Origin of the sequence: Streptomyces sp. NPDC048337 (assembly GCF_043201175.1) — a bacterium.
Classification (GTDB): domain Bacteria; phylum Actinomycetota; class Actinomycetes; order Streptomycetales; family Streptomycetaceae; genus Streptomyces.
On record NZ_JBICYR010000022.1, the window covers coordinates 57,300 to 114,970 of the forward strand.

General features: G+C 72.6%; 47 protein-coding genes (2 of these 47 cut by a window edge). 36 read left to right on the plus strand and 11 right to left on the minus strand.

All coding sequences use genetic code 11. The annotated features are described in order from the left end of the window. On the plus strand, nucleotides 1–7 hold the end of the coding sequence (locus ACGFYU_RS29465) for a hypothetical protein (RefSeq protein ID WP_393830339.1). The gene continues 713 nt to the left of window position 1, outside the view; 7 of the gene's 720 nt are visible here — the last part of the coding sequence; its start codon lies beyond the left edge, outside the window; its stop codon occupies nucleotides 5–7. 76 nt (nucleotides 8–83) lie between these two features. Here the strand turns inward: ACGFYU_RS29465 and ACGFYU_RS29470 are convergent, their stop codons facing one another. Further along, nucleotides 84–329 (minus strand): antitoxin, encoded by a 246-nt coding sequence (locus ACGFYU_RS29470; RefSeq protein ID WP_393830340.1) that lies wholly within the window; start codon nucleotides 327–329, stop codon nucleotides 84–86. 24 nt (nucleotides 330–353) lie between these two features. Next, on the minus strand, nucleotides 354–569 hold the full coding sequence (locus tag ACGFYU_RS29475) for a hypothetical protein (protein WP_393830341.1): 216 nt from the start codon (nucleotides 567–569) through the stop codon (nucleotides 354–356). 196 nt (nucleotides 570–765) lie between these two features. Here ACGFYU_RS29475 and miaA point away from each other — a divergent pair, with 196 nt between their 5' ends. The 6 genes from miaA (at nucleotide 766) to hflX (ending at nucleotide 8,794) form a co-directional block, all read left to right on the plus strand. Next, on the plus strand, nucleotides 766–1,704 hold the full coding sequence (gene miaA / locus ACGFYU_RS29480) for a tRNA (adenosine(37)-N6)-dimethylallyltransferase MiaA (RefSeq protein WP_393830342.1): 939 nt from the start codon (nucleotides 766–768) through the stop codon (nucleotides 1,702–1,704). Nucleotides 1,705–1,836: 132 nt separating this feature from the next. Then, a complete protein-coding gene (locus ACGFYU_RS29485; protein ID WP_393830408.1) occupies nucleotides 1,837–2,406 on the plus strand; it encodes a hypothetical protein in 570 nt (189 codons plus the stop codon). Between the two features lie 115 nt (nucleotides 2,407–2,521). Continuing rightward, on the plus strand, nucleotides 2,522–3,397 hold the full coding sequence (dapF, locus tag ACGFYU_RS29490) for a diaminopimelate epimerase (protein WP_393830343.1): 876 nt from the start codon (nucleotides 2,522–2,524) through the stop codon (nucleotides 3,395–3,397). A 140-nt stretch (nucleotides 3,398–3,537) separates the two neighbouring features. Next, complete coding sequence (locus ACGFYU_RS29495) at nucleotides 3,538–5,619, plus strand: RelA/SpoT family protein (RefSeq protein ID WP_393830344.1); 2,082 nt, start codon at nucleotides 3,538–3,540, stop codon at nucleotides 5,617–5,619. Nucleotides 5,620–5,746: 127 nt separating this feature from the next. Then, nucleotides 5,747–7,186: a M1 family metallopeptidase gene (locus tag ACGFYU_RS29500; protein ID WP_393830345.1), complete on the plus strand. Its 1,440-nt coding sequence runs from the start codon at nucleotides 5,747–5,749 to the stop codon at nucleotides 7,184–7,186. 135 nt (nucleotides 7,187–7,321) lie between these two features. Further along, a complete protein-coding gene (gene hflX, locus ACGFYU_RS29505) occupies nucleotides 7,322–8,794 on the plus strand; it encodes a GTPase HflX (RefSeq protein ID WP_393830346.1) in 1,473 nt (490 codons plus the stop codon). Nucleotides 8,795–8,876: 82 nt separating this feature from the next. Here the strand turns inward: hflX and ACGFYU_RS29510 are convergent, their stop codons facing one another. Continuing rightward, nucleotides 8,877–10,049: a trypsin-like serine peptidase gene (locus ACGFYU_RS29510; protein WP_393830347.1), complete on the minus strand. Its 1,173-nt coding sequence runs from the start codon at nucleotides 10,047–10,049 to the stop codon at nucleotides 8,877–8,879. Nucleotides 10,050–10,424: 375 nt separating this feature from the next. Between ACGFYU_RS29510 and ACGFYU_RS29515 the strand changes: the two genes are divergently transcribed. From ACGFYU_RS29515 to ACGFYU_RS29535, 5 genes are all read left to right on the plus strand, one after another. Continuing rightward, nucleotides 10,425–11,702: a diaminobutyrate--2-oxoglutarate transaminase family protein gene (locus ACGFYU_RS29515; protein ID WP_393830409.1), complete on the plus strand. Its 1,278-nt coding sequence runs from the start codon at nucleotides 10,425–10,427 to the stop codon at nucleotides 11,700–11,702. 22 nt (nucleotides 11,703–11,724) lie between these two features. After that, nucleotides 11,725–14,031, plus strand: a complete 2,307-nt coding sequence (locus ACGFYU_RS29520) for an IucA/IucC family protein (RefSeq protein WP_393830348.1) — start codon at nucleotides 11,725–11,727, stop codon at nucleotides 14,029–14,031. A gap of 31 nt (nucleotides 14,032–14,062) precedes the next feature. Beyond that, nucleotides 14,063–14,761, plus strand: coding sequence for a GNAT family N-acetyltransferase (locus ACGFYU_RS29525; RefSeq protein ID WP_393830349.1), 699 nt, complete (start codon nucleotides 14,063–14,065; stop codon nucleotides 14,759–14,761). A gap of 99 nt (nucleotides 14,762–14,860) precedes the next feature. Beyond that, nucleotides 14,861–16,717, plus strand: a complete 1,857-nt coding sequence (locus ACGFYU_RS29530; protein WP_393830350.1) for an IucA/IucC family protein — start codon at nucleotides 14,861–14,863, stop codon at nucleotides 16,715–16,717. A 52-nt stretch (nucleotides 16,718–16,769) separates the two neighbouring features. After that, nucleotides 16,770–18,740 carry an ATP-dependent DNA helicase gene (locus ACGFYU_RS29535; RefSeq protein ID WP_393830351.1) on the plus strand — a complete coding sequence of 657 codons (1,971 nt, stop codon included), beginning with the start codon at nucleotides 16,770–16,772 and terminating at the stop codon, nucleotides 18,738–18,740. A 120-nt stretch (nucleotides 18,741–18,860) separates the two neighbouring features. Here ACGFYU_RS29535 and lexA read toward each other — a convergent pair whose 3' ends face one another. Beyond that, complete coding sequence (lexA, locus tag ACGFYU_RS29540) at nucleotides 18,861–19,652, minus strand: transcriptional repressor LexA (RefSeq protein ID WP_393830352.1); 792 nt, start codon at nucleotides 19,650–19,652, stop codon at nucleotides 18,861–18,863. Between the two features lie 470 nt (nucleotides 19,653–20,122). Here lexA and nrdR point away from each other — a divergent pair, with 470 nt between their 5' ends. The 10 genes from nrdR to ACGFYU_RS29590 all read left to right on the plus strand — a co-directional run bounded on the left by nrdR (nucleotide 20,123) and on the right by ACGFYU_RS29590 (nucleotide 30,484). Further along, nucleotides 20,123–20,635, plus strand: coding sequence for a transcriptional regulator NrdR (gene nrdR, locus ACGFYU_RS29545; RefSeq protein WP_393830353.1), 513 nt, complete (start codon nucleotides 20,123–20,125; stop codon nucleotides 20,633–20,635). 136 nt (nucleotides 20,636–20,771) lie between these two features. Beyond that, on the plus strand, nucleotides 20,772–23,663 hold the full coding sequence (locus ACGFYU_RS29550) for a vitamin B12-dependent ribonucleotide reductase (RefSeq protein WP_393830354.1): 2,892 nt from the start codon (nucleotides 20,772–20,774) through the stop codon (nucleotides 23,661–23,663). 218 nt (nucleotides 23,664–23,881) lie between these two features. Beyond that, a complete protein-coding gene (locus ACGFYU_RS29555) occupies nucleotides 23,882–24,622 on the plus strand; it encodes a class I SAM-dependent methyltransferase (protein WP_393830355.1) in 741 nt (246 codons plus the stop codon). An 88-nt stretch (nucleotides 24,623–24,710) separates the two neighbouring features. Beyond that, a complete protein-coding gene (locus ACGFYU_RS29560; protein ID WP_393830356.1) occupies nucleotides 24,711–25,094 on the plus strand; it encodes a nitroreductase family protein in 384 nt (127 codons plus the stop codon). A gap of 29 nt (nucleotides 25,095–25,123) precedes the next feature. Then, nucleotides 25,124–25,465 (plus strand): metalloregulator ArsR/SmtB family transcription factor, encoded by a 342-nt coding sequence (locus ACGFYU_RS29565; RefSeq protein WP_393830357.1) that lies wholly within the window; start codon nucleotides 25,124–25,126, stop codon nucleotides 25,463–25,465. After that, nucleotides 25,462–26,208, plus strand: a complete 747-nt coding sequence (locus tag ACGFYU_RS29570; RefSeq protein WP_393830358.1) for a DUF2071 domain-containing protein — start codon at nucleotides 25,462–25,464, stop codon at nucleotides 26,206–26,208. The genes ACGFYU_RS29565 and ACGFYU_RS29570 overlap by 4 nt, the downstream gene beginning before the upstream one ends. 135 nt (nucleotides 26,209–26,343) lie before the next feature. Further along, nucleotides 26,344–26,949 (plus strand): YdbC family protein, encoded by a 606-nt coding sequence (locus tag ACGFYU_RS29575; protein ID WP_382636215.1) that lies wholly within the window; start codon nucleotides 26,344–26,346, stop codon nucleotides 26,947–26,949. Nucleotides 26,950–27,032: 83 nt separating this feature from the next. Then, nucleotides 27,033–27,692, plus strand: a complete 660-nt coding sequence (locus ACGFYU_RS29580; protein ID WP_393830359.1) for a histidine phosphatase family protein — start codon at nucleotides 27,033–27,035, stop codon at nucleotides 27,690–27,692. Between the two features lie 11 nt (nucleotides 27,693–27,703). Continuing rightward, complete coding sequence (locus ACGFYU_RS29585; protein WP_393830360.1) at nucleotides 27,704–28,618, plus strand: ADP-ribosylglycohydrolase family protein; 915 nt, start codon at nucleotides 27,704–27,706, stop codon at nucleotides 28,616–28,618. 177 nt (nucleotides 28,619–28,795) lie between these two features. Then, entirely contained in the window at nucleotides 28,796–30,484 is a 1,689-nt protein-coding gene (locus ACGFYU_RS29590) for a DUF4173 domain-containing protein (protein WP_393830361.1), read from the plus strand. 72 nt (nucleotides 30,485–30,556) lie between these two features. On the opposite strand, the gene ACGFYU_RS29595 is transcribed toward ACGFYU_RS29590, so the two are convergent. Next, entirely contained in the window at nucleotides 30,557–32,110 is a 1,554-nt protein-coding gene (locus ACGFYU_RS29595; protein ID WP_393830362.1) for an MFS transporter, read from the minus strand. A gap of 141 nt (nucleotides 32,111–32,251) precedes the next feature. Here ACGFYU_RS29595 and ACGFYU_RS29600 point away from each other — a divergent pair, with 141 nt between their 5' ends. From ACGFYU_RS29600 to ACGFYU_RS29610, 3 genes are all read left to right on the plus strand, one after another. Then, entirely contained in the window at nucleotides 32,252–32,854 is a 603-nt protein-coding gene (locus ACGFYU_RS29600; RefSeq protein ID WP_393830363.1) for a TetR/AcrR family transcriptional regulator, read from the plus strand. 69 nt (nucleotides 32,855–32,923) lie between these two features. Beyond that, the gene (locus ACGFYU_RS29605) at nucleotides 32,924–33,634 is read left to right on the plus strand and encodes a ribonuclease HII (RefSeq protein WP_393830364.1); all 711 of its coding nucleotides are present in this window, start codon (nucleotides 32,924–32,926) and stop codon (nucleotides 33,632–33,634) included. An 8-nt stretch (nucleotides 33,635–33,642) separates the two neighbouring features. Continuing rightward, a complete protein-coding gene (locus ACGFYU_RS29610; RefSeq protein ID WP_393830365.1) occupies nucleotides 33,643–34,326 on the plus strand; it encodes a hypothetical protein in 684 nt (227 codons plus the stop codon). 157 nt (nucleotides 34,327–34,483) lie between these two features. On the opposite strand, the gene ACGFYU_RS29615 is transcribed toward ACGFYU_RS29610, so the two are convergent. Next, nucleotides 34,484–35,113, minus strand: coding sequence for a hypothetical protein (locus tag ACGFYU_RS29615; RefSeq protein WP_393830366.1), 630 nt, complete (start codon nucleotides 35,111–35,113; stop codon nucleotides 34,484–34,486). 214 nt (nucleotides 35,114–35,327) lie between these two features. Continuing rightward, on the minus strand, nucleotides 35,328–37,487 hold the full coding sequence (locus tag ACGFYU_RS29620; RefSeq protein ID WP_393830367.1) for a RecQ family ATP-dependent DNA helicase: 2,160 nt from the start codon (nucleotides 37,485–37,487) through the stop codon (nucleotides 35,328–35,330). 156 nt (nucleotides 37,488–37,643) lie between these two features. Between ACGFYU_RS29620 and ACGFYU_RS29625 the strand changes: the two genes are divergently transcribed. The 7 genes from ACGFYU_RS29625 to ACGFYU_RS29655 all read left to right on the plus strand — a co-directional run bounded on the left by ACGFYU_RS29625 (nucleotide 37,644) and on the right by ACGFYU_RS29655 (nucleotide 48,013). Further along, nucleotides 37,644–38,909, plus strand: a complete 1,266-nt coding sequence (locus ACGFYU_RS29625) for a DUF4192 domain-containing protein (RefSeq protein ID WP_393830368.1) — start codon at nucleotides 37,644–37,646, stop codon at nucleotides 38,907–38,909. A gap of 263 nt (nucleotides 38,910–39,172) precedes the next feature. Next, nucleotides 39,173–41,161, plus strand: a complete 1,989-nt coding sequence (locus ACGFYU_RS29630) for a glycogen debranching N-terminal domain-containing protein (protein ID WP_393830369.1) — start codon at nucleotides 39,173–39,175, stop codon at nucleotides 41,159–41,161. 87 nt (nucleotides 41,162–41,248) lie between these two features. Beyond that, entirely contained in the window at nucleotides 41,249–41,995 is a 747-nt protein-coding gene (locus tag ACGFYU_RS29635) for an NUDIX domain-containing protein (RefSeq protein WP_393830370.1), read from the plus strand. Nucleotides 41,996–42,150: 155 nt separating this feature from the next. After that, on the plus strand, nucleotides 42,151–43,941 hold the full coding sequence (locus tag ACGFYU_RS29640; protein WP_393830371.1) for an ATP-binding cassette domain-containing protein: 1,791 nt from the start codon (nucleotides 42,151–42,153) through the stop codon (nucleotides 43,939–43,941). Nucleotides 43,942–44,121: 180 nt separating this feature from the next. Then, nucleotides 44,122–45,009, plus strand: coding sequence for a FadR/GntR family transcriptional regulator (locus ACGFYU_RS29645; RefSeq protein ID WP_393830372.1), 888 nt, complete (start codon nucleotides 44,122–44,124; stop codon nucleotides 45,007–45,009). 394 nt (nucleotides 45,010–45,403) lie between these two features. Next, nucleotides 45,404–46,984 carry an RNA polymerase sigma factor gene (locus ACGFYU_RS29650; RefSeq protein ID WP_393830373.1) on the plus strand — a complete coding sequence of 527 codons (1,581 nt, stop codon included), beginning with the start codon at nucleotides 45,404–45,406 and terminating at the stop codon, nucleotides 46,982–46,984. Between the two features lie 99 nt (nucleotides 46,985–47,083). After that, on the plus strand, nucleotides 47,084–48,013 hold the full coding sequence (locus ACGFYU_RS29655) for a serine protease (RefSeq protein WP_393830374.1): 930 nt from the start codon (nucleotides 47,084–47,086) through the stop codon (nucleotides 48,011–48,013). 110 nt (nucleotides 48,014–48,123) lie between these two features. On the opposite strand, the gene ACGFYU_RS29660 is transcribed toward ACGFYU_RS29655, so the two are convergent. Then, nucleotides 48,124–48,360 (minus strand): hypothetical protein, encoded by a 237-nt coding sequence (locus tag ACGFYU_RS29660; protein ID WP_215019552.1) that lies wholly within the window; start codon nucleotides 48,358–48,360, stop codon nucleotides 48,124–48,126. A gap of 447 nt (nucleotides 48,361–48,807) precedes the next feature. On the opposite strand from ACGFYU_RS29660, the gene ACGFYU_RS29665 reads away from it, so the two are divergent. The 3 genes from ACGFYU_RS29665 (at nucleotide 48,808) to ACGFYU_RS29675 (ending at nucleotide 53,140) form a co-directional block, all read left to right on the plus strand. Then, nucleotides 48,808–50,928 carry a type IIA DNA topoisomerase subunit B gene (locus ACGFYU_RS29665; protein ID WP_393830375.1) on the plus strand — a complete coding sequence of 707 codons (2,121 nt, stop codon included), beginning with the start codon at nucleotides 48,808–48,810 and terminating at the stop codon, nucleotides 50,926–50,928. 137 nt (nucleotides 50,929–51,065) lie between these two features. Further along, entirely contained in the window at nucleotides 51,066–51,551 is a 486-nt protein-coding gene (locus tag ACGFYU_RS29670; protein WP_393830376.1) for a DUF485 domain-containing protein, read from the plus strand. Further along, complete coding sequence (locus ACGFYU_RS29675) at nucleotides 51,548–53,140, plus strand: cation acetate symporter (RefSeq protein WP_393830377.1); 1,593 nt, start codon at nucleotides 51,548–51,550, stop codon at nucleotides 53,138–53,140. The genes ACGFYU_RS29670 and ACGFYU_RS29675 overlap by 4 nt, the downstream gene beginning before the upstream one ends. 4 nt (nucleotides 53,141–53,144) lie before the next feature. On the opposite strand, the gene ACGFYU_RS29680 is transcribed toward ACGFYU_RS29675, so the two are convergent. The 3 genes from ACGFYU_RS29680 to ACGFYU_RS29690 form a co-directional block, all read right to left on the minus strand. Then, nucleotides 53,145–53,843 (minus strand): response regulator, encoded by a 699-nt coding sequence (locus ACGFYU_RS29680; RefSeq protein WP_393830378.1) that lies wholly within the window; start codon nucleotides 53,841–53,843, stop codon nucleotides 53,145–53,147. Then, a complete protein-coding gene (locus tag ACGFYU_RS29685) occupies nucleotides 53,840–55,450 on the minus strand; it encodes an ATP-binding protein (protein WP_393830379.1) in 1,611 nt (536 codons plus the stop codon). The genes ACGFYU_RS29680 and ACGFYU_RS29685 overlap by 4 nt, the downstream gene beginning before the upstream one ends. A 223-nt stretch (nucleotides 55,451–55,673) precedes the next feature. Then, nucleotides 55,674–56,897 (minus strand): citrate/2-methylcitrate synthase, encoded by a 1,224-nt coding sequence (locus tag ACGFYU_RS29690; protein WP_393830380.1) that lies wholly within the window; start codon nucleotides 56,895–56,897, stop codon nucleotides 55,674–55,676. A gap of 70 nt (nucleotides 56,898–56,967) precedes the next feature. On the opposite strand from ACGFYU_RS29690, the gene ACGFYU_RS29695 reads away from it, so the two are divergent. Further along, nucleotides 56,968–57,671: the 5' portion of a citrate synthase/methylcitrate synthase gene (locus ACGFYU_RS29695; protein ID WP_393830381.1), read on the plus strand. The gene runs 457 nt beyond the window's last position; only the first 704 of its 1,161 coding nucleotides appear in the window; the start codon lies at nucleotides 56,968–56,970; its stop codon lies beyond the right edge, outside the window.

Consider the following 57,671-nt stretch of genomic DNA (forward strand, 5'->3'; position numbering starts at 1 on the left):
GTCGTAGGCCCGAGCTCCCCCGGACGCGTCGAAGGGGCGCGGAACCGGCCATGTGCCGGTTCCGCGCCCCTTCCGGGACCGCGTCAGGAAGCGGCCGGCGGCGTCGGCCCGCCGGGGGTGTCCTTGTGCGCGATCTTGCCCAGGGCGTCCTTCGCCTTGCCCTCGACGCTGGTGATCCGGTCGCTGTACTTGCCCTTGGTCTTGGTGTCCACGACCTTGGCGAACTTGTCCAGACCCTCGCCGATCCTGCCCTCGTGCTGCTGGGCGAGGTCGCCGACCTTCTCCTTCGCCGGAGCGAGCTTGGCCTTCAGATTGTCCAGCAGGCCCATGGGTCACCTTCCAATGGCGGGTAGCTACGTACGGGCGCCCTCGCCGGCTTCGCTGTCCGCGGCCACCTCGGCCGACTGCTGCTTCGGGATCTCCACGGCTTCCACCGCCGGAGTCTCCGCGACAGCAGGCGCGGCCTCGGCCTCTTCGGCCGTCTCGGACTCCGCCGTCAGGGCCTCCGCCGCGACCTCCTCGGTCGCAACCTCGTCCTTACGACGAAAAAACCGATCAAAAACGCCCATGTCTACTCCCATAACGTTACTCGTGTGAGTGAAGTTCCGCCTTGGCCGGACCGGCCTCCACCGGATACGGGCCGGGCGTACGCCGGGCACACTCCGGGCCGGAACCTCGCCAGGGCAACGACCCCGCCCCCACCCCGTCACGTAACTCGATCGGGTACATGCCCGTGCCTTGACCGGGGGCTGAGAGACTGGGGCGGTGAGGAAAGCAGCCCCCGCACCGCGGGTCATCGCCGTCGTCGGTCCCACCGCGGCCGGAAAGTCCGATCTGGGCGTCCACCTGGCCCGTCATTTCGACGGCGAAGTCGTCAACGCCGACTCCATGCAGCTGTACCGGGGGATGGACATCGGCACCGCCAAGCTGACGACCGCGGAGCGCGGAGGGGTCCCGCACCACCTCCTCGACATCTGGGACGTCACCGAGACCGCGAGCGTCGCCGAGTACCAGCGCCTGGCCCGGATCGAGATCGACAAACTGCTCGCCGAGGGCCGTACGCCGGTCCTCGTCGGCGGCTCCGGCCTGTACGTACGGGGCGCCCTCGACGCCATGGAGTTCCCCGGCACCGACCCGGAGGTCCGCGCCCGCCTGGAGGAAGAGCTCACCCTGCGCGGGTCCGGCGCCCTGCACGCCCGCCTCGCCGCCGCCGACCCGGCCGCCGCCCAGGCCATCCTGCCCAGCAACGGCCGCCGGATCGTCCGCGCGCTGGAGGTCATCGAGATCACCGGCCGCCCCTACACGGCCAATCTGCCCGGACACGAGTCCGTCTACGACACCGTGCAGATCGGCGTCGACGTGGCCCGGCCCGAGCTCGACGGGCGGATCACGCTGCGCGTGGACCGCATGTGGGAGGACGGCCTCGTCGACGAGGTCCGCGCCCTGGAGGCCCGGGGGCTGCGCGACGGAATCACCGCTTCCAGGGCGCTCGGCTACCAGCAGGTGCTGGCCGCCCTCGCCGGCGAGTGCACCGAGGAGGAGGCCAGGGCCGAAACCGTGCGGGCCACCAAGCGGTTCGCCCGCCGCCAGGACTCCTGGTTCCGCCGCGACCCGCGCGTGCACTGGCTCGGCGGGGGCGCCGCCGAGCGCGGGGAACTCCCCGGACTCGCGCAGTCGTTGGTCGAACGAGCGGTTACAGCCTGATCACGTGATGGCATCGGGACGCCCCGGGCGCCCGTTCGGGGGCCGGGGCCGTGCCATCATCAAACTCCTGCGGGTGCGGTCACCGGCAGTGAATGGCGGCGTACTGAGTCCGAGTGGGGAGGGCGCGTGGCGATGGAGGCCGGCCCTCGCGACACCGGGCGGGACAACACCCGGCGGGAAGCGGACCCGAAGCTTCTCGACCGGCCGGAGGACCTCGGTGGTCCTGGCGGTCCCGCCGACCCCGACGGCCCTGACGGCTCCGGAGGCCCCGCCGCCGGTCTCGGGCTGCCCGCCGACCCGGCGCGCCTGACCCCCGACGGCCCGGACGCACCGGACTCCGCGGAGGCCGAGGCCGCCGCCGGACCGGAGTTCGAGGTCGAACTGCGTCCGCAGCGCCGCCTGCGCCTGTGGCAGATCGCCCCCATCGTGCTGCTCGCCGCCGCCGGCTCGCTGATGTTCGCCTTCCCGCTCGCCTTCGAGTTCGGCGACGGCGGAGCCGTGGTCGCCATGCTCGGCTTCCTGATCAGCTGCTGCGCCGGCGGCTGGGGGATGATGGCCGCCCGCCGGGTGGGCTACACCTGGCCCGGGCTCCCGGCCCGGGGCAGCGGCCGCCGCCCCGACTGGCGCATGGCCGCGCTGTACGCCGCGGCCGCGCTGGTCGTCGTAGCGCTCGCGGTGTACCGGGTCGCGCGGCTGCGCTGAGCGCGGCGCGCCGAGGCCGACGTGCGGCCCGACGTGCGGCCGGACGCCCGGACGCCGGATGTCCGGTCACCGGACCGACCCGCGCCCCTGAGCTGCGGCTCGATACCATGGGCGGGTGACGCACACGACCCTCCCCTTCCTCAAGGGCCACGGCACCGAGAACGACTTCGTGATCGTCCCGGACCCGGACAACGCCATCGAGCTGCCCGCGTCCGCCGTCGCGAAGCTGTGCGACCGGCGCGCCGGGATCGGCGCGGACGGCGTGCTGCACGTCGTCCGGTCCGCCGCCCACCCCGATGCCGCGCACCTGGCCGGCGAGGCGGAGTGGTTCATGGACTACCGCAACAGCGACGGCTCCATCGCCGAGATGTGCGGCAACGGCGTGCGCGTCTTCGCCCGCTACCTCCAGTACGCCGGCCACGTCGAGCCCGGTGACCTCGCGGTCGCCACCCGCGGCGGGGTCAAGCACGTCCACCTCGACAAGGCAGGCGACGTCACGGTCTCCATGGGCCGCGCCGTGTTCCCCGAGGGCGAGGTCACCGTCAGCGTCGGGTCCCGCAGTTGGCCCGCGCGCAACGTGAACATGGGGAACCCGCACGCGGTCGCGTTCGTTGAAACCCTCGACGACGCCGGAGACCTGTACACCGCCCCGCCGTTCAGCCCGGCGTCCGCGTACCCGACGGGTGTCAATGTCGAGTTCGTCGTCGACCGCGGCCCCCGGCACGTCGCCATGCGCGTCCACGAGCGCGGCTCCGGCGAGACCCGCTCCTGCGGCACGGGCGCCTGCGCCGTCGCCGTGGCGGCCATCCGCCGCGACGGCGTGGACCCGGCCACCACCGGCGAACCGGTGACGTACACCGTCGACCTCCCCGGCGGCACCCTCGTCATCACCGAACACCCCGACGGGCGGATCGACATGACCGGACCCGCCGTGATCGTGGCCGCGGGCGAGTTCGATCAGGCCTGGCTCACCGAAACGGCTTTCGCCTGAAGGTTCCCTCTAATGGGTGATCCGTTTCACGCTCAGCGAGAGGTGGACTGCGCCACGTGGTGGGGTCGGTAACATCAGGCACCGGCCCTGAGGGCTCACCCCATGCCCACCACCGCCGGTCGAAGCCGCCGGAGGTGCCCATGAGTGCAGAGGCCACGAACCCCGAAGCACACCCCGAAGCGCGCCCTGAGCTCCGCAGACGCGGCCGGACCAGGCTCGATCTGCGCCGGCTCGGCCGCGCGGCCCTGCTCGGGCCCACGTCCCGAGACCGGCTTCCGGACGCCATCGGCCATGTCGCCGAGGCCCATCGCGCCCACCATCCGGACGCCGATCTGTCCATTTTGCGGCGCGCGTATCTGCTCGCGGAGACCTCGCACCGGGGCCAGATGCGAAAAAGCGGTGAGCCGTACATCACACACCCGCTCGCCGTCACCCTGATCCTCGCCGAACTCGGCGCCGAGACCACCACCTTGACGGCCTCTCTGCTCCACGACACCGTCGAGGACACCGACGTGACCCTCGATCAGGTCCGCGAGGAGTTCGGCGACGAGGTCTGCTTCATCGTCGACGGCGTCACCAAGGTCGAGAAGATCGACTACGGCGCCGCCGCCGAACCCGAGACCTTCCGCAAGATGCTCGTCGCCACCGGCAACGACGTCCGCGTCATGTCCATCAAACTCGCCGACCGCCTGCACAACATGCGCACCCTCGGCGTGATGCGCCCCGAGAAGCAGGCCCGCATCGCGAAGGTCACCCGCGACGTCCTCATCCCGCTCGCCGAACGGCTCGGCGTCCAGGCCCTCAAGACCGAGCTGGAAGACCTCGTCTTCGCCATCCTGCACCCCGAGGAGTACGAGCAGACCCGCGCGCTCATCGCCGCGCACGCCGGGGAACGCGACCCGCTGCCCGCCATCGCCGACTCCGTACGGACCGTCCTGCGCGAGGCCGGCATCGCCGCCGAGGTACAGATCCGGCCGCGGCACTTCGTCTCCGTCCACCGCATCGCCCTCAAACGCGGCGAGCTGCGCGGCTCCGACTTCGGCCGCATCCTCGTCCTCGTCGGCGAGAACGCCGACTGCTACGCCGTCCTCGGGGAGCTCCACACCTGCTTCACCCCCGTCGTCTCGGAGTTCAAGGACTTCATCGCCGTCCCGAAGTTCAACCTCTACCAGTCGCTGCACACCGCCGTCGCCACGCCCGAGGGCTACGTCGCCGAGGTCATCGTCCGGACCCGGCAGATGCACCGCGTCGCCGAGGCGGGCGTGGTGGCGCTCGGCAACCCGTACGCCACCGGGACGCCGGACGCCGCCGCCGATCCCGACGAGGAGCGGGTGGACCCGACCCGGCCCGGCTGGCTGTCCCGGCTGCTCGACTGGCAGCAGTCCGCGCCCGACCCCGACACCTTCTGGAGCGTCCTGCGCGAGGAGCTGGCCCAGGACCGGGAGATCACCGTGTTCCGCGCCGACGGGGGGACGCTAGGCCTGCCGGCCGGGGCCAGCTGTATCGACGCCGCCTACGCCCAGCACGGCGAGGCGGCCCACGGCTGTATCGGCGCCCGGGTCAACGGGCGCCTCACCTCCCTCTCCTCCCCGCTGTCCGACGGGGACACCGTGCAGCTGCTGCTCGCCCAGGACGCCTCCTCCGGACCCGCCGCCGAGTGGCTGGACCACGCGCGGACCCCGGCCGCCCGCATCGCCATCAGCAGCTGGCTCGCAGCCCATCCCGACCGCGCGATGGCCACCACCACCGCAGCCCGTGCACCGCTGTCGGTGATCGGGGCCCGGGGCGGCGGGGGCAACGCCGTCGCCGACCTGCCGGACGCCACCGTGCGGCTCGCCGGGTGCTGCACCCCCGTGCCGCCGGACGCGGTCGCCGGGTTCGTGGTCCGCGGCGGGGCCGTCACCGTGCACCGCATCCACTGCGCGGCGGTCGCGCAGATGCGCGCGGTGGGCCGCACCTCCGTCGCCGTGCACTGGCGGGCGACGGCGGACTGCCGGGTGACGCTGGTAGCCGAATCGTTCGGCCGCCCGCATCTGCTGGCCGACCTGACCGAGGCCATCGCCCGCGAGGGCGTCGAGGTCGTCTCCGCGACCGTCGAACCCCCGGTCGAGCAGCGGGTCCGGCACACCTACACCCTCCAGCTCCCGGACGCGGGCGGGCTCCCGGCCCTGATGCGGGCCATGCGGGACGTGCCGGGCGTCTACGACGTGAAGCGGGCCTAGCCGCTGAGCCGCGGGGGCCGCCGCGGCCGGCCGTGCGTAGGCCCGGTCGGCTCCGGAAGGTCCCGTTCGGGTGGCTCCGTCGCGCGCCGTGTGCGGCCGGGTGGCGGCCACTGGTAAGCGGTGGTGGATGCAGCTCACCTCCCCGCGCCTGCGCGCCGCCCTGCTCGCCGCGGCCTCCCTCACCCTCGTCGCCGCCGTGCTGCCCCCGCCGAAGGCGCTGGGCATCGGCGACCGGCTGTTCCCCGAGCTCGGGAACCCCGGCTACGACGTGCTCTCGTACGACCTCTCCCTCACGTACAAGGACAACCAGAGCCCCCTCGACGCGGTCACCGTCATCGACGCCCGCGCCCTGCAGCCGCTGGAGCGGATCAACCTCGACTTCACCCACGGAAAGGTGGCGTCCGTCGAGGTCAACGGCGAGCCGGCGCGGTTCGAGAGCGTGGGGGAGGACCTCGTCCTGACCCCCGCGCGGCCGGTCGTGGCCGGCATCCCGCTGCACATCACCGTCCGCCACACCAGCGACCCGCGCGGCCGCGGGGACGGCGGCTGGGTGCCCACCCAGGACGGCCTGGCCATGGCCAACCAGGCCGATGCCGCCCACCGCGTCTTCCCCTGCAACGACCATCCCGCCGACAAGGCGTACTTCACCTTCCGGGTCACCGCCCCGGAGGGGCTCACAGCCGTCGCCAACGGGGTGCGGGCCCTCCCCGCCCTGCGGATGGGCCCCTCGACGACGTGGACGTACAAGACCCGGCACCCCATGGCCACCGAGCTGGCCCAGGTCTCCATCGGCCGCTCCGCCGTCGTCGAGGGCACCGGGCCGCACGGCCTGCCGCTGCGCGACGTGGTGCCCACCGCCGACCGGCAGAAGCTCGACCCCTGGCTGAGGAAGACCGCCGGGCACATCGCGTGGATGGAGGAGCGGGTCGGCCCGTACCCCTTCGAGAACTACGGCGTGCTGATCGCGCGGGCGACCACCGGCTTCGAACTGGAGACGCAGACCCTCTCGCTCTTCGAGCACAGCCTCTTCTCGGGCGAGGGCTATCCCGAGTGGTACGTCGAATCCGTGATGGTCCACGAGCTCGCCCACCAGTGGTTCGGCGACAGCGTCACCCCGCGGAGCTGGTCCGACCTGTGGCTCAACGAGGGGCACGCCACCTGGTACGAGGCCCTGTACGCGGACGGCCTCGGCAAGTACTCCCTGGAACGGCGCATGCGCGAGGCGTACCAGCGCTCCGACCAGTGGCGGGCGGCCGGCGGCCCCCCGGCCGCCCCGAAGGCCGCCGCCCCCGGCCAGAAGATCGGGCTGTTCCGGCCGGTGGTCTACGACGGGTCCGCGCTGATCCTCTACGCGCTGCGGCAGGAGATCGGCACCCAGGCCTTCGACCGCGTCGAGCGGAGCTGGGTGGCGGAGCACCGGGACGGGACCGCGGGCACGGCCGACTTCGTACGCCTGGCCTCGCGGGAGGCGGGACGGGACCTCGGACCCTTCCTGGAGCCCTGGCTGTACGGGAAGACGACCCCGGCGATGCCCGGGCACCCGGAGTGGAGCGGAAAAAGCGTGTGACCGCCCGGGAACGGGCATGTCACCATCGACGGGACCGCTCGGGGAATCCCCGGGCGCTGAGACACGTTGGACGTGACAGCCAACGTGCCGGTTAATGTGACGTGACCGTGCTATTCGAATCGACGTAAGGATCCAATGACCTCCTCTTCTTCCCCTTCCCAGGACCGCTTCACCGAGAGCCTTCGGGCCGATGCCCTGATGGAAGAGGACGTCGCCTGGAGCCACGAGATCGACGGAGACCGCGACGGCGAGCAGTTCGAACGCTCCGAGCGCGCGGCACTGCGCCGCGTGGCCGGCCTCTCCACCGAGCTCGAAGACGTCACCGAGGTCGAGTACCGACAGCTCCGCCTGGAGCGGGTCGTCCTCGTCGGTGTCTGGACCTCCGGCACGGTGCAGGACGCCGAGAACTCCCTCGCGGAGCTCGCCGCCCTCGCCGAGACGGCAGGTGCCCTCGTCCTCGACGGCGTGATCCAGCGCCGCGACAAGCCGGACCCGGCGACCTTCATCGGTTCGGGCAAGGCGCGCGAGCTGCGGGACATCGTCCTGGAGAGCGGTGCCGACACCGTCGTCTGCGACGGCGAGCTCAGCCCCGGCCAGCTCATCGCCCTCGAAGACGTCGTCAAGGTGAAGGTGGTCGACCGGACCGCCCTCATCCTCGACATCTTCGCCCAGCACGCCAAGTCCCGAGAGGGCAAGGCGCAGGTCGCGCTCGCGCAGATGCAGTACATGCTGCCGCGACTGCGTGGCTGGGGCGCCTCGCTGTCCCGCCAGATGGGTGGCGGCGGCGGTGGCGGCATGGCCACCCGAGGCCCCGGTGAGACCAAGATCGAGACCGACCGGCGCCGGATCCGCGAGAAGATGGCGAAGATGCGCCGGGAGATCGCGGAGATGAAGACCGGCCGCGACATCAAGCGGCAGGAACGGCGCCGCAACAAGGTGCCCTCGGTCGCCATCGCCGGCTACACCAACGCCGGAAAGTCCTCGCTGCTCAACCGCCTCACGGGCGCGGGCGTCCTGGTGGAGAACGCGCTGTTCGCCACCCTCGACCCGACCGTGCGCCGGGCCGAGACGCCCAGCGGCCGGATCTACACCCTGGCCGACACCGTCGGCTTCGTCCGGCACTTGCCCCACCACCTCGTCGAGGCGTTCCGCTCCACGATGGAGGAGGTCGGAGACTCCGACCTCATCCTGCACATCGTGGACGGCTCGCACCCGGCGCCGGAGGAGCAGCTGGCGGCGGTCCGCGAGGTGATCCGCGAGGTCGGCGCCGTGAACGTGCCCGAGATCGTCGTGATCAACAAGGCGGACGCCGCCGATCCGCTCGTCCTGCAGCGGCTGCTGCGGATCGAGCGGCACTCCATCGCCGTCTCGGCGCGCACGGGTCTGGGCATCGAGCAACTCCTCGCGCTCATCGACACCGAGCTGCCGCGGCCCGAGGTCGAGGTGGAGGCCCTCGTGCCGTACACCCGCGGCTCGCTGGTCGCCAAGGCGCACGCCGAGGGCGAGGTGATCTCCGAGGAGCACACCCCGGAGGGCACCCTGCTCAAGGCGCGGGTCCACCAGGAACTGGCGGCGGACCTGGCTCCGTACGCGCTGGCGAAGCGGTAGGCGGCGAGCGCCGTGAACGACTGAGGGCCCCCTGCCTCGCAGGGGGCCCTCAGTCGTTCACCCTCGGTCATTCACCGTCGTGCTACTTGAACTTGCCGCTCACGGCCTCGAAGACGCCCTTCGCCTCCGGGCCGAGCCGCGGGCCGGCCAGCCAGCCCGCCTTGGCGGGGCCGATCGAGGTGTTCGACACCAGCGCCGGCTTGCCGTCCGCGCCCGCGGCCACCCAGCCGCCGCCGGAGGAACCGCCGGTCATGGTGCAGCCGATGCGGTACATCACCGGGTCGTTCGCGCTCAGCGACAGCCGGCCCGGCTTGTCCGTGCACTGATAGGCCTTCTGGCCGTCGAACGGAGCCGCCGCCGGGTAGCCCGTGGCCGTGATGGCCGCGACCTTCGGCACGGCCGGAGCGCTGAACTCCACCGGGAGCGCCGAACCGACCGTCTCCTCCAGGGACTTGCCGCTGCCCTTCTCGGGGGTCACGTGCAGCACCGCGAAGTCGTACGGGGCACCCGCGCCGCCGGTCGGACCGCCGGTCGAGATCCACTGGTCGGAGGTCTGCGCCCAGTCGCTCCACCAGACGCCGTACGGGGCCACCTGCTCGCGCGGCGCGCCCTTGAGCTGCGCCGCCGGCTTGCCCGCGTTGTTGTAGGACGGGACGAAGGCGATGTTGCGGTACCAGCCGCCGGACTTGCCCGCGTGCACGCAGTGGCCCGCCGTCCAGACCATGTTGGACTTGCCCGGGTGGGCCGGGTCCTTCACCACGGTCGCCGAGCAGACCATCGACCCCTCGGGCCCGTCGAAGAAGACCTTGCCGGACTCCGGAACGCTCTGGTGGTACGGCGCGCCCGCCGGCTTGGCGCTCACCGGTGCCGGGGTCGGGTCGGTGACGCCCTGGTCCTTGCCCGCGTCCGGGTCGACGGCCGGGCGCTGGGGCTGTTCGGCGTCACGCATGCGGTCCGGGTCCCACAGGCCCTCGATGATCGGGTTGATGTAGTCGCCCGCCTCGCGGAGCCAGTCCTCCTTCTTCCAGTTCTTCCACTCACCTCCCTTCCACTTCTCCAGGTCGAAGCCGTGGTCCTTGAGCTTTTCCTTGAGCCGGTCCGGGATCTTGACCCCGTCCGTGCCGCCCGGAAGGCTCGCCGCCACGGTGGGCTTGGCGTCGCCGCCGGCCTCCCCGTCGCCGGGGCCGCAGGCCGCGGCGGTCAGCGCGAGCGCGGCCGCGCACAGGATCGCGGTGACCGGTCGGTTCGGTCGCATGTCGTTCGTCCCCCTGGTGGTTGCTGGGCGTGGAGTGCAGCCCCCCACTATGCCGCCGAGGTTGGGGACGGCACAGCCCGGGGCGGCGGTTCCTGGCTCTCGGCCCTTGGCGGGCAAGGATCTTGGGCCCACCCGTGATCCCGCGCCGTCACCGTCGTTGGTACGTACGGGGGATGGGGGAGCAGCGTTCGTGTTCGAGGCGCAATCCGGAAGAGAAATCCGTGCGGGAGGACGACACTCGTGGCTTTGACCGAGCCGGCCGCGGCCGCCGCCGCGGCGCAGATCCCCCTCCAGGTACCGGCGCAGGGAGGCCGCGGACCGGGGCCGGGCGCTCCGGGGCCGGGAGTTCCCGGCGGCTCGGCGGGCCCGGACGGCATCCTGCGGCGACAGGCGCAGCGGGAGTCCGCCGCCCGGACGTACGCGCGCTCCCTGCCCATCGTCCCGGTGCGCGCCCGCGGGCTGACCATCGAGGGCGCCGACGGGCGGCGCTACCTCGACTGCCTCTCCGGCGCCGGAACCCTCGCCCTCGGCCACAACCACCCCGTCGTCCTCGAAGCCATCCGGGGAGTCCTCGACTCTGGAGCCCCGCTGCACGTGCTGGACCTGGCGACCCCGGTCAAGGACGCCTTCACCACCGAGCTGTTCGCCAACCTGCCGCCGCAACTGGCCGCCGACGCCCGCATCCAGTTCTGCGGACCGGCCGGGACGGACGCGGTGGAGGCCGCCCTGAAGCTGGTCCGCACCGCGACCGGGCGCTCCGGGCTGCTGGCCTTCACCGGGGCGTACCACGGGATGACCGCCGGAGCGCTGGACGCCTCCGGTGGCGCCCCGGACGTACGGGTGACCCGGCTGCCCTACCCGCAGGACTACCGCTGCCCCTTCGGAGTCGGCGGTCCCGAGGGAGCCGAACTCGGTGCCCGCTGGGCGGAGCACCTCCTGGATGACCCCAAGGGCGGGGTGCCCGCCCCCGCGGCCATGATCGTCGAACCGCTGCAGGGTGAGGGCGGGGTCATCCCGGCCCCCGACGCCTGGCTGCGCCGGATGCGCGAGATCACCGAGGCGCGCGGCATCCCGTTGATCGCGGACGAGGTGCAGACGGGCGTCGGCCGCACCGGCGCCTTCTGGGGCGTCGACCACGCCGGTGTGGTGCCCGACGTGATGGTGCTGTCCAAGGCGATCGGCGGCAGCCTGCCGCTGGCGGTGATCGTCTACCGCGCGGGCCTGGACGTCTGGGCCCCCGGCGCCCACGCCGGCACCTTCCGCGGCAACCAACTGGCCATGGCCGCCGGCACTGCCACGTTCGCCTTCGTACGCGAGAACCGGCTCGCCGAGCGGGCCGGAGCCCTGGGCGAGCGCATGCTGACCGCCCTGCGCGGCCTCGCCTCCGCCCACCCCTGCATCGGGGACGTCCGGGGCCGCGGCCTGATGATCGGCATCGAACTCGTCGACCCCGACACCGGGACCGCCGCACCGGCCCTCGCCGCAGCCGTCCGCCAGGAGTGCCTGGACCGCGGCCTGATCGTCGAACTGGGCGGCCGCCACTCCGCCGTCGTCCGGCTCCTCCCCCCACTGACCCTGACCGACGAGCAGGCCGCCGCGGTCCTCGACCGCCTGGCCGACGCCATCCCGGCCGCCGCCCACCGGCCCCGCTGACCCGCCACCCCAAGGACCCGCGATGCCCGACCCGCACCAGTCCACCCCACCCCACCACCCCACCCCGGACCCCCGGTCCGAGGACCGGCCGCCCGCCACCGCACCGGGCCCCGCCCCCGAGGTGGCCGGCGCAGCCGCGGCTGCCGAGCCCGTCCCGGGAGCCCAGCCCCCACCACCCCCGGCCCGGCCCGCGGGGACCCCACCGGTCGGCCGACCCCAGGCGCCGGAACCCGGGCAGGCGTCACCCACGGAGCCCGCGGTCGGCGAGGCCCACGAGCCCCCCGCCGAACGGGACCCGGCCGCCGCCCCCCGCCCGGGCACACCGGAACACGCGCAGCCGCAGTCGCACCCGCAGCCAGAGGCAAACCCGCAGCCGCGTCCGCAGCAGGGCAGTCCGGCCGCGGCGCCCCGCCCCGGTGCGCCGGGAGAGGGGCAGCCGCACCCGCAGCCCCAGGTCGGTCCCGCCGCCCCCGCCGCCACCGGTGTCGGGGCGGCGGCCATGGTGCCGCGGCAGAAGGACGGGACGCTGAGAGTCCGGTCGGGGTGGGGCGGTGGCGCCGGGCCGGAACCGGACGCGCTGCCCGACCTCCTGGACCACCCCGACGCGGCCGTCGCCGCCCAGGCCGCCGCGGTCGAGAACCTGCTCCGGTGCTGGGTCCGCGAAGCCCGCATCGGCCGTCCCGACGGGCCCTCCGGGACCCTGCTGCGCATCCCCCTCCCCGCATCCGGCGCCGCCCTCCACGTCTCCGTCCGCCACTGGTCCCTGGCCGGCTGGCACCGCTTCGGCCCCGCCCGGCTCGCCGGCGCGCCCGCCGCCGCCCCGCCGGTGGACGCCGTCACCCTCGCCGCCCTGCTCGCCCGCGAGGGCATCCGTACGGCCCCCTCCGGCGGCCAGGCCGGCGCCGACCTCGTCGCCCGGGTCGCCGACTCGGCCCGCCGCACCGCCGAGTTCATCGCCGACCGGCGCCGGCGCCCGGCCGCCCCCGCCCTCATCGGTGTGGACCGCTTCCTGACCGCCGAACAGTCCCTCCTCCTCGGCCACCCCCTCCAGCCCGACCCGAAGAGCCGCGAGGGACTCTCCGAGGCCGAAGCGCGCCTCTACTCACCCGAACTGCACGGCTCCTTCCCCCTGCACTGGTTCGCCGTCGACCCTGCCCTCCTCGCCACCGACTCCGCCTGGACCGAACGCGGCCGCCCCGTCACCGCCGCCCAGCTCCTCGGCCGGCTCGGCCCTGGGCTCCCGCTGCCCGACGGCACCACCCCCCTTCCCCTTCACCCCTGGCAGGCCCGCGACCTGCTCCAGCGCCCCGCCGTCACCGCCCTCCGCGACGCGGGACTCCTGCACGACCTGGGCCCGTACGGCGCCCCCTGGTACCCCACCTCCTCCGTCCGCACCGTCCACCGCCCCGGCGCGCCCGCGATGCTCAAGCTCTCCCTGGGCCTGCGCATCACCAACTCCCGCCGCGAGAACCTCCGCAAGGAGCTCCACCGCGGAGTGGAAGTGCACCGGCTGCTCCGCACCGGCCTCGCCGAGCAGTGGCAGGCGGCCCACCCCGGCTTCGACATCGTCCGCGACCCCGCCTGGGTCGCCGTCGACTCCCCGGACGGCACCCCCGTCCCCGGACTCGACGCCCTGCTGCGCCACAACCCCTTCCGCTCGGGCGACGACGCCGTCTGCATCGCCGCACTCACCACACCCCGCCCATGGCCCGGCCGGACCACCACGAGCTCCCGGCTCGCCGAGATCGTCTCCGCTCTCGCCGCCGCCACCGGGCACACCACCTCGGCCGTCGCCGCCGAGTGGTTCCTGCGCTACCTCGACCACGTGGTCCTGCCGGTCCTCGCCTTCGACGCGCTCGCCGGAATCGCCCTCGAAGCGCACCAGCAGAACACCCTGGTCCTCCTCGACCCGGCCGGCTGGCCGATCGGCGGCCGCTACCGCGACAACCAGGGCTACTACTTCCGCGCCTCGCGCCGCGCGGAACTGGAGCACCGGCTGCCCGGCATCGGCAGCGCCAGCGACACCTTCGTCTCCGACGCCGTCACCGACGAACGCTTCGCCTACTACCTCGGCATCAACAACGTCCTCGGTCTCATCGGCGCCTTCGGATCCCAGCGGCTCGCCGACGAACGCGTCCTCCTCGCCGCCTTCCGCCGCTTCCTCGGCAAGGCCTCGGGCCTCGGCCCGCTCCCCGCGAAGCTGCTCGACTCGCCCACCCTGCGCTGCAAGGCGAACCTGCTCACCCGCCTGGGCGGCCTGGACGAACTCGTCGGCCCCGTCGACACCCAGTCCGTCTACGTCACCATCACCAACCCCCTTCACGATTGACGCGTCGGCACCGACACGGAGAAGAGCCCCCATGCCCACCACTGACGCCCCTGCCGATTCCGTCGGCTCCGCCACCGACGCCACCGACGCGACCCACGCCTTCCACGACACCGTTGAACTGCGGCTCACCGCCGGGCTGTTGCCCCTCCTCGCCGAGGCCGACCTCCTCGACTCCCCGGCGACCTGGGGCAGCACCGACACCCCCGCCGGAGCCTTCCGTCTCGAACCGGTACGACCGGTGCGCGACCTGGAGCTCCTCACCCGCTGGATGAACGACCCCGAGGTGGCCGCCTACTGGGAGCTCGCCGGCCCCTCCGCCGTCACCGCCGCCCACCTACGGGCACAGCTGGACGGGGACGGCCGCAGCATCCCCTGCCTCGGCCTCCTCGACGGCACACCGATGAGCTACTGGGAGATCTACCGGGCCGACCTCGACCCGCTCTCCCGCCACTACCCGGCGCGCCCCCACGACACGGGTATCCACCTGCTCATCGGGGACGGCACGAACCGAGGCCGGGGCCTGGGCACCACACTGCTGCGCGCCGTCGCCGACCTGGTGCTCGACAACCGCCCTCGCTGCACACGCGTCATCGCGGAACCGGACATCCGCAACACCCCCTCCGTATCGGCCTTTCTCAGCTCCGGTTTCCGCTGTCACACGGAAATCGATCTTCCCGAGAAGCGCGCCGCCCTGATGATCCGGGAGCGGGCGCTGCGCAATCTCCTCTGATCGCCGCCCCGCACACCCCGACCGTCCTTCTTCTCGTCGCACCTCTCCCTTCGAAAACTCTGCGTCACGCAGCAAAGTTCCCGATCTCCGAGGAGTCCCGTGCAGAATTTCCCGGCAGCCCCCGACTCCGCAGACCCCGCCGTGCCCCCGTCGCCCCAACACCCCTGCACACCACCCGAATTGACCCGCGCGACCTGGGACTTCGCCGCCCGCCGACTGCTCGCCAAGATGCTGGGCGAGTTCGCCTACGAGGAGATCGTCCAGCCCGTCCCCGCCCCGGCCGCCGCGGGCGACGCCTGGACCCTGACCCTCGACGACGGCAGCAGCCTCGGCTTCCGGGCCCGCCGCCGCGCCTACGGCAGCTGGCACGTCGCCCCGGACACCATCACCCTCACCCCACCCCCACCCGCCACCGAACCCCCGACCGCCTTCGGGGACCCGTACGCCTTCCTCATCCGCTCCCGCGGCCTCCTCCGCCTCGACGGCCCCACCCTCGGTCACCTCGTCCGCGAGCTCAGCGCAACCCTCGCCGCCGACGCCCGGATCGATCACACCGCGCTCACCGCCGACGTCCTCGCCGAGCTCGACTACGCCGGCCTCGAAGGCCACCAGACCGGGCACCCCTGGCTCGTCCTCAACAAGGGCCGCATCGGACTCTCCGCCTCCGACACCGCGGCCTGGGCCCCCGAGGCCCGCACCCGCCAGCGGCTGCCCTGGCTCGCCGCCCACACCACGCTCGCCAGCTACCGCGGCACCGCCGGCCTGGAGGATCCCGCCCGCCTCTACGCCGCCGAGCTCGACCCCGTCACCCGCGCCGCTTTCGACCAGGCCCTGCGCGACCGCGGCCTCGACCCGCGCGGCTACCTCTACCTGCCGGTCCACCCCTGGCAGTGGGACGAGGTCGTCCTCCCCCTCTTCGCCCCGGCCCTCGCCTCCGGCACCCTCGTCCCCCTCCCCGCCGATCCCGACCTGCGCCTGCCCCAGCAGTCGATCCGCACCTTCCTCAACCTCACCCGCCCCGACCGGCACAGCGTCAAGCTCCCGCTCTCCGTCTTCAACACCATGGTGTGGCGCGGCCTGCCCAGCGACCTCGCCCTCGCCGCTCCCGCCGTCACCGCCTGGATCCACTCCCTCCGGGACTCCGACCCCTTCCTCCGCGACGAATGCCGCGTCATCCTGCTCGGCGAGGTCGCCTCCGTCACCATCCGCCACCCCGTCTACGACCGGCTCCCCGAGGTCCCGTACCAGTACAAGGAGCTCCTCGGGGCGATCTGGCGCGAGCCCCTGACCGGCCGGCTCGCACCCGGCGAGCGCGCCCGTACGCTCGCCTCCCTCCTCCACACCGACCCGCGCGGCCGCTCCTTCACCGCCGAACTCGTCGCCCGGTCCGGTCTGGCCCCCGCCGTCTGGCTGCAACGCCTCTTCGCGGCGCTCCTGCCCCCGCTGCTCCACTTCCTCTACCGCTACGGCACGGTCTTCTCCCCTCACGGCGAGAACGCCATCGTGATCTTCGACGAGCACGAGGTCCCGGTCCGGCTCGCGGTCAAGGACTTCGTGGACGACATCAACATCAGCGCCGAACCGCTGCCCGAGCTGGAATCCCTCCCCGACGAGGTACGCGCGGTCCTGCTCGCCGAGCCCGCAGACTTCCTGCCCCAGTTCATCCACTCCGGGCTCTTCGTCGGGGTCTTCCGCTACCTCTCTGCCCTGTGCGAGGACCGCCTCGGCGTCCCGGAGAGCGAGTTCTGGAGCCTCGTACGGGCGGAGATCCTCCGCCACCAGGCCCGCTTCCCCGAGCTCAAGGACCGCTACGAGCTCTTCGACCTGCTCGGCGAACGCATCGGACGGCTCTGCCTGAACCGGAACCGGCTCTACGAGGACGGCTACCGCGACCGCCCCGAGCGCCCGCACGCCGTGCAGCACGGAACCGTACCCAACCCCTTGTACCAGCCATGAATCCTCGCCGGTGCGGTCACTGTCGGTGGAGCCCCGTAGGGTTGGCAGTGCTATGACGAAGCCCTCCCTCCCCGACCTGCTGCACGCCGCCGTCACCGCCGTCGGCGGCACGGAGCGCCCCGGCCAGGTGGCCATGGCCGAAGCCGTCGCCGAAGCGATCGACGACAACTCCCACCGGCTCATCCAGGCCGGCACCGGCACCGGCAAGTCCCTCGGCTACCTGGTGCCGGCCCTCGCCCACGGCGAGCGGGTGGTCGTGGCCACCGCGACCCTGGCCCTCCAGCGCCAGCTCGTCGAGCGCGATCTGCCCCGGACGGTGGAGGCACTGCATCCGCAGCTGCGCCGCCGCCCGCAGTTCGCCATGCTCAAGGGCCGCTCCAACTACCTGTGCCTGCACCGCCTGCACGAGGGCGCGCCGCAGGACGAGGAGGAGGGCCTCTTCGACCAGTTCGAGGCGGCCACCCCCACCAGCAAGCTCGGCAAGGACCTGCTGCGCCTGCGCGACTGGGCGGACGAGACCGAGACCGGCGACCGGGACGACCTCACCCCGGGCGTCTCGGACAAGGCCTGGTCGCAGATCTCCGTGTCCTCCCGCGAGTGCCTGGGCGCCACGAAGTGCGCGTACGGGGCCGAGTGCTTCGCCGAGGCCGCCCGCGAGCGGGCCAAGCTCGCGGACGTGGTCGTCACCAACCACGCGCTGCTCGCCATCGACGCCATCGAGGGCGCACCGGTGCTGCCGCAGCACGAGGTCCTGATCGTGGACGAGGCCCACGAACTGGTCTCCCGGGTGACCGGGGTGGCCACCGGCGAGCTCACCCCGGGGCAGGTCAACCGGGCCGTGAAGCGTGCGGCGAAGCTCGTCGACGAGAAGATCGCGGATTCGCTCCAGACCGCCTCCGAGTCCTTCGAACGCGTCATGGAGCTGGCCCTCCCGGGCCGGCTGGAGGAGATCCCCGAGGACCTCGGCTACGCGCTGATGGCCCTGCGCGACGCCGCGCGCAATGTGATCTCGGCGATCGGCGCCACCCGCGACAAGTCCGTCCACGACGAGGACGCGGTCCGCAAGCAGGCCCTGGCCGCGGTGGAGACCGTCCACGGGGTGGCGGAGCGGATCACGAACCACTCGGAATACGACGTCGTCTGGTACGAGCGCCACGACCGCTTCGGCGCCACCCTCCGGGTCGCCCCCCTGTCGGTCTCGGGCCTGCTGCGCGAAAAGTTGTTCGAGGACCGCTCGGTGGTCCTGACCTCGGCGACCCTCAAACTCGGCGGCGACTTCAACGGGGTCGCGGCCTCCCTGGGCCTGTCCCCCGAGGGGGTGGAAGGGGACGACGTACCGGCTTGGAAGGGCTTGGACGTCGGCTCGCCCTTCGACTACCCGAAGCAGGGCATCCTCTACGTCGCCAAGCACCTGGCCACGCCCGGCCGCGAGGGCACCCGCGGCGACATGATGGACGAGCTCGCCGAGCTGATCGAGGCGGCCGGCGGCCGCACCCTCGGGCTCTTCTCCTCCATGCGCGGCGCCAAGGCGGCCGCCGAGGAGCTGCGCGGCCGTCTCGACAACCCCATCCTGCTCCAGGGCGAGGAGACGCTCGGCGAGCTGATCAAGGCCTTCGCCGCCGACCCGAAGACCTGCCTGTTCGGCACGCTGTCGCTGTGGCAGGGCGTGGACGTTCCCGGCCCCAGCTGCCAGCTCGTGGTCATGGACCGGATCCCCTTTCCGCGTCCCGACGACCCGCTGATGAGCGCCCGGCAGAAGTCCGTCGAGGAACACGGCGGCAACGGCTTCATGGCCGTCGCGGCCACGCACGCCGCCCTGCTGATGGCCCAGGGTGCCGGTCGTCTCGTACGGGCCATGGGCGACCGGGGTGTCGTCGCCGTCCTGGATTCCCGGCTGGCCACGGCACGGTACGGGAGCTTCCTGCGGGCCACGCTGCCGGACTTCTGGTACACCACGGACCGCAACCAGGCGCGCCGCTCGCTCGCCTCGATCGATGCCGCGGCCAAGGCCGACGGGAAGTAGTTCCCGGGAGCGGCAGCGGCAGCGGGGGCGGCAGCGGGGGCGGGAGCGGGAGTACAAGACAACCCTCGGGACCGGCGCAGTGGGTCCCGAGGGCTGGATGGAGGCGGCAGGGCCGGAGGGTCAGACCCGGCGCAGTACCGCGACGACCTTGCCGAGGATGGTCGCCTCGTCGCCGGGAATCGGCTGGTAGGCGGCGTTGTGCGGGAGGAGCCATACGTGGCCGTCCTCGCGCTTGAAGCGCTTGACGGTGGCCTCGCCGTCGAGCATGGCGGCGACGATGTCGCCGTTCTCCGCGACCGGCTGGCGGCGGACCGTGACCCAGTCGCCGTCACAGATGGCGGCCTCGATCATCGAATCGCCGACGACCTTGAGTACGAAGAGCTCGCCGTCGCCCACGAGCTGGCGGGGGAGGGGGAACACGTCCTCGACGGACTCCTCGGCGAGGATCGGGCCGCCGGCCGCGATCCGGCCGACCAGGGGAACGTAGGAGGCGGCGGGCTTGCCGGTGGTGTCCGTGGGCTGCGAGCTGGGCTGGTCGGAGCCGCGCACCTCGTAGGCCCTGGGACGGTGCGGGTCGCGGCGCAGGAAGCCCTTGCGTTCGAGCGCCATCAGCTGGTGCGCCACCGACGAGGTGCTGGAGAGGCCGACCGCCTGGCCGATCTCCCGCATCGACGGCGGGTAACCCCGCCGCTGCACGGAGTCGCGAATGACCTCGATGACCCTCCGCTGCCGGTCCGTGAGTCCGGAGCTGTCGGCGCGGATGCCTGGAGGTCGACCTGGCAGCGAGCGGGCGGGGCGTACGGACTCCGCCTCCGGGTTCAGGTTTGCGTCGTTCATGGCATGCACCGGCTCGAGTCGGCTCTGGGAGCGGTTCTGGGCAGTGATGGTGGCACTGTCTGCGGTGGTGGTCACGTCGGCCCCTCTCGAAATGTTCTCCCTAGCTGGACAACGGTAGTAGCTTTCGAAAGGTTGCGCCAAACACACGTTCGAGTGAAAAATCGCAGATCGTCCCGCGTGGGCACATCAAGAGGTGTATGGACGATCGGTCTGCCGAACGCGGGTTCGGCTCGGCATCCGCTGCTTACGGTACCCTTCCCGGTCGGGTCGCCACCTTCCGGGTCTCCGCCCAGTGTGGCACCGGGAGGGCTCGTATCCGGCTATCGGACGCCGCGACACGCGGAGCCGGGAAAATCCACCACAACCCAAGATCTAGTGGTTGGATGAGCGCTGCCACCCAGAAGTTGTGGTCCTCGGGTCTGCCGAGGGTCCCGGCATCGCATATGCTTGTGGCTGCTTCACGAGCCCCCCGACAGAGCCCGTCTCTGCCGTTCCGGGGACCCGTGCGGTGATTCAGTCGTGCCAAGAGGGAGGGTGAGGGAACCATGCACTGCCCCTTCTGCAGGCACCCCGACAGCCGCGTCGTCGACAGCCGCACCACGGACGACGGCACGTCGATCCGCCGGCGCCGTCAGTGCCCCGACTGCTCCCGTCGCTTCACGACGGTGGAGACGGCCTCGCTGATGGTGATCAAGCGCAGCGGGGTGACCGAACCCTTCAGCCGTACCAAGGTCATCTCGGGCGTGCGCAAGGCGTGCCAGGGACGGCCGGTCACCGAGGACGCCCTCGCCAAGCTCGGCCAGCGGGTCGAGGAGGCGGTGCGCGCCACCGGGAGTGCCGAGCTGACCACCCACGACGTGGGTCTGGCCATACTCGGCCCGTTGCAGGAGCTCGACCTGGTCGCGTACCTGCGCTTCGCGTCCGTGTACAAAGCTTTCGACACCCTTGAAGACTTCGAGACCGCCATCGCGGAACTGCGCGAGCCGCGGCCTCACCCCGAAGAGTGCGAGCCCGGGGGGGCCGGTTCGGTCCCCGTGCCCGCCTCCGCCGCCGACTGACCGGACGGCCCGCTCCGCACGGCGTTCGGAGCGGCCGGTCGATCCGGCGAAGAAGACGTAGATACAGATACACAGCACCGTGCCGCGGAATAACGCTGGCACTTTAGGGCGTTTTTGCCCGCATATGGGAGGCGGCATGACAGAGACGGCGAGCAGCTCGGCACGTGGTTCCCGCGCCAAGGGGACCAAGGCCGCCAAGGGCGGCCTGCGTATCGAGCGCATCCACACCACCCCGGGCGTGCACCCGTACGACGAGGTGAGCTGGGAGCGCCGTGACGTCGTCATGACCAACTGGCGCGACGGCTCGGTCAACTTCGAGCAGCGTGGCGTCGAGTTCCCCGACTTCTGGTCGGTGAACGCGGTCAACATCGTCACCAGCAAGTACTTCCGCGGCGCGGTCGGCACCCCGCAGCGCGAGACCGGTCTGAAGCAGCTGATCGACCGGATCGTGAAGACCTACACGAAGGCCGGCGAGGAGAACGACTACTTCGCGTCGCCCGCCGACGTGGAGATCTTCGAGCACGAGCTCACCTACGCCCTCCTGCACCAGATCTTCAGCTTCAACTCCCCGGTGTGGTTCAACGTCGGTACGCCCCAGCCGCAGCAGGTCTCCGCCTGCTTCATCCTGGCCGTCGACGACTCCATGGAGTCGATCCTCGACTGGTACAAGGAAGAGGGCATGATCTTCAAGGGCGGCTCCGGCGCCGGCCTGAACCTCTCCCGCATCCGCTCCTCCAAGGAGCTCCTCTCCTCCGGCGGCAACGCCTCCGGCCCGGTCTCCTTCATGCGCGGCGCCGACGCGTCCGCCGGAACGATCAAGTCGGGCGGCGCCACCCGCCGCGCGGCCAAGATGGTCGTCCTGGACGTGGACCACCCGGACGTCGAGGCCTTCATCGAGACCAAGGTGAAGGAGGAGGAGAAGATCCGCGCCCTGCGTGACGCGGGCTTCGACATGGACCTGGGCGGCGACGACATCACGTCCGTCCAGTACCAGAACGCCAACAACTCCGTCCGCGTGAACGACGAGTTCATGACGGCCGTCGAGAACGGCACCAAGTTCGGCCTGCGTGCCCGCATGACCGGCGAGGTCATCGAGGAGGTCGACGCCAAGGCGCTCTTCCGCAAGCTGGCCGAGGCCGCGTGGGCCTGTGCCGACCCGGGCATCCAGTACGACGGTGTGATCAACAACTGGCACACCTGCCCCGAGTCCGGCCGCATCACCGCGTCGAACCCGTGCAGCGAGTACATGCACCTGGACAACACGTCCTGCAACCTCGCCTCGCTGAACCTGATGAAGTTCCTCGACGACGACGGCAAGGGCAACCAGTCCTTCGACGCCGAGCGCTTCGCCAAGGTCGTCGAGCTTGTCATCACCGCGATGGACATCTCCATCTGCTTCGCGGACTTCCCGACGCAGAAGATCGGCGAGAACACCCGCGCCTTCCGCCAGCTGGGCATCGGCTACGCCAACCTCGGCGCCCTGCTGATGGCCACCGGCCACGCGTACGACTCGGACGGCGGCCGCACCCTCGCCGCGTCGATCACCTCGCTGATGACCGGCACCGCCTACAAGCGCTCCGCCGAGCTGGCCGCGATCGTCGGCCCGTACGACGGTTACGCCCGCAACGCCGACGCCCACAAGCGCGTCATGAAGCAGCACGCCGACGCCAACGCCGTCGCGCCGCGCACCGAGGACCTGGACAACGCGATCTGGGCCGCGGCCACCGAGGCCTGGCAGGACGTCCTGCGCCTCGGCGAGAAGAACGGCTTCCGCAACTCCCAGGCCTCGGTCCTCGCGCCGACCGGCACCATCGGTCTCGCGATGTCCTGCGACACCACCGGTGTCGAGCCGGACCTGGCCCTGGTCAAGTTCAAGAAGCTCGTCGGCGGCGGCTCGATGCAGATCGTCAACGGCACCGTCCCGCAGGCCCTGCGCCGCCTGGGCTACCAGGAGGAGCAGATCGAGGCGATCGTCGCCCACATCGCCGAGCACGGCGTGGTCGTCGACGCCCCGGGTCTGAAGACCGAGCACTACGAGGTCTTCGACTGCGCCATGGGCGAGCGCTCCATCTCCGCGATGGGCCACGTCCGCATGATGGCCGCGATCCAGCCCTGGATCTCCGGTGCGATCTCGAAGACGGTCAACATGCCGGAGTCGGCGACCGTCGAGGAGATCGAGGAGATCTACTTCGAGGCGTGGAAGATGGGCGTCAAGGCGCTCGCTATCTACCGCGACAACTGCAAGGTCGGTCAGCCCCTCTCCGCCAAGAAGAAGGAAGAGGAGAAGGAGGAGGTCACCGCCAAGACGGAGGACACCATCCGCGCCGCCGTCGAGAAGGTCATCGAGTACCGCCCGGTCCGCAAGCGCCTCCCGAAGGGCCGCCCGGGGATCACCACCTCCTTCACGGTCGGTGGCGCCGAGGGCTACATGACGGCGAACTCCTACCCGGACGACGGTCTGGGCGAGGTCTTCCTGAAGATGTCCAAGCAGGGCTCGACCCTCGCGGGCATGATGGACGCCTTCTCGATCGCCGTCTCGGTCGGCCTCCAGTACGGCGTGCCGCTGGAGACGTACGTCTCGAAGTTCACCAACATGCGCTTCGAGCCGGCCGGCATGACGGACGACCCGGACGTGCGGATGGCGCAGTCGATCGTCGACTACATCTTCCGCCGCCTGGCGCTGGACTTCCTGCCCTTCGAGACCCGCTCGGCCCTCGGCATCCACACCGCCGAGGAGCGCCAGCGCCACCTGGAGACCGGCTCCTACGAGCCCCTCGAGGACGAGCTGGACACCGAGTCGCTCGCGCAGTCGGCCCCGCTGGCCGCGGTGCCGTCCGAGCCGAAGCCGGTCGCGGCCGCCGTCCCGGTCCCGGCCCCGAAGACCGCGCACAGCAACGCCGAACTGGTCGAGATGCAGCTCGGTGTCTCCGCTGACGCCCCGCTCTGCTTCTCCTGCGGTACGAAGATGCAGCGCGCAGGCTCCTGCTACATCTGCGAGGGCTGCGGCTCCACCAGCGGTTGCAGCTGACCTGTAGCCCATCACGAAGGGGACCGGCCGAAAGCCGGTCCCCTTCGTCGTGTCCGTGGCCGTGTCCGTGGCTTGAACGGGACGATGGCCGGATCTTCGTGGTTTCTGCCAGTACGACGGTCCGTCAGGCTCCGTAGAGACTGCCAGTCAGAGGCCGCGGCACGCCCCGGGGGACGGGGGCCGTGGCGAAGGCGTGTCGCAACGGGGAGAACAGCACCATGGGTGTACAGCAGTATGACGAGATCGGTGAGGCGTTCGAGGGATTCAAGGCCCTGCCGGTGGTGAAGTACGGGGAGGTGCCCAGCTTCCTGGGCATGGTCGGGGACGTGACGGGCAAGTCGATCCTCGACCTGGCCTCCGGTACCGGTTTCTACAGCCGGGAGTTCAAGCGGCGCGGCGCCGCGGACGTGCTCGGAGTCGAGATCTCCGGTGAAATGGTCGCCGTGGCCCAGGGGTTCGAGGAGCGCGATCCGCTGGGCGTGCGCTACGAGGTGGGGGACGTGGCCGAATTGCGGCCCCTCGAGGAGCGCTTCGACATCGCCGTGGCGGTCCAGTTGCTCAACTACGCGGAGGACATCGCCACCATCGAGCGGATGTGCCGCAACGTGCACCGGAGCCTGGCGCCCGGCGGTGAGTTCTTCCTGTTCAACCAGTCGCCCGACTACGACTTCGACGGGCCTTCCCTGGCCAAGTACGGCTTCACCACCGAGCTGACCGGTGAGGAGGTCGAGGCCGGACTGCGGGTCCGGACCACGGCGCTGCTCGAGCCGCCGGTCTCGATCTTCGGCGTCTTCCCGCGCCGCGAGGTCTATGAGAAGTGTCTGCGGGCGGCCGGGTTCAGCGAGCTGACCTGGGTTCCGCTGGAGGTGTCCGAGGCCGGCGTGCGCGAGTTCGGTGCGGAGTACTGGGAGGACCTCCGGTCCAACCCCCCGCTGGTGATGCTGCGCTGCCGCGCCTGACGACCGGCCGGACGAGGGGAGGCCACCGTCGGTGGCCTCCCCTTCGTCATGCCCGGGCAGCGGCCCGGGCGCGCTCCATCTCGTTGATGTGGGTCTCCGTCCACCGGCGCAGGTCGGCGTGGCGCGTGGTGCCTTCGAGCAGCGCGTCGACGATCAGGATCGTCCACTTTCCGGAGACGTGGTCGAGGACCTGGACGCGCGGGGTCTGCTGTGCGAGTACGCGGTCAAGGACGCCGTGATCGCCGCCTCCTTCCTGATGCCGGCCGCGACGGAGCGGGGGCGGGCCACCTCGCCGATGAACGGCTGGGACGAGGAGGAGGTGAAGAAGGTGATCGGTATCGACGGCCGCGAGGACCTCGCCGTCGCGCTGCTGGTGTCGCTCGGTCACCCGGCCGAGGCGCGGCGGCATCCGGGCCGCAGGCCGGTGGGCCGGAACGTCTTCCGCGAGCGGTGCGGGCATCCAGGTATTTAGCTAATTAGCTCATGTGCTAAAAAGATCCCATGGTTGAGAACACCGAGACCGACGACGAGGCCGGCGTCTTCCGGGCGCTCGCCGATCCCACGCGGCGTCAGATCCTGGAGGACCTGCGCGGCGGGGAGATGGCGGCCGGGGAGATCGCCGGCCGGTTCCCGATCAGCGCTCCCTCCGTGTCACGGCACCTCGGGGTGCTGAAGTCGGCGGGGCTGGTGCGGGAGCGGCGGGACGGCAACCGGATCCTCTACACGCTCGTGGAGGAGCGGCTGGCCGCCTGCGTCGGGCGGTTCCTCAGCATGGTGTGCCCGGAGCAGATCGTGCTCCGGCACCAGCGGCGCAAGGGCGAATCCGGGGAGGGCGCGCAATGATCGGTCCGAAGATGGCGAGCGTCATCGAGCGAAGGCTGCTCGTGAACTACCGGGTGGAGCCCGAGGTGGCGGCGCGGCTGCTGCCGGCCGGGATGCGGCCGCAGCTCGCGGGCGGCTGGGCCGTCGCCGGAATCTGCCTGCTGCGGCTCGGCGACACCCGCCCGCGCTGGGCACCCGCCGGCACCGGCATGCGCAGTGAGAACGCCGCGCACCGGATCTCCGTCGAGTGGGACGGCCCGGACGGGCCCGAGGCCGGCGTCTGGATCCCGCGGCGCGACAGCGGCTCCCGCCTCAACGTCCTCGCGGGCGGCCGGTTGTTCCCCGGAGCGCACGGCTCCGCCGTCTTCGACGTCCGCGAGACCCCGGGGGAGATCGGGGTCGCGTACGAGACGAAGGACGCCTCCACCCGCGTACGGGTCGTGGCCCGGGCCGCCGACGAACTGCGCGGCAGCCTGCTCTTCGGCGACCTGGCCGAGGCCTCCGAGTTCTTCCGCCTGGGCGCCCGCGGCTACTCGCCCGCGCGCGCCGCGGGCCGGCTCGACGGGATGCAACTGCACACCGACGCCTGGCGGGTGGAGGCCACCGAGGTCACCCGCGCCGAGTCCTCCTTCTTCGAGGACCCCGAGCGCTTCCCGCCGGGCACGGCCCACCTCGACCACGCGCTGCTGATGCGCGACGTACCCGTCGAGTGGCACCCGCTGGACCCCGCCGCCGACACGGGGTGCGCCGCGCCCGCCGCGTGAGCGTTTCCCGCTGCAGCTCGCCGTATACGACCGGGAGTTCGGGTTTCGGCCGACCGAGCGGGATGCGGCCGAACCCGTGGTGATCAACCGCGCCGGGGACTGACCCGGGCGGCGCCGGGACCGTACGATGGCGCCGTGCTGGTCAAGTGGATTCGCTGCACGGTGACGGACCGACGCGGGTTCGAGCGCGGGCAGCGCAAATGGGCGGGGTTGCCAGGCGAGCCGGGCTTCCGGGGGCAGGGCGGCGGCTGGAGCCGGGGCCGGCAGGGGGTCGCGCATGTCTTCACCTTCTGGGAGAGCCGCTCCTTCTACGACTCCTTCATGGCCCGTGCGCACGACCGGCTGGCCGCCGCCCAGAACGGCACCTACACCGATCTGCGGGTCACCCTCTTCGACCACCGCTTCGACGTGAAGACCGGCTTCGAGCCGCGCTTCACCGACGCCGACGTCGTCCGGGTCGCGCACACCCGGGTCCGGGAAGGCCGGGTCGAGCACTTCGCCCTCATGCAGGAGAAGGTGTGGAATCCGGCCATGGCGGGCTCTCCCGGCATGATCCGCGGCCTCTTCGGGGAGGCACCGGGCCGGGAGTTCCTGGTGCTGTCGATGTGGCACGCGGCCGCCGAACACGGCAAGTACCGGCAGGAGCGGGTCGAGCGGCTCTCCCTGCGCGCCCAGATCCAGGCCGATGTCGAGGCCCTCACCGGTGACGTCGTCGACCTGGAGCCCTCCTGGACGGTATGACCGTACGACGACCGTACGAGCTCCGGCCGCTCGACCGGCGTGCCCGGTCCGCGGGCGCTCCGGTGGCCGAATAGGGTCGTGGGATGGTTCGACCACGGCGCATCGTCCTTGTCCGGCACGGGGAATCGGAGGGCAATGCCGACGACTCGGTGTACGAGCGGGAGCCCGACCACGCCCTGCGGCTGACCCGGAACGGCCGCGAGCAGGCCGCGGCGACCGGCGTAAGGCTGCGCGAGCTCTTCGGCGACGAGACGATCAGCGCGTACGTCTCCCCGTACCGCCGGACCCTCCAGACCTTCCGGGAGCTGCGCCTCGACCCGGCGCGGGTCCGGATGCGCGAGGAGCCCAGGCTGCGGGAGCAGGACTGGGGCAACTGGCAGGACCGGGAAGACGTACGGCTCCAGAAGGCCTACCGGGACGCGTACGGGCACTTCTTCTACCGCTTCGCACAGGGCGAGTCGGGAGCCGACGTGTACGACCGGGTCGGCGCCTTCCTGGAGAGCCTCTATCGCAGCTTCGAGGCCGAGGACCATCCGCAGAACGTGCTGCTGGTGACGCACGGACTGACCATGCGGCTGTTCTGCATGCGCTGGTTCCACTGGTCGGTGGCCGAGTTCGAGGCCCTGTCCAATCCGGGGAACGGCGAATTCCGGGTGCTCATGCTGGGCCCCGACGGCCGGTACCGGATGGACCGCCCATTTGAGCGGTGGACCACACCCGAGCCCTACGACCTGGACGGCTAGAGTGACCCGCGATGACCCCTGACTCCACTCCCGAACGGCGCTACGCACGCGCCCTGGCCAGCCTCCGAGGGCTGGCACTGGGGGACGCCCTGGGCTCCCAGTACTTCGTCCCCGTCAACTACCCGCTGCTCAAGCGGCGTGAACTGCCCGTCGCCGAGACCTGGCAGTGGACCGACGACACCGAGATGGCCTGCTCGGTGGTGGCCGTGCTCGCCGAGCACGGACGCATCGACCAGGACGCGCTCGCGAGCTCGTTCGCCCACCACCACGACTTCGACCGGGGCTACGGGCCCGCGGTCAACCGGATGCTGCGCCTGATCCGGGAAGGCGAGGACTGGCGCACGCTGGCCGCTGAACTCTTCAACGGGCAGGGCTCGTGGGGCAACGGCGCCGCCATGCGGATCGCGCCGCTGGGCGCCTGGTACGCCGACGATCCCGAGCAGGCCACGCACCAGGCGGAGATCTCCGCCTACACCACCCACCAGCACCGCGAAGCCGTCTGCGGAGCCATGGCCGTCGCCGCGGCGGCCGCGCTCGCGGCGGCGACGGACGCCCCGCCCAAGGCCGCAGACCTGCTGGACGGGGTGATCGCGCTGGTGCCGCGCAGCGCGGTGGGCGCCGGGCTGCGGCGGGCGCGGGACATGCTGGACTACGGCGACGCGACCACGGTCGCCGCGGTACTGGGCTGCGGGCGGCGCACGAGCGCCCACGACACCGTGCCGTTTGCCCTGTGGTCGGCGGCGCGGGCGCTGGACGACTACGAGCGGGCGTTCTGGACCACCGCGCAGGTGGGCGGCGACGTCGACACGACCTGCGCGATCGTGGGCGGAGTGCTCGGGGCGCGCGGGGAGGCGGTGCTTCCGGCCGGGTGGCTGGCGCGCACCGAGGCCCTGCCGACGTGGGTGCCGGAGTCGCCGTCGCGGTAGGCGGGTTGGTTGCCCGGCGGCGGTCTCCGCCGCCGGGCGAAGTATCCCGTTCCGATTGTCACGGTCCTGCCACAGAGCTCTTTTGATCCTGTTCAAAACTGCGGGGTGTCGGCCTACGCTGTCCGCTTCGCCGCCTCCACCGGAACTCCGGGGGCGGCCGACAGGGGAGGGGTACCGATGTCAGAGCAGACCGACGGGGTGGACGGAGCCGAGGCCGCAGCCGCGGCCGGGGAGGCCGGGCCGGGTCCCGGGACGCAGGCCGCGGCCGCCACCCCGGGGGCCGGTGCGCCGTCGGGCGGACCCGGGACGCCCGCCGCGGCCGCCGCCTGGCAGGAGCAGCAGCGGCGTTACGCCACCGCCCGTGCCCAGGCCGCCGAGCCGGCCGCCTGGGTCGTGGCCATCCGGCCCGCCGGGGCCGCGCCCATCCGGACCGCGACCCTCCTCGCAGCCCTCGCGGCCGGGCTCGCGGCCGCCCTGCTCCTCGGTGACGGCCTGGGCCCCGGCCTGCTCCTCGCCGTGGTGCCCGCCGTCGTCGCCGCCTACGCCGCCGCCCGCGCTGCCCGTCGTACGGCCAGGCCCTGGACCGTGGTCTGGGCCATCGGCTGCCTCGCCCTCCTCGCCGTGCCGGCCCTGCGCGACTCCGCCTGGCCTGCCACGCTCGCGATCCTCTCCGCCATCCTGCTCGGCGCGCTGGCCCTGCACGGCAGCCGCACCTGGCATGGCGTGCTGCTCAGCCCGTTCGGCTTCCTCGATGCCGCCGTCTCCGGGGTCGGCTGGGCGTGGACCGGCCTGCGCTCACGCAGCGGCGTCAGCAAGGACCGCTGGCTGCCCGTGGCCAAGGCAGCCCTCGTCGCCGTGGCCCTCCTGGTGCTCTTCGGCGCGCTGTTCGCGTCCGCCGACGCCGCCTTCGCCGATCTGCTGGGCGGTCTGACCCCCGATGTCTCCCTCGGGGACGGGCCCGTCCGGTTCCTGCTGTTCCTCCTCGGCACCCTCCTCGCGCTGGCCGCCGCGCGCACCGCCGCGGCCCCGCTGCGCTGGGACCGGATCGAGGTGGCCCCCGGCAAGCCGAGGTCCCGAGTCGAATGGGCCCTTCCGCTCATCGTGCTCAACCTGCTGTTCGCCGGCTTCAACGCCGTACAGCTCGCGGTCCTGTTCGGCGGCTACGACAAGGTCCTGGCGAGCACCGGCCTGGGTCACGCCGAGTACGCCCGGCAGGGCTTCTGGCAGCTGCTCTGGGCCACCCTGCTCACCCTGGTCGTGATCGCGCTCGCCCTGCGCTGGGCCCCGCGCTCCGGAGCCGGTGACCGCCGCTTCGTCCGCGTCGTGCTCGGCGTGCTGTGCGCGCTGACGCTGGTCGTCGTCGCCTCCGCGCTGCGCCGGATGGACTTCTACGTGGACGCGTACGGGCTGACCCGGCTGCGCGTGTCGGTGGCCGCCATGGAGCTGTGGCTCGGGCTGGTCATCGTACTGATCATGGCGGCCGGGGTGTTCGGCGCCCGCTGGCTGCCGCGCGCGGTCGCGGGCAGCGCGGCGGCGGCCGTCCTGGCCTTCGGCCTGCTGTCCCCGGACGGGATGGTGGCCGAGCGGAACGTGGCGCGGTTCGAGCAGGACCACAAGATCGACCTGGCCTATTTCCAGTCCCTGTCGGCGGACGCCGTGCCCGCCCTGGACAAGCTGCCCGAGCCCCACAGGTCCTGCGCCCTGCGCGGGATCAACGACGAGATGTCCAGGGCCGGCTCCGTCCCCTGGTACGCGATGAGCCTGGGCGAGTACCGGGCCCGGCAGATCCTGCGCGAGCGCCCGGTGACGGCCCCGTACGAGGTCTGCTCCCGGCTGCGGACCTTCGGCGACCGCAGCGAGCTCTGAGGGGCGCCGTCGTAGGGGGGCCCGGGCGCGGGACCGCTTCCCGCGCCCGGGCCCCCGTACGTCCGGCGGTGGTCAGGCCACCGGACCGGCCTTCTCGGCGGCGCCGTTGAGGGCCTCCAGGTCGCTCTTGCGCACCCGGATCACCAGCAGCGCCGTGGCCAGGGCCAGGCCCGCCATCGCCACGGCGGCGGCGAACGCGGTCGAGATGCCCTGGGTGAGCACGAGGTCCCCCCACGGGTCGGGCAGCCGTCCGCTCTCCTTGAAGGCGGCCAGCGCGCCCGGATCGGCCTGGGCCATGAATGCGGGCACCTGCCGCTTGGCCTCGTCGCGGCTGGCCGTTCCGAACACGGTGACCAGGATGGACAGGCCGAGTGAACCGCCGACCTGCTGGCTGGCGTTGAGCAGCCCGGAGGCCGCGCCCGCCTCCTTCGGCGCCACCCCGGAGACGGCGGTGAGCGTGAGGGTCACGAAGTTGAGGCCCATGCCGAAGCCGAACAGGAGCATCGGCCCGAGCACGCCGGCGACGTACGAGGAGTCGGTCCGGATGAAGGTGAGCCAGGTCAGGCCGGTGCCGACGAGGGCGGTTCCGGTGACCATGAACGGCTTCGGGCCGAAGCGCGGCAGGAAGCGCTGCGAGAGGCCGGCGGCCGTGATGATGGCGACGGTCACGGGCAGGAAGCCGAGCCCGGACTGGATCGGGGAGAAGCCGAGCACGTTCTGCACGAACTGGACGATGAAGAAGAACATGCCGAACATCGCGGCGGCCAGGCCGAGCATGATCACGTAGGTGCCGGAGCGGTTGCGGGCGGCGAACATCCGCAGCGGGATGATCGGTTCGCGGGCCCGGGACTCGATGGCCACGAAGAGCCCGAGCAGAACGACGGCCGCGGCGAACGAGCCGAGGGTGAGGGCGTCGCGCCAGCCGTCCTCGGAGGCGCGGATGAACCCGTAGACGAGCGAGGCCATGCCGAGGGTGGAGGTGAGGGCTCCGGCGATGTCGAAGCGGCCGGGGTGGCGTTCGGACTCGGTGATGTAGAGCGGGGCGAGGAACGCGATCAGCACGCCGATCGGGACGTTGACGAAGAAGACCCAGCGCCAGTCGAGCCACTCGGTCAGCATGCCGCCGGCCAGCAGGCCGACGGCGCCGCCGCCCGCGGAGACGGCGGCGAAGACCCCGAAGGCCCGGTTGCGCTCGGGGCCTTCGGCGAAGGTCGTGGTGATCAGCGCGAGCGAGGTCGGGGAGGCGATCGCGCCGCCGACCCCTTGCAGGGCGCGGGCGGCGAGCAGCTGCCAGGGCTCCTGGGCGAAGCCGCCCAGGAGGGAGGCGAGCGTGAAGAGCAGGATTCCGGCCATGAACACGCGGCGGCGGCCCAGGATGTCTCCGGCCCGGCCGCCGAGCAGGAGCAGGCCGCCGAAGGTGAGGGTGTAGGCGCTGAGCACCCAGGAGAGGTCGGTCGTGGAGAAGGCGAGGGCGGTCTGGATGTGCGGGAGCGCGATGTTCACGATCGTCGCGTCGAGGACGACCATGAGCTGGCAGGCCGCGATGACGGCGAGCGCCACTCCGGGGCGCCCTTCCCGGCGGGCCGCGCCCGGTATCCGGGGTGTGGTGAGTTGAGAGCTTGTCACTGAGGATCCCCCCGAAGTGAAATAGTGAACGCATCCGTTCACTGTGGGTCTACGGTAGGAGCGGATGCTTAGTGAACGCAAGCGTTCACTAAGGCTGAAAATGCGTGCGGGGGGCGCGCGGTTCGGTCGGAGGATGAGGACATGGTGGGTTCGCGCTGGTCGACGGCGTCATCGGGGCGCAGGCGCGGCCCCGAACTCGAACGGGCGATTCTCGACGCCGCGTTGGAACAGTTGAGTACGGTCGGCTGGAACGCGCTCACGATGGAGGGCGTCGCGGCCGGCGCGCACACCGGCAAGGCCGCGCTCTACCGGCGCTGGCCCTCGAAGGCGGACCTGGTGGCCGATGCCCTGCGGACCCGGCTGCCCGAGATGGGGGAGATCCCCGACAGCGGATCGATCCGCGAGGACCTGTACCTGCTGTGTGCGCGGATGCGGGACGTCATGCACTCGCAGGCCGGTCAGGCACTGCGGTCCGTCCTTCACGAATGCGATCACGTGCACGCCGACCGCTTCCACGGGGTCATCTGGTCCGGCCTGCACGAGCCGGCGCAAGCGCTGATCAGGGAGCTTGTGCGGCGGGGAATCGGGCGGGGCGACGTGCGAGCGGACGCGACTGGTCCGTTTGTCGTGGATGTCATTCCCGCGATGCTCATGTACCGCGCGAAGGTGTGCGGGAGCGAATGGGGGGATCCGGACATCGGAGAGCTGATCGACGAGGTGATGGTCCCGCTGCTCAGGAGGTGAGACGCGGCCCCGGTCGTACCCGGGGCGGGGTGTGCAGGCGGCGCGGGGCGGCGTAACCTTGCTGGCGCCATGCCGTACGAAGCACCCACCCACACCGTCGAACGCTCCCTCCGTGCAACCACCGGCGCCAAGGTCATCGCCGGGGTCGACGAAGTCGGACGAGGGGCCTGGGCCGGTCCCGTCACCGTGTGCGCGGCGATCACCGGTCTGCGCCGGCCACCCGCCGGACTCACCGACTCCAAACTGCTCACCCCCAAGCGGCGCGATGCTCTCGTCGACGTCCTGGAGGACTGGGTCACCGCGTACGCACTCGGGCACGCCTCCCCGGAGGAGATCGACGAGCTGGGGATGACCGCCGCACTGCGCCTCGCGGCGGAGCGCGCCCTGGGGGAGCTGCCGGTACGGCCCGACGCGGTGATCCTCGACGGCAAGCACGACTATCTCGGCCCGCCCTGGCGGGTCCGTACGGTGATCAAGGGCGATCAGTCGTGCGTCGCCGTCGCCGCGGCCTCGGTCATCGCCAAGGTCCGGCGCGACCGCATGATGGCCGCGCTGGGTGAACAGGGCGGTGGAATCGAGGACTTCGCCTTCGAGGCCAACGCCGGATACCCCTCGCCCGTACACCGGGCGGCTTTGGAGGAATGGGGGCCCACCCCCTACCACCGGCTCTCGTGGTCGTACCTCGACGCGCTGCCCCGGTGGCGCCATCTGAAGAAGGTGCGCCGCAGCGGGGAGTCGGTGGAGCTGGAAAACGGAGGCCAACTCGGCTTCGATTTCTGATCGCACCCATGTGCCACCGACCGGTACGTTTCGTACCGGTGTTTGATAGACAACACATCACGCCTCTCACCCCCGCCATCGAGGAGCCTCAGATTCACGAGAGTGCCCAGGGTCCCCGCGTCACGCCGGCCGCGAGCCGCACCGCGCAGACCCCCCGCCCCGTACCTGGTCCGCGTCCCGTAGCCGTACCGCGGCCCGGACGCCCCGGTCCCGTCAGGCCCGCACCGCCCGCGCAGCGTGCGCCGCAGGCCACCCCCGGACCTGTTCCCGCAGCCCCCACCGCACCGTCCGTGTCGGCGGCGGTGCCGCAGATCCAGCTGATCCCGGCCTCCGCCGAGGGTGCCCTGGACGCGGCCGAAGAGGCCGTCGACCTGCTGCTCGACACCGGGCGCGCGCCCGGCGACATCCTGGTGCTCACCAGTGGCGACCCGCACCCGTGGGCCGCGCACGAGCTGTCCTTCGGCGAGGCCGCGTACTGGGCCCAGCACGACGCCGGGGACGACGTCTTCTACGCGGACGCGGCGCAGGTCCAGCGCGCCGCCGGCCGTCCCGTCGTGGTCTTCGCGGTCAACGGCGGACCCGTGGAGTCCCTCACCGGCGCCCTGCCGGTCGCGCTCGCCCGGGCGGGCGCACTGCTGATCGTGTGCGGTGACCCGAAGCAGATCAACTCCGTGCTGGGTGCGGGCGTCTGACGCCCCGTACGCCAGCACGGGCGAGGGGCGGGGCGGGCCTCGGCCGGCCCCGCTGAAGCCCGACGGCTGATCCGCCGTACGCCCGCTCCAGGGTGTACGGCCGTGAGGCCTGCCCGGAACCGGTTCGCCGGCGTGGCCGGTTGCCGTGGCTACGGGGTCAGCGCGCGGCGGTCCGGCGCAGGGCCTCGGCCGCGCCGCCGCCCGTGTGCAGCGCGAGCGGAGCGAACTCGGCCACGGTGTCCCCGAGCCGCTGGGGTCGCGACTCCGAACTGGGCCGCCGGCCGCCCCGGCCTTCGCCAAGCACCTGCCAGCCGCCGCGGGTCAGGGTGATGTACGCGCCGCAGCGCAGTCCGTGCAGGGTGCAGGCGTCACGCAGCCCCCACATCCACGCCCCGTCCTCCTCGGTCCACCGCTCGTCGCCCTCGCGGCAGTAGAGCAGCACCGCGGTCCGCACCGGGGTGCGGCGCCGCAGGTCGTGCGGCAGGACCCGGCGCAGCCGGGACAGCAGGGCGTTGCGGTACTCCCAGCCGTCGGCCGAGACGGACCGCTGCACGAACGAGGCGCTGGCCACGAGCTCCTCCTCCGGACCGAGGACGGCGATGACCGCCGTCGAGGGCACCGGGCTGTGCCGGGAGTGCAGCCCGCTGACCACCTCGCGCGGATTGCGCAGCAGCGGGATGCCCGCCGCCGTCCATTCGGCGGGTTCCAGCAGTCGGCCGTGCCGACTGGCGCCGCCGGTGGCCGTTGTCAGGGACGTGGTCGAGGGCGGGGCGAATCCGAAGGTCACGGTCCTCCCTTCGGGTACACGCCCGCGGACGGGCACGGCTGGAGTTGGGCGCGCCGCAGCGCGGCCCAGGGGAGTGCCGGGGAGCCGAGCGGGAGCACTCCGATTCTCGCGTGGCCTCCGAGCATGCGGCAACGAGCAATTGAAGCCGCCGACCGGAATTCGCCGGTATGCCGTTCATATCCTTGCCCCGCCACGCCGAAGATGACGCATTTCGCTACGGCTGAAGCGCCAGCACCAGCGGGAACACCTCCTTCGCCCCCGCCCGCCGCAGCAGCCGGGCGGCCACCGCGAGGGTCCAGCCGCTCTCCGCGCGGTCGTCCACGAGGAGCACCGGGCCCGCTGCCTCCGCCAGTGTGGCCGCCAGGGCGGGGGGCACGGCCAAGGCCTGGTGGAGACCCCGGACCCGCTGGGCGCTGTTCGAGGAGGGCAGCCCGTACTCCGGGGCCAGGTCCGTGTACGCGACCGAGCCGAGCAGCGGCATCCGTCCGACCTCCGCGATACGGGAGGCCAGCGAACCGACCAGCTGGGGGCGGCTGCGCGAGGGCATCGCGACCACGCCCACCGGCCGGGCCGGGGCGTCCGGCGCCCCCGAGGCCCAGCCGCCCGGGCCCCGGGCCCAGTCGGCGAGGACCGCGACCACCGCCTGGGCGACATCGTCCGGAAGCGGCTGGTCGGGAGCGTTCGGGGCGAGCATGGGGCGCAGCCGGTTGCCCCAGCCGATGTCGGACAGCCGGCCCAGCGCCCGGCCGGTGGCGGACTGCTCCCCGGCCGGGATTCGGCCCTTGAGGTCGACGCCGACGGCCGCCAGCCCGGTCGGCCACATCTTGCGTGGCTCCAGCTCCACGCCGGGGCGGCCGAGTTCGCCGCGCGCGGTGTCCAGCGCGGTGGTGGAGACCTCGGCGGTGAACCGGGCTCCGGCGCAGTTGTCGCAGCGGCCGCAGGGGGCGGCTTCCTCGTCGTCGAGCTGGCGGCGCAGGAACTCCATCCGGCAACCCGTGGCCGCCGCGTAGTCGCGCATCGCCTGCTGCTCGGCGGCCCGTTGACGAGCCACCCACGCGTAGCGCTCGGCGTCGTACGCCCACGGCTCGCCGGTGGAGGTCCAGCCGCCCTTGACCCGGTGCACGGCCCCGTCCACGTCGAGGACCTTGAGCATCGTCTCCAGCCGGGTGCGGCGCAGGTCGACCAGAGGCTCCAGGGCGGGCAGCGACAGCGGCCGGCCCGCCTGGGCGAGGACGTCGAGGGTGCGCCGCACCTGCTCCTCCGGAGGGAAGGCCACCGACGCGAAGTACTGCCAGATGGCCTCGTCCTCGCGGCCCGGGAGGAGCAGCACCTCGGCGTGCTCGACGCCGCGGCCGGCGCGGCCGACCTGCTGGTAGTAGGCGATGGGGGAGGAGGGCGAGCCCAGGTGCACGACGAAGCCGAGGTCGGGCTTGTCGAAGCCCATCCCGAGGGCGGAGGTCGCCACCAGGGCCTTGACCCGGTTGGCCTGGAGATCGTCCTCGGCCTGCTGGCGGTCGGCGTTCTCCGTCTTGCCCGTGTACGAGGCGACCGTGTGCCCGCGGTGCCGCAGGTAGGCGGTGACCTCCTCGGCCGCCGCCACGGTGAGCGTGTAGATGATCCCCGAGCCGGGCAGCTCCCCGAGGTGGTCGGCGAGCCAGGCCAGCCGGTGCGCGGCGTCGGGGAGGGTCAGCACCGCCAGGCTCAGGCTCTCGCGGTCGAGGGCGCCGCGCAGCACCAGCGCGTCCGTACCGGCTCCGGTGCCCAGCTGTTCGGCGACGTCGGCCGTCACGCGGGCGTTGGCCGTGGCGGTGGTGGCCAGGACCGGGACGCCCGGCGGGAGGTCGGCGAGCATGGTGCGCAGCCGGCGGTAGTCGGGCCGGAAGTCGTGCCCCCAGTCGGAGATGCAGTGGGCCTCGTCCACGACGAGCAGGCCGGTCGCGGCGGAGAGCTTCGGCAGGACCTGGTCGCGGAAGTCCGGGTTGTTGAGCCGCTCGGGGCTCACCAGCAGGACGTCCACCTCGCCCGCCGCGATCTCGGCCTGGATCGCCTCCCACTCCTCGGGGTTGGCCGAGTTGATGGTGCGTGCGTGGATCCCGGCGCGGGCCGCGGCCTCGACCTGGTTGCGCATGAGCGCGAGGAGCGGGGAGACGATCACGGTGGGGCCGGCGCCGCTCGCCCGTAGCAGCGAGGTGGCGACGAAGTACACCGCGGATTTGCCCCAGCCCGTGCGCTGCACGACCAGCGCCCGCCGCTTGTGCGCGACGAGGGCCTCGATCGCCCGCCACTGGTCCTCGCGCAGCCGAGCGGTGCCCGTGGGGTCGCCCACGAGCTGGGCCAGTACGGAATCGGCGGAGGACCTCAGGTCTGCGTTCATGCCCCCATGCAACCCGATGCCTCTGACATCGCGCCAACGCCGCTCTGAGCCTGTGGATGATCGGCCTGTGGATGTTGAACCGTCACATGGTTGTCCGCGTTTCCCGAGTTATCCACAGGGGTTTCCGGATCGGATCACGCACGGGACCTTCGTGGCATGACGAACAACCACGAATCACTCACCCCGTCCGACCGGCCGTCCATCAGCCCGGCCGGATCCACCGACCCCCAGATCACCCTGCGCAGCCCGGCCGAACTGGCCGACGCGCTGCCCTACATGCTCGGCTTCCACCCCACCGACTCCCTCGTCATGGTCGCCGTCCACGGCGAGGGCGGGCGCTTCGGCGGCCGGCTCCGCGTGGGCATCCCGGCCGTCCCCGCCGAATGGGAGGACACCGCCCGGCAGGTCGCCGAGTGCCTGATCCGCGGCAGCGAGCGGCGCGGCGGCAAGCCGGACGGCATCGTCGTCTTCCTCTGCCAGGAACCGCGCGGCGAGGAGAGCGGGCAGCGGGTGATGACCCGGCTGCGGCCGCTCGCCCAGCGGATCCGCCTCGCCTGCGGCGCCCTGGACGTGCCCGTACTGGAGGCCCTGTGCCTCTCCACGGGCCGGTTCTGGTCGTACGTGTGCCCCGACGAGCGGTGCTGCCCGGCCGAGGGCACCCGGCTGGCCCCGGTCGGCACCTCGGTGATGGCCGCCGCGGCCACCTTCGCCGGGCTCCGGGTCCGGGGCTCCCTCAAGGACATCGAGGGCCGGCTGGCACCGCTGCGCGGTCAGGTGGCCGCGGAGATGGAACGGGCCCTGGACCGGGCGGCCGCCGCGCTCGTGCCGAAGATCCTCGACGGGGCCACCCGGGAGGAGGTCGGCGCCGAGACCCTCACCCTGGCCCGGTCCCTGATGACGCGGATGACCCTCGCCCCGCCGGCCGAGGGCGGCCCGCACGCCGACGACTGGGACGACGCCCTGCTCGGCCACGACGAGGCCGCCGCACTGATCCTCGGCCTCCAGGACCGGGAGATCCGGGACATCGCGGCCGAGTGGATGGAGGACGAGGAGGCGGCTCCCGCGCTGCGGTTGTGGCGGGCCCTCGCCCGGCGCTGCGTCGGGGCCTATGGCGAGCACGCCGCCGCCCCGCTCACCCTGGCGGGCTGGGTCTCCTGGTCCACCGGTGACGAGCCGACGGCCCGGATCGCGCTGGGCCTGGCCCTGCGGGCGGACGCCGAATACCGCTTCGCCCAGTTGCTGCACCACGCCTGCAACGAGGGCATCGACCCCGAGGGGCTGCGGCAGTGCCTGCGGGAGGAGCGGCGGCGCCGGGAACCCCGGCGCGGGCGCCCGAAGGCGGGCACCCGTCCTCCGGGCCGCCCCGGCAGGACGGCTGAATCCCGTCGAGCATCCCGCCGCACCACGGGGAGCGGACAGTGAGCGCGCGCCGGGGCCCTGGTCTGCGTCCGAGCCCGCGCCCGCGTGTGAGGCCGGGCCCGCGTCAGCCATGCCGCGGTGTTCCGGTGCGGGGGCTGTGGAGTGCCGCGGGCGCGGCGCTCAGCCGCCGGCTTCGCCTCGGGCGGGCGCGGCCGGGGCCCGGGCCCGTGACCCGGGCGGGGGCGGGGGCGTTCAGCTGGGGGGTGGTGAGGGCCCGGCCGCGCCGCCGCCCAGCTGAACCGACCGGAGCGCAGACAAGGCGACAGATGTCTCACCCCGCACCTCCCCGACCGCCCGGCGTGCCTGCCGCCCGCAGGCCCGAGCTGCCGCCCGTGCACGGCGCGGTCATCTGCGTGGCCGCGCCCTGCCTGGTCATCTCGCCGGAGCACGGCCAGCTCACCGGGCGGGGCATCGACGGGATCTACCGCTCCGGGCTCCGGCTGCTCTCCCGCTGCGTGCTGCGCGTCGGCGGCCGGGATCCGGTGGCCGTCCAGGGACACAGCCTCGGCGCGGACCGGGCCGCCTTCACCGCGACGGTGCGCACCGGCGCCGATCCCGGCCCCGACCCGGACATCGGGGTGGAACGGGTCCGGCACGCCGACGGCACCGAGCGGATCACCCTGCGCAGCTACACGGCCCGGCCGGTACGCCTGCCCGTCGAGCTCCTGCTCGGCACCGACCTGGCGGAGCTGGCCGCGGTGGCCGTAGGGCGGGCCGGTCCCGAGCTGCCCGCCGCGGTGCACGCCGCCGGGCTGCGCTGGAGCACGGGGGAGGCCCAGGCCGTCACCGTTGCCGAGCCGCCCCCGGACGATGCCCTGGCCTCCTCCGGGCTGCTGCGCTGGCAGCTCGAACTGGGCCCCGGCGAGTCCCGCACCATCGAACTGCGGACCACGCGGGACCGCGTCGCGCGGGCTCCCGTCGGGCAGGTGGCGAACCCGTTGGGCGAAGCCCGGGCCGAAGGGGACGACCCGAGGGTCGAGGCCTGGTTCCGGACCAGCGTGGAGGACCTGGGCGCGCTGCTGCTGAGGGATCCCGCGGAACCGGGCGACGCCTTCGCGGCCGCTGGGGTGCCGTGGCGGCTGGGCCTGGCCCCGGCGGAATCGCTCTGGGCCGCCAGGATGGCGCTGCCGCTCGGCACCGGGCTCGCCGCGGCCACCCTGCGGATCCTCGCCCGGAGCCAGACCGGAGGTCGGGATCCGGTCGCCGGGAAGATCCCGGGTCCCCTGCGCGGGGCCGGGCCGCAGCTCCCGCCGGGCTGCACCGGCACGGAGGCGACCCTGGCCTTCCCGGCGGTGCTCGCCGAAGCCCGGCTGTGGGGGATGCCGGAGGAGGAGGTGGCCCGGCTGCTCCCCGCCGCCGAGCGGTGCCTGGACTGGCTGCGCGGGGCATTCGGGGAGGACGGCTTCGTCGCGGATCCGGATCCGGGGCCGCGGCGGTGCGAGACCCAGGCCCACGCCCATCGCGCCGCCCTGCTCGGCGCCGACCTACTGGCCGGATGCGGACGGCCCGGCGCCGAGGAGTGGCGGGACCGGGCGGCCGCACTGCGCGAGCGGTTCCGGACCGGATTCTGGATCGACGGCCCCGACGGCGGCCGGCCCGCCGCCGCCCTGCACCCCGACGGCCGGCCACTGCCCCGCCTGACCGGGGCGGCCGCCCACCTGCTCGACACCGGCCTGCTCGGCGGCGGCCGGCTCGCTCCGGGGCTCCTGGACCCGGTCCGCACCGAGCAGTTGGCCCGCCTGCTCGGGGCCCCCGCCATGGACTCCGGCTGGGGGCTGCGGAGCATGGCCGCGAGGGAGCCGGGGCACAACCCGTTCGGCCACCGCTCCGGCGCGGTGCGGGCGTACGAGACGGCCGTCGCGGTGGCCGGCCTGGCCCAGGCGGGCTTCGAGAAGGAGGCCGCCGGCCTGCTGCGGGGCCTGCTGGACGCGGCCGAGGGCTTCGGCTACCGGCTGCCGGAGATGTACGCGGCCGAGCAGCGGACCTCCGGCAGCGCCCCGCTCCCGCACCCGGCGGCCTGCCGCCCGGCCGCGGTGTCCGCGGCGGCCGGGGTCCACGTCCTGACCGCCCTGGCCGGGATCCGCCCCGACGCCCCCGCGGGCACGGTCGCCCTCACCCCCCTCCCCGGTGCACCCCTCGGCGCGCTGCGGCTCTCGGGCCTGAGGGTGTCGGGGGAGCCCTTCGCGGTCCGGGTCAGCCGACTCGGCCTCGGCATGGTGGAGGAGGCCGCCGATGCGCTCCAGCTGGGGAGATAGGCCGATGACGGCCCCCGGCCTCCGGATCGGTCGCTTCAAGGTCACGAAAGCGCTGTTTATCGTCAGGGAGACGACTATGATCGCGTCATGTCGCCCTACGACCCGTCGGCCTTTCCGCCCTTTGCCGTCACCGTCGACCTGGTCGTGCTCACCGTGCGGCGCCACGCGCTCTGCGCGCTGGTCGTCCGCCGGGGTGAGCAGCCGTTCCAGGGGCGCTGGGCGCTGCCCGGAGGGTTCGTGCGCGGCGACGAGGATCTGGCGGGGGCCGCGGCCCGCGAGCTCTCCGAGGAGACCGGGCTGTGCGCGCACGACCCCGCCGTACCGGGCGTGGGCAACGGGGCGCATCTCGAACAGCTCGCGACCTACGGCGACCCCAAGCGGGATCCGCGGATGCGCGTGGTCAGCGTGGCGCATCTGGTGCTGGCTCCGGACCTGCCTGCGCCCCGGGCCGGCGGAGACGCCAACAGCGCGCGCTGGGCCCCGGTCGACGAGCTGCTGGCGGCCACCGATCAGGCATCCGCGGGGTTGGCCTTCGACCACGCCCGGATCCTCGCCGACGGCGTCGAGCGGGCCCGCTCGAAGATCGAGTACTCCTCCTTGGCCACCGCCTTCTGCCCGCCCGAGTTCACCGTCGGGGAGCTCCGCCGGGTCTACGAAGCCGTCTGGGGCGTGGCCCTCGACCCGCGGAACTTCCACCGCAAGGTCACCGGCACCCCCGGATTCCTGGTACCCGCCGGCGGGACGACGACCCGTCAGGGCGGCCGCCCGGCCCAGCTGTTCCGCGCGGGCGGGGCCACCCTGCTCAATCCGCCCATGCTGCGCCCGGAAGTCTGAGGCCCCGAGACCGGCCGCGCCGCCACCCGTCGCGAAGTCGGCGTCACTGTCGACATCCCATCGGACCGGTTGCGCAGTAAATCGGACATATCGCGTTATCTTGCTTGCGGTACTCACCCTGCCGCAGAGCGGTCTCACACCCCGCGAGAGAAGCGATGCTCCAGGCCATCGGACTCACCAGCAACCCCCGCCCCGACGCCCCGCCCCTCGTGGACGACCTCACCTTCGAGGCCCGCCCCGGGAGCGTGACCGCCCTGCTCGGCGAGCCGGGATCGGGCAAGACCACCGCACTGCGGCTCATGCTCGAACTCGAACCGGGCCGCGGCGTCGCCTACTTCCGCGGGCGCCCCCTGCACCGGATCCCCCATCCCGCCCGTGAGGTGGGCGTGGTGCTGGGCGATGTCCCCGGCAACCCCTCGCGGACCGTCCGCAACCAGCTGCGGATGCTCTGCGCCGCCGCCGGGGTGCCCACCTCGCGAGCCGACATCATGCTGGAGGTCGTCGGTATCGCGGGCCTGCGGGACCATCGGCTCGGCTCGCTCTCGCTGGGCATGGAGCGCAGGGTCGCCCTGGCGGCGGCGCTGCTCGCTGACCCCTGCACCCTGCTCCTGGACGAGCCCGGCGCCGGACTCTCCACCCGGGAGCGCGGCTGGCTGCACGCGCTGCTGCGCGGCCACGCCTCCCTCGGCGGGGCGGTGCTCTTCACCACCGACGACGCCAAGGAGGCCGCCCGCAGCGCCGACCGCGTCGTCAGCATCGAGGCGGGCCGGCTCGTCGCCGACCAGGACGCGGCCGAGTTCGCCCGGACCCGGCTGCGCCCGCGCGTCGCCGTGCGCACCCCGCACGCGGCACGGCTGGCCGACGTGCTGGGCCGGGAGGCGCGGGCCGCCCAGCGCGCGGTGGAGATCGTCGAGGAGAGCGGCAGCCGCCTGTCGGTCTACGGAAGCAACTGCGCCGAGGTGGGCGAGGCGGCGTTCAGGCACGGGGTGCTGGTCCACCAGCTCGCCGACGAGACGGGTGACGCCGGCCCCCCGGCGTCACCGGTCCCGCACGCCCGTGCCGCGACCGCGGCGGCCTCCGGCTCCGCCACCACCACTGGCGCATCCGCCGAGTCCGGCCGCGGACGGCCCAGGCGGGCTCGTTCCCGGCGGCCCGCCTCGGCCGTGCGTCGGCTAGGCGGCCCGCTGCGCCCGTTGCGCTACGAGCTGCTGCGGGTCTTCGGCACCGCCACACCGCTCCTCACCGCGGCGCTCGTCGCGACCGTCTCAGTCCTCACCGCCCTCGTGCTGGCCAAGGCGGGACACACCCCGCAGAACCGGATGCTCGCCGCCTGGCCCGAGCTGCTGCCGCTGCCGCCCGCCGCCCTCGGCGCGGGCCTGCTCGGGGCCCTGGCCTTCGGCGAGGAGTACCGCTATCCCGCGCTCGCCGCCGATCGCGGCACCGTTCCCCGCCGGATGGGGCTACTCACCGCCAAGCTCGGAGTCTGCGCCGCCCTCGCCCTGCTGATCGGCGCCCTGGTGGTGTCGGCCGACGCCGCGGCCCTGGCGCTCGTCTTCGACAGCGGCCCGCTGCGCACCCCGGCGGAGTGGCTCTCGCCGGGCGCGAGTTGGGCCGGGCTGCTCGTCGGCTGCGCCTGGGCCGGCGTCCTGGCCTCCGGTGTCTTCCGCTCCGCCACCGCCGGCCTGGCGGCCGTGCTCGCCGTTCCGGTGATGGTGGTTCCGCTGGTTCGCAAGGTGCTGGAGGGTCCGTCCGCGTACCCCGTGACCGGACTCGCCCCCCGGCTGCGCGGACTGACCTGGGTGCAGTGGCCCCCCGAGGCGGACCGCCTGGTCCTGGGGGCCTTGCGGGTGATGGCCCAACCCGTCGGAACGGCGCTGGTGTTGTCGCTGATGGTCCTGTTGTGCGCCTATGGGTTCACCGGACTGCGCAGTCGCGTCCGTTGGTGATCGTTCCGATACCGGAGACGACCGTTGCGGTCCGTCTCGCGTAAAGCGGACCGCAACTCCCTGCAATAGGCCCGGTTCTTTACGATAAGTCGTCAATTGCGTAGGTGGCACCGATCACCCTTTCGTGTGCTTTTCACCAAAGACCTCAAGGGTCGTGGAGGCACGGCCGACAAAGGATTCGTGAGTACCCTTGCGCACACCATGATGACCACCGCCCGCCATGCCGAATCCGGCCTCGCCGGCCCGGGCGAACTCGATCGCTACCCCTACGCGGAGACCCCCGGGTCCGACCGCGTCGGAGCGCCCCACTGGGACGGCGCCGACGTCGAGTTGAGCCGGGTCGGCCGCCGCGCCGCCGGCAGCCGGGGCCGCGGACTGCACGGCCAACTCGTCCAGCAGCTCGGCCAGATGATCGTTTCTGGCGACCTCGGAGCGGACCGTCCGCTGGTCCCCGAGGAGATCGGCCAGCGCTTCGAGGTCTCCCGTACCGTCGTCCGCGAATCCCTGCGGGTCCTGGAGGCCAAGGGCCTCGTCAGCGCCCGCCCGAACGTCGGCACCCGCGTCCGCCCCGTCGCCGACTGGAACCTGCTCGACCCCGACATCATCGAGTGGCGGGCCTTCGGCCCCCAGCGCGACGACCAGCGCCGCGAGCTGGCCGAGCTCCGCTGGACCATCGAACCGCTCGCCGCCCGCCTCGCCGCCGGCCACGGCCGCCCGGACATCCAGCAGCGCCTCGCCGACATGGTCGAGATCATGGGCCACGCCCTCGGCCAGGGTGACTCGATCACCTTCGCGCGCGCCGACAACGAGTTCCACGCGCTCCTCATCCAGGTCGCCGGCAACCGCATGCTGGAGCACCTCTCCGGCATCGTCTCCGCCGCGCTCCAGGTCTCCGGCAGCCCGATCACCGCCTGCGACCGCCCGAGCGAGGCCTGCGTCGCGCACCACGCACGCATGGTCGAGGCCCTCGCCGCAGGTGACGCGAACGGGGCCGAGAGCGCCATGCGCCAGCTCCTGACGGTGCATCCGGAGGTCGAGCGCGTGGTCCCCGCCCCGCGCGAGCACTGAGGGGCGGACGCGCGGGGGCGCGGGGGTGCACGACATGTCGCCGGGCCCTGGAGGTCCCCCCGGACGGAGTCCGGGGGAGGGTCCGGCGACACCGGCGTGCGGGGGCCGATTCCCGGCGTGCCGGTGCCGCCACAGCCACGCGTATGGGCCTATGACCGGCATTGGCGCATACGGGGTGTGACTCGGGCCACGAAGATTGGGCGTAACGCTCAGCGAGGACGCGCGATGACTTAAGAGGTGATGGCCGACGGAGGGAATACAGCAGCCCTTGCGGGTGCTGTGCAGCTCCCCGGCCCCTGCCCGCGCCCCCGGCCCATCCCCAGTCGGTGGTCGTCGGCTCCGGTCCAGCACCACGAGGCCCGGGGTCGGAAGCCGTTCCCATCGTTCCGAGAGGTTGTTCGTGTCGGCCAGCACATCCCGTACGCTCCCGCCGGAGATCGCCGATTCCGAGTCTGTGATGGCGCTCATCGAGCGGGGCAAGGCCGAGGGGCAGATCGCCGGCGATGACGTGCGTCGGGCCTTCGAGGCTGACCAGATTCCTGCGACCCAGTGGAAGAATGTTCTGCGCAGCCTCAACCAGATCCTCGAGGAAGAGGGTGTGACGCTGATGGTCAGTGCCGCGGAGTCGCCCAAGCGCACCACCCGCAAGAGCGTCGCAGCGAAGAGCCCGGCCAAGCGGACGGCCACGAAGACTGTCGCGGCGAAGACGACGGCGGCGCAGCCCGTCGCCGCCGCGACCCCGGCGGCCGAGACGGCCGACCCGGAGACCTCGGACGCTCTCGTGGAGGAGCTCGGAGCCGAGCCCCCAGCGAAGAAGACGGCGGCGAAGAAGACGGCGGCCAAGAAGGCCGCACCCGCGAAGAAGACCGCCGCCAAGAAGACGGCGGCGAAGAAGACCGCCTCCAAGAAGGACGCCGACGAGGCCGGTGACGAGGAGACCCCCGACGAGGGTCCCGACGCCGCCAAGGCAGAGGCCGACGAGGAAGAGGAAGGCGGGGAGAGCAAGGGCTTCGTCATCTCCGACGACGAGGACGACGCCCCCGCCCAGCAGGTCGTCGTGGCCGGCGCCACCGCCGACCCCGTCAAGGACTACCTGAAGCAGATCGGCAAGGTCCCCCTCCTCAACGCCGAGCAGGAGGTCGAGCTCGCCAAGCGGATCGAGGCGGGCCTGTTCGCCGAGGACAAGCTGGCGAACTCCGACAAGCTGGCGCCCAAGCTCAAGCGCGAGCTGGAGATCATCGCCGAGGACGGCCGCCGCGCGAAGAACCACCTGCTGGAGGCCAACCTCCGCCTCGTGGTCTCCCTGGCCAAGCGCTACACCGGCCGCGGCATGCTCTTCCTCGACCTGATCCAGGAGGGCAACCTCGGCCTGATCCGCGCGGTCGAGAAGTTCGATTACACCAAGGGCTACAAGTTCTCCACGTACGCGACGTGGTGGATCCGGCAGGCGATCACCCGAGCCATGGCCGACCAGGCCCGCACCATCCGCATCCCGGTGCACATGGTCGAGGTCATCAACAAGCTCGCCCGCGTCCAGCGCCAGATGCTCCAGGACCTGGGCCGCGAGCCCACCCCGGAGGAGCTGGCCAAGGAACTCGACATGACCCCCGAGAAGGTCATCGAGGTCCAGAAGTACGGCCGCGAGCCGATCTCCCTGCACACGCCGCTCGGCGAGGACGGCGACAGCGAGTTCGGCGACCTGATCGAGGACTCCGAGGCCGTGGTCCCGGCCGACGCCGTGAGCTTCACGCTCCTCCAGGAGCAGCTGCACTCGGTGCTCGACACCCTGAGCGAGCGCGAGGCCGGCGTGGTCTCCATGCGCTTCGGCCTCACGGACGGCCAGCCCAAGACCCTCGACGAGATCGGCAAGGTCTACGGCGTCACGCGCGAGCGGATCCGCCAGATCGAGTCCAAGACCATGTCGAAGCTGCGCCACCCGTCCCGCTCCCAGGTACTGCGCGACTACCTGGACTGACCGGTACGGGGGCGACGGCGGGTGGCCGCGCGGGTGCGCACGGCCACCGGGCATCCCACTCTGGGTGGAGTCACGCACACTCGGAGTCAGGAGGCCTCAATGCGTCGTCCCATTGCCCGCGCTCTGGCGGGAGCGCTGACCCTGGTGGCGGGAGCGGCCGCGGCGCCGCTGGCCCAGACGCCGCAGGCGGCCGCGGACAGCGTGGTGATCGGTGGGAAGCCGGTTAAGGTGGCCGACAGCCCGTGGGTCGTGGCCCTCGCCAGCCGTGACCGGTTCGGGGGTACGCGGGGCGGCCAGTTCTGCGGGGGCGTCATCGTGTCCCCGACCCGGGTGCTGACCGCGGCCCACTGCCTGGGCCGCGAGGTGCTGGGCGGCCCGGTCGAGTCGGTCTCCGACTTCCGCGTGATCGCCGGACGTACGGAGCTTCGGGCGAGCGACGGCCGCGAGATCGCGGTGCGCGGGGCCCGGGTGAACCCGGACTACGACCCGAGGAGCAATTCCGGGGACCTCGCCGTGCTGGAACTGGCCGAAGCGGTGCCCGCGCACTACGTCCTGCCGCTGGCCGAGGCCGGGCACAAGGCCTACGCGCCCGGGACCGAGGCGGCCGTATACGGCTGGGGCGACACGAGCGGCTTCGGCGACTACGCGTACGCGCTCCGGGCCGCGCGGGTGACCGTGCTGGCGGACGAGGTGTGCGGCCGCGCCTACCCCGGAGACGCGGACGGGCAGTACCGGGCCGAGTCGATGGTGTGCGCGGGGGACGGCGGCGGAGGCAGGGACGCCTGCCAGGGCGACAGCGGGGGGCCGCTCGTGGCGCAGGGGCGACTCATCGGGCTGGTGTCGTGGGGCCGTGGCTGCGGGCGGGCGGACAGCCCGGGGGTGTACACGCGGGTCGCGCCGCTGGCCGGCTTCGTGACAGCCCCGGAGAAGGGCGCGCAGCCCGCCGGGGACCAGGGCACCGCGCCGGGTGCCCGCAGGGGCTACGGTGCGGGTGCAGGGCCCGTATGGGGGCATCGTACGGACTGGTGACCGAGACGTTCCCGGATGTGAGGACGGGCGGCACCCCTGGGTCTCAGGGGTGCCGCCCGTCGACCGGCATCGCCGGTCCTGGCTCGTCGGATGCGAGGTGCAGGCCTGTGTCAGCGGTCCTCGGGTTCGGCGGCATTGGCAGCCGGAGCGGACGTGAGCCGCTCGGTCTCATCCTGTATTTCCGCGGCGATCTTCTTGAGTTCCGGCTCGAACTTGCGACCGTGGTGGGCGCAGAAGAGCAGTTCACCGCCGCTCAGCAGGACGACGCGCAGATATGCCTGGGCGCCGCAACGGTCGCATCGGTCAGCGGCCGTCAGCGGGGTCGCGGGTGTCAGAACAGTAGTCACGTCGCCTCTTCTCTAGCTCGACGAGCTGTCGTACCAGGGTCAACATCCAACCAGGCCGAAAACGTTCCCGCTCGCGGCTTTTCCTCGAAACTTCCTTCCGAAGCTGGCCGGCTGCTGCCGGTTGGCGGCGAAGGAGCCGTATTGCGTTGCTTTACGGTTTCGCGTTGTCAGTCGTTCGCTTGTTGCAGTTCCATCCTCCCCGGCGTGAGTGCCAGGTTGTTCATGAGGACGTGCCCGAACACTAAATGGTTCATGCCTCGAAGGGAACGTGATGTTTCCGTCACCCGCACGGGGGATCGAACATCCGTACGGATCTGGACTAGGCTGAGGAACGCGCGAGGGTGGCGTTGCATCGGCTCTACCTGGCCTCGGTACCCTTCGACCGGCACCCGAGCCACCCCTGCGCCCGACCGGGCCAGAAAAGAAATTCAGCGAGGAGCGAACTGCGTGACCGCCGACACGTCCGTGCCTTCCAGCGCGCTGCTGTCCGGAGCAGACCGGGACGGTTCCAACTACACCGCGCGGCACCTGCTCGTCCTCGAAGGGCTGGAGGCAGTCCGCAAGCGCCCCGGCATGTATATCGGCTCGACCGACAGCCGGGGCCTCATGCACTGCCTCTGGGAGATCATCGACAATTCCGTCGACGAGGCCCTGGGCGGCTACTGCGACCACATCGAGGTGGTCCTCCACGAGGACGCCTCCGTCGAGGTCCGGGACAACGGCCGCGGCATTCCCGTGGACGTCGAGCCCAAGACCGGCCTGTCCGGCGTCGAGGTCGTCATGACCAAGCTGCACGCCGGCGGAAAGTTCGGCGGCGGCTCGTACGCGGCCTCCGGCGGCCTGCACGGCGTCGGAGCCTCCGTGGTCAACGCCCTCTCCGCCCGCCTGGACGTCGAGGTCGACCGGGGCAGCTCCACCCACGCCATCAGCTTCCGCCGCGGCGTCCCCGGCATGTTCACCGAGCAGGGCCCCGACAGCCCCTTCGACCCCGCCAACGGCCTGCGCAAGGTCAAGCGCATCGCCAAGGGCAAGACGGGCACCCGGGTCCGCTACTGGGCCGACCGCCAGATCTTCCTCAAGGACGCGCGGCTCAACCTGGAGACGCTCTACCAGCGCGCCCGCCAGACCGCCTTCCTCGTCCCCGGCCTGACCCTCGTCGTCCGCGACGAGCGGGGCATCGACGGGGCCGGCAAGACCGAGGAGACCTTCCGCTTCGACGGGGGCATCAGCGAGTTCTGCGACTACCTCGCCCAGGACAAGGCCGTCTGCGACGTGCTGCGCCTGACCGGCTCGGGCACCTTCAAGGAGACCGTCCCGGTCCTCGACGACCGCGGCCACATGACCCCCACCGAGGTCACCCGCGAGCTCGGCGTGGACATCGCCCTGCGCTGGGGCACGGGGTACGAGACCAACCTCAAGTCCTTCGTGAACATCATCGCCACCCCCAAGGGCGGCACCCACGTCTCAGGCTTCGAGCGCTCGGTCGCCAAGACCGTCAACGAGGTCCTGCGCTCGGCGAAGCTGCTGCGCGTGGCCGAGGACGACGTGGTCAAGGACGACGCGATGGAGGGCCTGACGGCCGTCGTCACCGTCCGCCTCGCCGAGCCGCAGTTCGAGGGCCAGACCAAGGAGGTGCTGGGCACCTCGGCCGCCACCCGGATCGTGAGCGCCGTCGTCGCCAAGGAGCTCAAGGCCTTCCTGACCTCCACCAAGCGCGACGACAAGCAGCAGGCCCGCGCCGTGATGGAGAAGATCGTCGCGGCCGCCCGGACCCGCATCGCCGCCCGCCAGCACAAGGAGGCGCAGCGCCGGAAGACCGCTCTGGAGTCCTCCTCGCTGCCGGCCAAGCTGGCCGACTGCCGCAGCGACGACGTGGACCGCAGCGAGCTCTTCATCGTCGAGGGGGACTCCGCCCTCGGTACGGCGAAGCTGGCCCGGAATTCGGAATTCCAGGCGCTGCTGCCCATTCGCGGCAAGATCCTCAACGTCCAGAAGTCCTCCGTCTCGGACATGCTCAAGAACGCCGAGTGCGGGGCGATCATCCAGGTCATAGGAGCCGGCTCGGGCCGCACCTTCGACCTCGACGCCGCCCGGTACGGCAAGATCGTCCTCCTCGTCGACGCCGACGTCGACGGCGCGCACATCCGCTGCCTGCTGCTCACGCTCTTCCAGCGGTACATGCGGCCGATGGTCGAGGCGGGCCGGGTCTTCGCGGCCGTGCCCCCGCTGCACCGGATCGAGCTGGTCCAGCCCAAGAAGGGCCAGGACAAGTACGTCTACACGTACTCGGACAACGAACTGCGCCAGACCCTCCTGGAGTACCAGCGCAAGAACATCCGGTACAAGGATTCGATCCAGCGCTACAAGGGCCTCGGCGAGATGGACGCGGACCAGCTGGCGGAGACCACCATGGACCCCCGCTTCCGCACCCTGCGCCGGATCAACATCGGGGACCTGGACTCGGCCGAGCAGGTCTTCGACCTCCTCATGGGCAACGAGGTCGCGCCGCGCAAGGAGTTCATCACGAGCTCCGCGGCCACCCTGGACCGCTCGCGCATCGACGCCTGAGCCGTGACCGGCACACCCGGGCTGTTCACTCCATCACCTGAAGGGGTGAACAGTTCCGGGACACCAGTCCGGAATGGGTCCATTCCGCACATCCTTGTGGGCACGCGGCCAATGCGGCAGCGGACAAGGAGAGTTCGGTGGACAAGCACGATGGTCGTGATGCCGGAACGATCCGGCTGGACGACCCCTGGTACGACGCACTGGCCGTCGGCTGGGGCGAGGGCGGGGAAACGTCGCCGCCGCCCCCGGCCCCGGACGGCCGCTCCGCGCCCGGCGCATCCGAGATCTACCTCGAGGTGCAGCGCAGCGCCGCCTTCCAGGAGGTCCGCAGCCGCTACCGCGGGTTCGTCGTCCCCGCGACCGCCGGCTTCTTCCTCTGGTACGTCGCCTACGTGGTCGCCGCCACCGCCGCACCCGGGGTCATGGCCCGGCCCGTGGCCGGCGCCGTCAACGTGGCCATGCTGGCGGGGCTCGGCCAGTTCCTCAGCACCTTCCTGCTGACCTGGGCGTATGCCCGGCACGCGCGACTGCGCCGGGACCGCGCCGCGCTCGACCTGCGCTGGACCGTCTTCGAGCAGGAGCGCGGCCAGGAGCGGAACCGGGCGAGGGGGAGCGGCCGGTGACCACCGAGCACCAGACCCTCGCGCTGATCCTGTTCAGCCTCTTCATCGCCGTGACCCTCGGCATCACCACCTGGGTCAGCCGCAACCGGCACGGGTCGGCGGAGGAGTTCTACGCCGGCGGGCGGCTGTTCTCCCCTCTGGAGAACGGTTTCGCCATCGCGGGCGACTACATGTCCGCCGCCTCCTTCCTCGGTATCTCCGGGCTGATCGCCCTCTTCGGCTACGACGGCATGCTGTACTCGGTGGGCTTCCTGGTCGCCTGGCTCGTGGTGTTGTTCCTGGTCGCCGAACTGGTCCGCAACTGCGGGCGCTTCACCCTCGCCGACGTGGTGGCCGCGCGGATGAGCGAGCGGCCGGTGCGGATCGCGGCCGGCACCTCCTCGGTCGTCGTCTCCGTGCTCTACCTCGTCGCGCAGATGGTCGGCGCGGGCAGTCTGGTCGGCCTGCTGCTCGGGAGCTCCGGCACCACGGCCCGGACGCTCACCGTGATCGGCGTGGGAGCGCTCATGGTGGTCTACGTGTCCTTCGGCGGGATGCGGGCCACCACGTGGATCCAGATCGTGAAGGCCGTGCTGCTGATGGGCGGGGCGATCACCCTGACCGTGCTGGTGCTGCTGCGCTTCCACGGGAACGTCGACCAGCTGCTCACCAGCGCCGCCGACCGCAGCGGGCACGGGCCGCGGTTCCTGAGCCCCGGCCTCAAGTACGGCGGCGACTGGACCGCTCGCGTCGACTTCATGAGCCTCGGCCTCGCGCTGGTCCTTGGGACCGCCGGGTTGCCGCACATCCTGTCGCGCTTCTACACGGTGCCCACCGCGCGGGCCGCCCGCCGGTCGGTGGTGTGGGCGATCGCGCTGATCGGCGGCTTCTACCTGATGACCATCGTGCTCGGCTTCGGAGCGGCCGCGCTGGTCGGCCCGGACGCGGTGCGGGCCTCCAACGCCTCGGGGAACACGGCGGTTCCACTGCTCGCCGCCCTCCTCGGCGGGGGCGCCGAGACCACCGGGGGTGCGGTGCTGTTCGCCCTCGTGGCCGCCATCGCCTTCGCCACCATCCTCGCCGTGGTCGCCGGGATCACCCTGGCCTCCTCGGCCTCCGTCGCGCACGACCTGTACGCCTCCCTCAAGCGCCGACGCGCCAGGCAGCGCAGCGAGGTCTCCGTGGCCCGGATCGCGGCCGTGGGCATCGGGGCGGTCGCGATCGCCCTCGGGCTGCTCGCCCAGAACCTCAACGTGGCGTTCCTGGTGGGACTGGCCTTCGCGGTGGCGGCTTCGGCGAACCTGCCGGTGCTGCTGTACTCGCTCTTCTGGCGCGGGTTCACCACGCGGGGTGCCGTCTGGGCGGTGTACGGCGGCCTGATCCCGGCGGTCCTGCTGGTCGTGCTCTCGCCCGTGGTCTCGGGGAGCCCCGAATCGCTCTTCCCCGGCGTGGACTTCCAGTACTTCCCGCTCCAGAACCCCGGGATCATTTCCATCCCGCTGGGCTTCCTGGCGGGCTGGCTGGGCACCGTCACGTCGGCGGAAGAGGCGGACGCGCGCAAGCACGCGGAGACGGAGGTCCGCTCGCTGACGGGGGCCGGGGCGGTGTGAGCCGTCACGGGCCTTCGGAGGGGAGCCAGGTGTAGCGGTGCTCCGGGCGGCCCGTCTCGCCGTAGCGGAGGGCCAGGGTGACGCGGCCCGAGCGTTCGAGGAGCTTCAGGTAGCGCTGGGCGGTCTGGCGGCTGATGCCCGCGCGGTCGGCGATCTGCTGGGTGGACAGGGGCCCTGCGGCGGAGCGCAGGACCTGGCGGACCAGTTCCGCGGTGGTGGGGGAGTGGCCCTTGGGGAGGTCGTTCGGGGAACCGGCGGCGGCGAGGGCGCCGAAGATCCGGTCCACCTCGGCCTGTTCGGCCTCGCCCCCGGTGTCCAGGGTGCGGCGCAGCGTCCCGTACGCCTCCAGCTTCGAGCGCAGGCCGGCGAAGGTGAACGGCTTGACCAGGTACTGGAGGGCGCCGAGGCGCATGGCGGCCTGGACGGTGGCCAGGTCGCGGGCGGCGGTGACCATGATCACGTCGGTGTGGTGGCCGAGTTGGCGCAGGCGGCGCACCAGGTCGAGGCCGTTCTCGTCCGGGAGGTAGTGGTCGAGGAGGATCAGGTCCACGGGGTGGGTGGTGAGGAAGGTGAGGGCCTCGGCCGCGGAGTGGGTCTGCGCGACCACCCGGAAACCGGGAACCTTCGCCACGTACGCCGCGTTGATCCGGGCAACGCGCATGTCGTCGTCGACGACCAATACGCGCATCGGGGTCTCGTTCATCGCAGGGCCTCCGGGAGTACGACGGAGAACTCCGCCCCTCCGTCCGCTGCCTCGCCGGCCCGGGCGCTGCCGCCCTGCCGCTCCGCGAGGCGGCGTACGAGGGCGAGGCCCAGCCCGCGCTCGCGGTGGGCCTTGGCCTGTTTGGTCGACCAGCCCTCCGTGAAGATCTCCTCGCGGCACGCGAGGGGTACGCCGGGGCCGCTGTCGCGCACACGGAGTACGGCGGTCCGGCCTTCGGCGCGCAGCTCCACCTCCACCAGGGGTGCCGCCGAGCCGACGGCGGCGTCCAGGGCGTTGTCCACCAGGTTGCCGAGGATCGTGACGAGGTCGCCCGGATCCACCAGGCGGTCGGGGAGGAGAGTGGTCTCGGCCAGCCGCAGGGGGACCCCGCGCTCTGCGGCGACGGTCGCCTTGCCCACGAGAAGGGCGGCCAGCAGCGGGTCGTGGACCTTCTCCGTGACCTGTTCGGCGGTGGTGCGGTGGACCCCGACGACCTCCGTCACGAACTCCACCGCCTCCTCGTGCAGGCCGAGCTCCAGCAGGCCGAGGAGGGTGTGGAGGCGGTTGGCGTGCTCGTGGTCCTGGGCGCGCAGGGCGTCGATCAGGCCTCGGGTGGAGTCGAGCTCGCGGCCCAGGTGCTCCAGTTCGGTGCGGTCGCGCAGGGTGGCCACGGCGCCGCCGTCCTCGGTGGGCATCCGGTTGGCGACCAGGACCCGGGGGCCCTGCACGGTCACGAGGTCGCGGCCGGTGACCCGGCCCACGAGGACGTCCGCGGTGCGCCCGGCGCCGAGTACGTCGTCCAGCGGGCGTCCGGCCAGGCCGCCCGCAGGGCCTGCCGCGTCCGGAGTGAGGCCCAGCAGCCGGGCGGCCTCGTCGTTGACGAGCCGCACCCGGCCCGCCCGGTCGAGCGCGATCACGCCCTCGCGGATGGAGTGCAGCATCGCCTCGCGCTCGGCGAGCAGGCCGGCGATGTCGGAGAAGGCCAGGTCCCGGGTCTGCCGCTGGATCCGGCGGGACACCAGGTAGGCGGCGAGGGCGCCGACGGCCAGGGCGCCGCCCGCATAGGCGAACAGGCCGGGGATGGCGCCCAGCAGCCGGTCGCGGACGCTGTCGTAGGGGATGCCGACCGAGACGGCGCCGACGATCTCGCCGTCGGCCGCCAGGAGCGGGACCTTGCCGCGGGCCGAGCGGCCCAGGGTGCCCTCGTCGATCTCCATGACCTCACGGCCCGCCAGGGCATCGCTCGGGTCGGTGGAGACGGGCAGCCCGATCCGGCCGGGGCTGGGGTGCGAGCGGCGGATGCCGTCCAGGTCCATGACGACGACGTACTCGGCGCCGGTGGCCCGGCGGATCCGCTCGGCCGAGGACTGCACCGGGCTGTCCGGGGAGGCCCCGGAGTCCAGCAGGTCGGCGGCCAGCGACGGGTCGGCCGCCGCGCTCTGCGCGATGGCCAGGGCGCGCCGCATGGCCTGGTCGTCGAGCTGCGCGCTCAGCGGCGCCAGGAACAGCCCCGTGGCCAGCACGACGACCCCGCCGGCGATGGCCAGCTGGGTCAGCAGGATCTGTGAGACGGCCCGTCTGGGCAGCCCGAGGCGCCGAGCGCTCATGGGGAGGAACCGCATGAGTAGCAACGGTAGGTCGGCCCCGGCATAAGCGGAATGCCCAATGTGCACGCACATGGGCCTGCCGGTCCGGCGGCGGGGACCGCGGTCGGGGTGGCTGCCGGGGGCCACCGGCCTGACCGGGGAGCCCCGGAACGCCCCCGGCTGTCCGGCCCGCGGTGGCCCGGACTCCCCGCTCACCCTCTACCGCACGAGCCACGGGCGCCCGTCACGGCAGCGGCCGGGGCGGGCGGGGCCCCTGGTACTCCCCGCTCGGGCGCATCCGCAGCGGCCGCTCCTGGTACTCCTCGAGCGCGTGCGCGATCCAGCCCGCCGTCCGCGCCACCGCGAACACCGTCTCCCCGGCCTCCGCCCCCATCCCGCACGACACCGTCAGCACCGCCAGCGCCAGGTCCACATTGGCGTGCAGCCCACCCTGCCGGGCCATCACCGCGGCGACCTCCCGCGCGGCGCCCAGCGCGGGCCCCGCCTGCGGCAGAGCCTCCAGCCGCGCGAACAGCGCCTGCGCGCGCGGGTCCTCGCCCTTGTACAGCCGGTGCCCGAGCCCCGGCACCCGGCGTCCCGCCCGGAGGTACTCCGCCACCACCGGAGCGGCCCCGCCCCGTTCCAGGACCTCCACCAGCATCCGGTGCGCGAGCCGGCCGGCCGCGCCGTGCAGCGGCCCTTCGAGCGCGCCGAGCCCGGCCGACACCGCCGCGTACGGATGGGCCCGGGCCGACGCGGCCACCCGTACCGCCAGCGTGGAGGCGGCCAGATCGTGGTCGACCAGCAGCCCCAGCGCCAGATCCAGCACGGCCAGCGCGTCCGGGTCCGGTTCGCGCGCCGTCAGCCGCGCCCACAGCTGCCGGGCCATCCGGCCGTCCCCGGCCCACGCGGCCGGCCCCGCCTCGGGCAGCGCCCCGACCAGGGTGGGGATCAGACAGCGCGCGGAGCCCAGTACGGCCTCCTCGGACAGGTCGAAGCGGAGCGGGTCCGCCACCGCGGCGGCGGCCACCGCCACGCGCAGCCGGTCGACCGGACCGCTGTGCTCCGGGAGGGCCGCCACCGCCCGCCGGGCCGCGGCGAGGGGCTCGGCGGGAGCGGTGAACCGCGCCCCGCGCGGGAGCGCGCCCGTCCAGAGCCACTCCGCGACCTCCTCGTAGGCGTAGCGCGAGGCCAGGGCCACCGCGTCCACGCCCCGGAAGTAGTACCGGTCCGCCTCGATGAGCGTCAGCGCCGTCCGTACGGAGAGCTCCCCGGCGGGGGCCGCCGCCTCGCGCCGGTTGCGCCGGGCCAGCTCCTCCACCTCGTGCGCGTCGAAACTGCTGCCGCGGCCGACCGGATCGCGCCGGCTGGTGAGCTGGCCGCGGCTGACGTAGGCGTACACGGTCGAAGGCTTCACACCGAGCAGCTCGGCGGCCTGCCGGGTGGTGAGCCGTCGCTCTTCGTTCATGCACGACACCCTACATATGTTGATTCAATCAATATTGACAAGTATTCCATCAATCATCGATGGTCGATGCATGAACACCACTGACAGCACCCTTGAAGTGCCGCGCGGACTCGCGGGAGTCGTGGTCACCGAGACCGAGCTCGGCGACGTCCGGGGGCGTGAGGGCTTCTACCACTACCGCCAGTACTCGGCCGTCGAGCTCGCCGAGAGCCGCGGCTTCGAGGACGTGTGGCACCTGATGTTCCGCGGCACGCTGCCCGCGGACGCCGCCCAGCGGGCCGTCTTCGCCGCCGAGATCGCCCCGCTGCGCCGGCTGCCCGCCGAGGTGCGGGACGCCCTGCCCGCCCTCGCCCGGGCCACCGAGCTCTCCGGACCCCTCGCCGGACTGCGCACCGCGCTGTCGCTGCTCGGCGCCTCCGCCGGCTTCCGCCCGGTGTACGACCTCGACCCGGGCCGCCGCGCCGCCGACGCCCTGGCCGCCTGCGCCGCCGTACCCACCCTGCTGACCGCCCTGCACCGGCTGGGCCAGGGCCTGGATCCGGTCGAACCGCGCGACGACCTGCCGTACGCCGCCAACTACCTGTACATGCTGACCGGGCAGGAGCCCGACCCGGTCAAGGCCCGCGCGGTCGAGCGGTACCTGATCTCCACCGTCGACCACGGATTCAACGCCTCGACCTTCACCGCCCGCGTCATCGCCTCCACCGGCGCCGACGTCGCGGCCTGCCTGACCGGGGCGATCGGCGCCCTCTCCGGTCCCCTGCACGGCGGCGC

What these genes read in the sequence shown, in the direction of transcription:
- ACGFYU_RS29470 (WP_393830340.1), bottom strand. Translation starts at nt 329, where the DNA reads ATGGGCCTGCTGGACAATCTGAAGGCCAAGCTCGCTCCGGCGAAGGAG.
- ACGFYU_RS29475 (WP_393830341.1), bottom strand. Translation starts at nt 569, where the DNA reads ATGGGCGTTTTTGATCGGTTTTTTCGTCGTAAGGACGAGGTTGCGACC.
- ACGFYU_RS29485 (WP_393830408.1), top strand. Translation starts at nt 1,837, where the DNA reads ATGGAGGCCGGCCCTCGCGACACCGGGCGGGACAACACCCGGCGGGAA.
- ACGFYU_RS29495 (WP_393830344.1), top strand. Translation starts at nt 3,538, where the DNA reads ATGAGTGCAGAGGCCACGAACCCCGAAGCACACCCCGAAGCGCGCCCT.
- ACGFYU_RS29500 (WP_393830345.1), top strand. Translation starts at nt 5,747, where the DNA reads ATGCAGCTCACCTCCCCGCGCCTGCGCGCCGCCCTGCTCGCCGCGGCC.
- hflX (WP_393830346.1), top strand. Translation starts at nt 7,322, where the DNA reads ATGACCTCCTCTTCTTCCCCTTCCCAGGACCGCTTCACCGAGAGCCTT.
- ACGFYU_RS29510 (WP_393830347.1), bottom strand. Translation starts at nt 10,049, where the DNA reads ATGCGACCGAACCGACCGGTCACCGCGATCCTGTGCGCGGCCGCGCTC.
- ACGFYU_RS29520 (WP_393830348.1), top strand. Translation starts at nt 11,725, where the DNA reads ATGCCCGACCCGCACCAGTCCACCCCACCCCACCACCCCACCCCGGAC.
- ACGFYU_RS29525 (WP_393830349.1), top strand. Translation starts at nt 14,063, where the DNA reads ATGCCCACCACTGACGCCCCTGCCGATTCCGTCGGCTCCGCCACCGAC.
- ACGFYU_RS29535 (WP_393830351.1), top strand. Translation starts at nt 16,770, where the DNA reads ATGACGAAGCCCTCCCTCCCCGACCTGCTGCACGCCGCCGTCACCGCC.
- nrdR (WP_393830353.1), top strand. Translation starts at nt 20,123, where the DNA reads ATGCACTGCCCCTTCTGCAGGCACCCCGACAGCCGCGTCGTCGACAGC.
- ACGFYU_RS29550 (WP_393830354.1), top strand. Translation starts at nt 20,772, where the DNA reads ATGACAGAGACGGCGAGCAGCTCGGCACGTGGTTCCCGCGCCAAGGGG.
- ACGFYU_RS29555 (WP_393830355.1), top strand. Translation starts at nt 23,882, where the DNA reads ATGGGTGTACAGCAGTATGACGAGATCGGTGAGGCGTTCGAGGGATTC.
- ACGFYU_RS29565 (WP_393830357.1), top strand. Translation starts at nt 25,124, where the DNA reads ATGGTTGAGAACACCGAGACCGACGACGAGGCCGGCGTCTTCCGGGCG.
- ACGFYU_RS29570 (WP_393830358.1), top strand. Translation starts at nt 25,462, where the DNA reads ATGATCGGTCCGAAGATGGCGAGCGTCATCGAGCGAAGGCTGCTCGTG.
- ACGFYU_RS29580 (WP_393830359.1), top strand. Translation starts at nt 27,033, where the DNA reads ATGGTTCGACCACGGCGCATCGTCCTTGTCCGGCACGGGGAATCGGAG.
- ACGFYU_RS29585 (WP_393830360.1), top strand. Translation starts at nt 27,704, where the DNA reads ATGACCCCTGACTCCACTCCCGAACGGCGCTACGCACGCGCCCTGGCC.
- ACGFYU_RS29590 (WP_393830361.1), top strand. Translation starts at nt 28,796, where the DNA reads ATGTCAGAGCAGACCGACGGGGTGGACGGAGCCGAGGCCGCAGCCGCG.
- ACGFYU_RS29600 (WP_393830363.1), top strand. Translation starts at nt 32,252, where the DNA reads ATGGTGGGTTCGCGCTGGTCGACGGCGTCATCGGGGCGCAGGCGCGGC.
- ACGFYU_RS29605 (WP_393830364.1), top strand. Translation starts at nt 32,924, where the DNA reads ATGCCGTACGAAGCACCCACCCACACCGTCGAACGCTCCCTCCGTGCA.
- ACGFYU_RS29610 (WP_393830365.1), top strand. Translation starts at nt 33,643, where the DNA reads ATGTGCCACCGACCGGTACGTTTCGTACCGGTGTTTGATAGACAACAC.
- ACGFYU_RS29620 (WP_393830367.1), bottom strand. Translation starts at nt 37,487, where the DNA reads ATGAACGCAGACCTGAGGTCCTCCGCCGATTCCGTACTGGCCCAGCTC.
- ACGFYU_RS29625 (WP_393830368.1), top strand. Translation starts at nt 37,644, where the DNA reads ATGACGAACAACCACGAATCACTCACCCCGTCCGACCGGCCGTCCATC.
- ACGFYU_RS29630 (WP_393830369.1), top strand. Translation starts at nt 39,173, where the DNA reads ATGTCTCACCCCGCACCTCCCCGACCGCCCGGCGTGCCTGCCGCCCGC.
- ACGFYU_RS29635 (WP_393830370.1), top strand. Translation starts at nt 41,249, where the DNA reads ATGTCGCCCTACGACCCGTCGGCCTTTCCGCCCTTTGCCGTCACCGTC.
- ACGFYU_RS29640 (WP_393830371.1), top strand. Translation starts at nt 42,151, where the DNA reads ATGCTCCAGGCCATCGGACTCACCAGCAACCCCCGCCCCGACGCCCCG.
- ACGFYU_RS29655 (WP_393830374.1), top strand. Translation starts at nt 47,084, where the DNA reads ATGCGTCGTCCCATTGCCCGCGCTCTGGCGGGAGCGCTGACCCTGGTG.
- ACGFYU_RS29680 (WP_393830378.1), bottom strand. Translation starts at nt 53,843, where the DNA reads ATGAACGAGACCCCGATGCGCGTATTGGTCGTCGACGACGACATGCGC.
- ACGFYU_RS29685 (WP_393830379.1), bottom strand. Translation starts at nt 55,450, where the DNA reads ATGAGCGCTCGGCGCCTCGGGCTGCCCAGACGGGCCGTCTCACAGATC.
- ACGFYU_RS29690 (WP_393830380.1), bottom strand. Translation starts at nt 56,897, where the DNA reads ATGAACGAAGAGCGACGGCTCACCACCCGGCAGGCCGCCGAGCTGCTC.